The 57671-nt window shown below is 46.4% G+C and carries 58 protein-coding genes, 1 riboswitch and 1 other annotated feature (2 of these 60 only partly in view); of the genes, 24 read left to right on the forward strand and 34 right to left on the reverse strand.

Going from position 1 to position 57671, the window contains the following annotated elements; all coding sequences use genetic code 11:
* On the reverse strand, positions 1-476 hold the start of the coding sequence (locus BSI_RS18150; RefSeq protein ID WP_003236075.1) for a class I SAM-dependent rRNA methyltransferase. 712 nt of this gene lie to the left of the window's left edge; the window shows 476 of its 1188 coding nt (coding positions 1-476); it begins with the start codon at positions 474-476; the stop codon falls past the left edge of the window.
* 120 nt (positions 477-596) lie between these two features.
* Here BSI_RS18150 and glxA point away from each other — a divergent pair, with 120 nt between their 5' ends.
* Complete coding sequence (gene glxA / locus BSI_RS18145) at positions 597-977, forward strand: glyoxalase GlxA (protein WP_003236077.1); 381 nt, start codon at positions 597-599, stop codon at positions 975-977.
* Positions 978-1027: 50 nt separating this feature from the next.
* Here glxA and celB read toward each other — a convergent pair whose 3' ends face one another.
* Positions 1028-2362 carry a PTS cellobiose transporter subunit IIC gene (gene celB, locus BSI_RS18140; protein ID WP_003236080.1) on the reverse strand — a complete coding sequence of 445 codons (1335 nt, stop codon included), beginning with the start codon at positions 2360-2362 and terminating at the stop codon, positions 1028-1030.
* 227 nt (positions 2363-2589) lie between these two features.
* On the opposite strand from celB, the gene epr reads away from it, so the two are divergent.
* The 3 genes from epr (at position 2590) to sacY (ending at position 7254) form a co-directional block, all read left to right on the forward strand.
* Complete coding sequence (gene epr, locus BSI_RS18135; protein WP_032731709.1) at positions 2590-4527, forward strand: minor protease Epr; 1938 nt, start codon at positions 2590-2592, stop codon at positions 4525-4527.
* Between the two features lie 450 nt (positions 4528-4977).
* Complete coding sequence (gene sacX / locus BSI_RS18130) at positions 4978-6357, forward strand: SacY negative regulator SacX (RefSeq protein WP_003236086.1); 1380 nt, start codon at positions 4978-4980, stop codon at positions 6355-6357.
* Between the two features lie 54 nt (positions 6358-6411).
* On the forward strand, positions 6412-7254 hold the full coding sequence (gene sacY, locus BSI_RS18125; RefSeq protein WP_003236088.1) for a transcription antiterminator SacY: 843 nt from the start codon (positions 6412-6414) through the stop codon (positions 7252-7254).
* A 53-nt stretch (positions 7255-7307) separates the two neighbouring features.
* Here sacY and BSI_RS18120 read toward each other — a convergent pair whose 3' ends face one another.
* Positions 7308-8168: a glycosyltransferase family 8 protein gene (locus BSI_RS18120; protein ID WP_003236089.1), complete on the reverse strand. Its 861-nt coding sequence runs from the start codon at positions 8166-8168 to the stop codon at positions 7308-7310.
* A gap of 110 nt (positions 8169-8278) precedes the next feature.
* Entirely contained in the window at positions 8279-8992 is a 714-nt protein-coding gene (locus tag BSI_RS18115) for a YwaF family protein (RefSeq protein ID WP_003236090.1), read from the reverse strand.
* A gap of 150 nt (positions 8993-9142) precedes the next feature.
* Between BSI_RS18115 and ywaE the strand changes: the two genes are divergently transcribed.
* The 3 genes from ywaE (at position 9143) to BSI_RS18100 (ending at position 12670) form a co-directional block, all read left to right on the forward strand.
* Complete coding sequence (gene ywaE, locus BSI_RS18110) at positions 9143-9658, forward strand: tyrZ transcriptional regulator YwaE (RefSeq protein ID WP_003236091.1); 516 nt, start codon at positions 9143-9145, stop codon at positions 9656-9658.
* Positions 9653-9865 (forward strand) — a binding site (T-box leader). It overlaps the preceding gene by 6 nt.
* A 44-nt stretch (positions 9866-9909) precedes the next feature.
* On the forward strand, positions 9910-11148 hold the full coding sequence (gene tyrS, locus BSI_RS18105) for a tyrosine--tRNA ligase (RefSeq protein WP_003236092.1): 1239 nt from the start codon (positions 9910-9912) through the stop codon (positions 11146-11148).
* Between the two features lie 154 nt (positions 11149-11302).
* Entirely contained in the window at positions 11303-12670 is a 1368-nt protein-coding gene (locus BSI_RS18100; RefSeq protein WP_003236093.1) for a M28 family metallopeptidase, read from the forward strand.
* Between the two features lie 43 nt (positions 12671-12713).
* Here BSI_RS18100 and BSI_RS18095 read toward each other — a convergent pair whose 3' ends face one another.
* The 6 genes from BSI_RS18095 to BSI_RS22620 form a co-directional block, all read right to left on the reverse strand.
* Positions 12714-13553: a helix-turn-helix transcriptional regulator gene (locus BSI_RS18095; RefSeq protein WP_080030789.1), complete on the reverse strand. Its 840-nt coding sequence runs from the start codon at positions 13551-13553 to the stop codon at positions 12714-12716.
* A 68-nt stretch (positions 13554-13621) separates the two neighbouring features.
* Entirely contained in the window at positions 13622-14005 is a 384-nt protein-coding gene (locus BSI_RS18090; RefSeq protein WP_003236095.1) for a carboxymuconolactone decarboxylase family protein, read from the reverse strand.
* Complete coding sequence (locus BSI_RS18085; protein ID WP_003236096.1) at positions 13992-15206, reverse strand: MFS transporter; 1215 nt, start codon at positions 15204-15206, stop codon at positions 13992-13994. Before BSI_RS18085 ends, BSI_RS18090 begins: the two co-directional genes overlap by 14 nt.
* 138 nt (positions 15207-15344) lie before the next feature.
* On the reverse strand, positions 15345-15977 hold the full coding sequence (gene ywaC / locus BSI_RS18080) for a GTP pyrophosphokinase YwaC (RefSeq protein ID WP_003222250.1): 633 nt from the start codon (positions 15975-15977) through the stop codon (positions 15345-15347).
* A gap of 142 nt (positions 15978-16119) precedes the next feature.
* Positions 16120-17055, reverse strand: coding sequence for a 1,4-dihydroxy-2-naphthoate polyprenyltransferase (locus BSI_RS18075; protein ID WP_003236099.1), 936 nt, complete (start codon positions 17053-17055; stop codon positions 16120-16122).
* 161 nt (positions 17056-17216) lie between these two features.
* Complete coding sequence (locus tag BSI_RS22620; protein WP_032731716.1) at positions 17217-17351, reverse strand: hypothetical protein; 135 nt, start codon at positions 17349-17351, stop codon at positions 17217-17219.
* A 149-nt stretch (positions 17352-17500) separates the two neighbouring features.
* On the opposite strand from BSI_RS22620, the gene BSI_RS18070 reads away from it, so the two are divergent.
* The 7 genes from BSI_RS18070 (at position 17501) to BSI_RS18040 (ending at position 23872) form a co-directional block, all read left to right on the forward strand.
* The gene (locus BSI_RS18070) at positions 17501-17650 is read left to right on the forward strand and encodes a teichoic acid D-Ala incorporation-associated protein DltX (protein WP_003227330.1); all 150 of its coding nucleotides are present in this window, start codon (positions 17501-17503) and stop codon (positions 17648-17650) included.
* Positions 17651-17667: 17 nt separating this feature from the next.
* Positions 17668-19179 (forward strand): D-alanine--poly(phosphoribitol) ligase subunit DltA, encoded by a 1512-nt coding sequence (dltA, locus tag BSI_RS18065; protein ID WP_003236103.1) that lies wholly within the window; start codon positions 17668-17670, stop codon positions 19177-19179.
* Positions 19176-20363: a D-alanyl-lipoteichoic acid biosynthesis protein DltB gene (gene dltB / locus BSI_RS18060; RefSeq protein WP_003236105.1), complete on the forward strand. Its 1188-nt coding sequence runs from the start codon at positions 19176-19178 to the stop codon at positions 20361-20363. The genes dltA and dltB overlap by 4 nt, the downstream gene beginning before the upstream one ends.
* Positions 20364-20379: 16 nt before the next feature.
* Entirely contained in the window at positions 20380-20616 is a 237-nt protein-coding gene (gene dltC / locus BSI_RS18055) for a D-alanine--poly(phosphoribitol) ligase subunit 2 (RefSeq protein WP_003227325.1), read from the forward strand.
* On the forward strand, positions 20616-21794 hold the full coding sequence (gene dltD, locus BSI_RS18050) for a D-alanyl-lipoteichoic acid biosynthesis protein DltD (RefSeq protein WP_003236108.1): 1179 nt from the start codon (positions 20616-20618) through the stop codon (positions 21792-21794). The genes dltC and dltD overlap by 1 nt, the downstream gene beginning before the upstream one ends.
* 86 nt (positions 21795-21880) lie before the next feature.
* Entirely contained in the window at positions 21881-22639 is a 759-nt protein-coding gene (locus BSI_RS18045) for an SDR family oxidoreductase (RefSeq protein ID WP_003236110.1), read from the forward strand.
* Positions 22640-22780: 141 nt separating this feature from the next.
* On the forward strand, positions 22781-23872 hold the full coding sequence (locus BSI_RS18040) for a branched-chain amino acid aminotransferase (RefSeq protein WP_003236112.1): 1092 nt from the start codon (positions 22781-22783) through the stop codon (positions 23870-23872).
* Positions 23873-23902: 30 nt separating this feature from the next.
* Here the strand turns inward: BSI_RS18040 and licH are convergent, their stop codons facing one another.
* The 7 genes from licH to BSI_RS18010 all read right to left on the reverse strand — a co-directional run bounded on the left by licH (position 23903) and on the right by BSI_RS18010 (position 30254).
* Entirely contained in the window at positions 23903-25231 is a 1329-nt protein-coding gene (licH, locus tag BSI_RS18035) for a 6-phospho-beta-glucosidase LicH (protein WP_003236114.1), read from the reverse strand.
* Entirely contained in the window at positions 25228-25560 is a 333-nt protein-coding gene (gene licA / locus BSI_RS18030; RefSeq protein WP_003236116.1) for a PTS lichenan transporter subunit IIA, read from the reverse strand. Before licA ends, licH begins: the two co-directional genes overlap by 4 nt.
* An 18-nt stretch (positions 25561-25578) precedes the next feature.
* Entirely contained in the window at positions 25579-26937 is a 1359-nt protein-coding gene (gene licC, locus BSI_RS18025) for a PTS lichenan transporter subunit IIC (RefSeq protein WP_003236118.1), read from the reverse strand.
* A 15-nt stretch (positions 26938-26952) separates the two neighbouring features.
* The gene (gene licB / locus BSI_RS18020) at positions 26953-27261 is read right to left on the reverse strand and encodes a PTS lichenan transporter subunit IIB (RefSeq protein WP_003236120.1); all 309 of its coding nucleotides are present in this window, start codon (positions 27259-27261) and stop codon (positions 26953-26955) included.
* A gap of 128 nt (positions 27262-27389) precedes the next feature.
* Positions 27390-29315, reverse strand: a complete 1926-nt coding sequence (gene licR / locus BSI_RS18015; RefSeq protein WP_003236122.1) for a transcriptional regulator LicR — start codon at positions 29313-29315, stop codon at positions 27390-27392.
* Positions 29316-29477: 162 nt separating this feature from the next.
* Positions 29478-29603 (reverse strand): small protein YxzF, encoded by a 126-nt coding sequence (gene yxzF, locus BSI_RS22625; RefSeq protein WP_003218759.1) that lies wholly within the window; start codon positions 29601-29603, stop codon positions 29478-29480.
* A gap of 60 nt (positions 29604-29663) precedes the next feature.
* Complete coding sequence (locus tag BSI_RS18010; RefSeq protein WP_003236124.1) at positions 29664-30254, reverse strand: DNA-3-methyladenine glycosylase; 591 nt, start codon at positions 30252-30254, stop codon at positions 29664-29666.
* 127 nt (positions 30255-30381) lie between these two features.
* On the opposite strand from BSI_RS18010, the gene katX reads away from it, so the two are divergent.
* Complete coding sequence (katX, locus tag BSI_RS18005) at positions 30382-32025, forward strand: catalase KatX (RefSeq protein WP_003236127.1); 1644 nt, start codon at positions 30382-30384, stop codon at positions 32023-32025.
* A 103-nt stretch (positions 32026-32128) separates the two neighbouring features.
* A complete protein-coding gene (locus BSI_RS18000; RefSeq protein WP_003236129.1) occupies positions 32129-33331 on the forward strand; it encodes an MFS transporter in 1203 nt (400 codons plus the stop codon).
* On the opposite strand, the gene BSI_RS17995 is transcribed toward BSI_RS18000, so the two are convergent.
* From BSI_RS17995 to sigY, 6 genes are read right to left on the reverse strand one after another with little or no spacing between them, the layout of a single operon-like run.
* Positions 33328-34104, reverse strand: coding sequence for an ABC transporter permease (locus tag BSI_RS17995; protein WP_003236131.1), 777 nt, complete (start codon positions 34102-34104; stop codon positions 33328-33330). The genes BSI_RS18000 and BSI_RS17995 overlap by 4 nt on opposite strands.
* Positions 34101-34988: an ABC transporter ATP-binding protein gene (locus tag BSI_RS17990; protein WP_003236133.1), complete on the reverse strand. Its 888-nt coding sequence runs from the start codon at positions 34986-34988 to the stop codon at positions 34101-34103. The genes BSI_RS17995 and BSI_RS17990 overlap by 4 nt, the downstream gene beginning before the upstream one ends.
* A 6-nt stretch (positions 34989-34994) precedes the next feature.
* Positions 34995-35183 (reverse strand): sigma Y negative regulator YxlE, encoded by a 189-nt coding sequence (gene yxlE, locus BSI_RS17985; protein ID WP_003218770.1) that lies wholly within the window; start codon positions 35181-35183, stop codon positions 34995-34997.
* On the reverse strand, positions 35180-35386 hold the full coding sequence (gene yxlD, locus BSI_RS17980) for a sigma Y negative regulator YxlD (protein ID WP_003236135.1): 207 nt from the start codon (positions 35384-35386) through the stop codon (positions 35180-35182). The genes yxlE and yxlD overlap by 4 nt, the downstream gene beginning before the upstream one ends.
* Complete coding sequence (locus BSI_RS17975; RefSeq protein ID WP_003236138.1) at positions 35383-35703, reverse strand: YxlC family protein; 321 nt, start codon at positions 35701-35703, stop codon at positions 35383-35385. Before BSI_RS17975 ends, yxlD begins: the two co-directional genes overlap by 4 nt.
* Positions 35696-36232 carry an RNA polymerase sigma factor SigY gene (gene sigY, locus BSI_RS17970; RefSeq protein WP_003236140.1) on the reverse strand — a complete coding sequence of 179 codons (537 nt, stop codon included), beginning with the start codon at positions 36230-36232 and terminating at the stop codon, positions 35696-35698. The genes BSI_RS17975 and sigY overlap by 8 nt, the downstream gene beginning before the upstream one ends.
* Before the next feature lie 212 nt (positions 36233-36444).
* On the opposite strand from sigY, the gene BSI_RS17965 reads away from it, so the two are divergent.
* Positions 36445-37818, forward strand: coding sequence for a cytosine permease (locus tag BSI_RS17965; RefSeq protein ID WP_003236143.1), 1374 nt, complete (start codon positions 36445-36447; stop codon positions 37816-37818).
* Between the two features lie 13 nt (positions 37819-37831).
* On the opposite strand, the gene BSI_RS17960 is transcribed toward BSI_RS17965, so the two are convergent.
* The 5 genes from BSI_RS17960 to cydA form a co-directional block, all read right to left on the reverse strand.
* A complete protein-coding gene (locus tag BSI_RS17960; protein WP_003236148.1) occupies positions 37832-38662 on the reverse strand; it encodes an NAD(P)H-hydrate dehydratase in 831 nt (276 codons plus the stop codon).
* Between the two features lie 287 nt (positions 38663-38949).
* Positions 38950-40677: a thiol reductant ABC exporter subunit CydC gene (cydC, locus tag BSI_RS17955; protein WP_003236149.1), complete on the reverse strand. Its 1728-nt coding sequence runs from the start codon at positions 40675-40677 to the stop codon at positions 38950-38952.
* The gene (gene cydD, locus BSI_RS17950) at positions 40674-42377 is read right to left on the reverse strand and encodes a thiol reductant ABC exporter subunit CydD (protein WP_003236151.1); all 1704 of its coding nucleotides are present in this window, start codon (positions 42375-42377) and stop codon (positions 40674-40676) included. The genes cydC and cydD overlap by 4 nt, the downstream gene beginning before the upstream one ends.
* Entirely contained in the window at positions 42377-43393 is a 1017-nt protein-coding gene (gene cydB / locus BSI_RS17945) for a cytochrome d ubiquinol oxidase subunit II (protein ID WP_003236153.1), read from the reverse strand. Before cydB ends, cydD begins: the two co-directional genes overlap by 1 nt.
* A complete protein-coding gene (gene cydA, locus BSI_RS17940; RefSeq protein WP_003236155.1) occupies positions 43377-44783 on the reverse strand; it encodes a cytochrome ubiquinol oxidase subunit I in 1407 nt (468 codons plus the stop codon). Before cydA ends, cydB begins: the two co-directional genes overlap by 17 nt.
* A 554-nt stretch (positions 44784-45337) precedes the next feature.
* Here cydA and cimH point away from each other — a divergent pair.
* Both cimH and BSI_RS17930 read left to right on the forward strand, forming a co-directional pair.
* Positions 45338-46690 carry a citrate/malate transporter CimH gene (gene cimH / locus BSI_RS17935; RefSeq protein WP_003236157.1) on the forward strand — a complete coding sequence of 451 codons (1353 nt, stop codon included), beginning with the start codon at positions 45338-45340 and terminating at the stop codon, positions 46688-46690.
* Positions 46691-46871: 181 nt separating this feature from the next.
* Entirely contained in the window at positions 46872-47066 is a 195-nt protein-coding gene (locus tag BSI_RS17930) for a YxzE family protein (RefSeq protein WP_003236158.1), read from the forward strand.
* A gap of 12 nt (positions 47067-47078) precedes the next feature.
* On the opposite strand, the gene BSI_RS17925 is transcribed toward BSI_RS17930, so the two are convergent.
* The 4 genes from BSI_RS17925 to BSI_RS17910 form a co-directional block, all read right to left on the reverse strand.
* On the reverse strand, positions 47079-47918 hold the full coding sequence (locus BSI_RS17925; RefSeq protein ID WP_032731724.1) for a polysaccharide deacetylase family protein: 840 nt from the start codon (positions 47916-47918) through the stop codon (positions 47079-47081).
* Between the two features lie 101 nt (positions 47919-48019).
* A complete protein-coding gene (locus BSI_RS17920; protein ID WP_003236165.1) occupies positions 48020-48745 on the reverse strand; it encodes a ZIP family metal transporter in 726 nt (241 codons plus the stop codon).
* A 105-nt stretch (positions 48746-48850) separates the two neighbouring features.
* Positions 48851-49948 carry an oligosaccharide ABC transporter ATP-binding protein MsmX gene (gene msmX, locus BSI_RS17915; protein WP_003236167.1) on the reverse strand — a complete coding sequence of 366 codons (1098 nt, stop codon included), beginning with the start codon at positions 49946-49948 and terminating at the stop codon, positions 48851-48853.
* 120 nt (positions 49949-50068) lie between these two features.
* The gene (locus BSI_RS17910) at positions 50069-50962 is read right to left on the reverse strand and encodes a PucR family transcriptional regulator (protein WP_003236169.1); all 894 of its coding nucleotides are present in this window, start codon (positions 50960-50962) and stop codon (positions 50069-50071) included.
* Positions 50963-51146: 184 nt separating this feature from the next.
* Between BSI_RS17910 and BSI_RS17905 the strand changes: the two genes are divergently transcribed.
* The gene (locus tag BSI_RS17905; RefSeq protein ID WP_003236171.1) at positions 51147-52604 is read left to right on the forward strand and encodes an aldehyde dehydrogenase family protein; all 1458 of its coding nucleotides are present in this window, start codon (positions 51147-51149) and stop codon (positions 52602-52604) included.
* A gap of 40 nt (positions 52605-52644) precedes the next feature.
* On the opposite strand, the gene BSI_RS17900 is transcribed toward BSI_RS17905, so the two are convergent.
* On the reverse strand, positions 52645-53481 hold the full coding sequence (locus tag BSI_RS17900) for a YitT family protein (protein ID WP_003236173.1): 837 nt from the start codon (positions 53479-53481) through the stop codon (positions 52645-52647).
* A gap of 69 nt (positions 53482-53550) precedes the next feature.
* A riboswitch (guanidine-I (ykkC/yxkD leader) is annotated at positions 53551-53653 on the reverse strand.
* 389 nt (positions 53654-54042) lie between these two features.
* Here BSI_RS17900 and BSI_RS17895 point away from each other — a divergent pair.
* Positions 54043-54582 (forward strand): DUF4352 domain-containing protein, encoded by a 540-nt coding sequence (locus BSI_RS17895; protein WP_119914626.1) that lies wholly within the window; start codon positions 54043-54045, stop codon positions 54580-54582.
* A 74-nt stretch (positions 54583-54656) separates the two neighbouring features.
* Here BSI_RS17895 and galE read toward each other — a convergent pair whose 3' ends face one another.
* Positions 54657-55676 (reverse strand): UDP-glucose 4-epimerase GalE, encoded by a 1020-nt coding sequence (gene galE / locus BSI_RS17890; RefSeq protein ID WP_003236178.1) that lies wholly within the window; start codon positions 55674-55676, stop codon positions 54657-54659.
* A gap of 265 nt (positions 55677-55941) precedes the next feature.
* Between galE and BSI_RS17885 the strand changes: the two genes are divergently transcribed.
* The 3 genes in view from BSI_RS17885 to yxjL are tightly spaced (at most 17 nt apart) and all read left to right on the forward strand, a layout consistent with a single transcriptional unit that may run on beyond the window.
* Positions 55942-56415, forward strand: coding sequence for a DUF1453 family protein (locus tag BSI_RS17885; protein WP_003236181.1), 474 nt, complete (start codon positions 55942-55944; stop codon positions 56413-56415).
* Positions 56416-56432: 17 nt separating this feature from the next.
* Complete coding sequence (locus tag BSI_RS17880; RefSeq protein WP_032731727.1) at positions 56433-57653, forward strand: sensor histidine kinase; 1221 nt, start codon at positions 56433-56435, stop codon at positions 57651-57653.
* A protein-coding gene (gene yxjL / locus BSI_RS17875) for a two-component system response regulator YxJL (protein ID WP_003236185.1) crosses the window boundary here: on the forward strand, positions 57640-57671 show its 5' portion. Its footprint extends 625 nt past the window's final position; only the first 32 of its 657 coding nucleotides appear in the window; it begins with the start codon at positions 57640-57642; its stop codon lies off the right edge, out of view. The genes BSI_RS17880 and yxjL overlap by 14 nt, the downstream gene beginning before the upstream one ends.

Here is a 57671-nt window from a genome sequence, read left to right on the forward strand (position 1 = left end):
AAGCGTTTTTTCTCGTAAATGGCTTTATAGTCCAGTTCCAGCTCATCCAAAGCGGAAACCAGCATGTCTTTAAAGGCGTAAATGCCTTTGCTGTACCATTGAACCAGCAGGTAGCCGTCATAATAGTCGATCGTGACGCCGCCAACGCCGTCTCCCTCACCATTGAACATGCGGAAAGCGGTAGTATCTTGGGCCGCGAAAAGTTTGGCACGCGCTTGAACCGCTTTTGTTAATTTGCTGAGAAAAAATGCTTGGTCAATCTGTTCATTCTTATTGCGGGTAAGCGTCCAGCCGACCCCTTTGTTTTGCAGGCCATAATACCCCCGCGCAAGAAACTCGCCGCTCTCAGACACGATATCAACGAGGTCTCCTTCTTTCACGTGCCCCGCACTCCCTGCGAGAGCTTCCTTTTCGATGAGCGGATAGCCTTTTTTGATTTTTGCAGCATGTGCTTTCTTTAGGGTGAGTAGCTTCATATATTTCGTCCTCTTTCTGTTTGCTTTCTCTTATCGTACCACAAAACGCCAAGATGTCTGCATTGACAGAAAGGAAAGGTTTTTCTACGATAGACAAAAAGAGTTACGAGGAGGAGCAGCATGGCAAAACGAATTGACCATACAGGCATTATGGTAAGGGATATCAACGCGTCCATCACATTTTATGAAGAGGTTCTCGGCATGAAATTGAAGGATCGCATCACACATACGAACGGCGTAATCGAGCTTGCTTTTCTTGGCTTTGAAGACGGTCCGGAAACAGAAATCGAACTGATTCAAGGCTACAGCAGTGAGCTTCCCGTCGAAGGAAAAGTACACCACATTGCCCTGCTGACGGATGACATCGCGGCTGAATATACAAAAGCGGAAAGAATGAACGCGAAATTTATCGACGAAGAGATCACAACTCTTCCAAACGGGTACCGTTACTTCTATATTGAAGGTCCTGATGGCGAGTGGATTGAGTTCTTTCAGCGTTAAGAAAAAAGCAGCGTAACGCTGCTTTTTTTATTATTTAAACGCTTACAAAATTACGAAACATTCTCACCCCCGGATTCAACCGCACTCTCTTCCTTCCATTTTTGATGATCCCATATTCTGAAAAACGGATAGTAGATGGCGCAGGTGATCAGCAGATTCACCAGCTGCATAACAGCACCCGATACCTTTCCGCCTGTCGCCAGGTAGCCTGATATGAGCGGCGGCATCGTCCATGGCACGGCGATTCCGGCCGGCCTTGCCACCAGTCCGGTGCTCATGCCGATATAAGTTGCGGTAATCGTGAGGAGTGGTGCGATGATAAAAGGAACAATGAGGAGCGGGTTCATGACAATTGGCATACCGAAAATGATCGGCTCGTTGATATTAAATAGCGCAGGGCCAATCCCTAGTCGGCCAAGCTGCTTCATTTGTTTGCTCCGGGAGCGCACAAGCATCGTCAGGACAAGCGCCAGCGTCGCTCCGCTCCCGCCGACATTGATCCAAATTTGAAAGAACTGAGTCGTAAAAATACTCGGCAGCGCCTCGCCAGCCTGAAACGCGAGACGGTTGGCATCCATCGCGCCGTACCAAATCGGCGCCATGATTCCACCAATGATTGAAGCCCCGTGAATCCCGCACGACCAAAGCAGCATCTGCACAAATTCCGCGATCAGGCTTCCGCCCAGACTGCCGCCAAGAATGGAAAGCGGTGTGCCAAGCAGGTCTCCTACGACATTGTGCAGGCTCTGAAAAGGCGTTATTTCAATCAGAAGACGCGCCAGCCACACTAGAAAAACAATGATAAAGCCGGGAATCAGCGCGACAAATGATTTGCTTACCGCCGGCGGCACGCCGTCTGGCATTTTGAAGACGATATTCTTTTCAATAATGTACCGATAGATTTCAGTCGAAAACAAGGCGATCAGCATGGCGACAAATAAACCCTTGCTGCCAAGCAGTGTGATCGGGATTCCGCCCCCGACCATGATGGATTCCGTTGAGCCATCCGGCGTAAACGGCACTTCAAACGGCGTTGCCAACAGAAATGCGGCAATTGATATCGCACCGGCTGATAGGGCATCGACACCATAGCTTTCTGCCAGCCGATAGGCGATTCCAAACGCGGCAATCATCGCCATAATATCAAACGAAGCATTAACCGGATATCCGAGCTTATCCGCCCACTCTTTCCCAAACACACTCGTCATGAAATCAGCATAACCGGGAATCGGCAGGCTCGTTAAAATCAAAAAGACAGACCCGATAATAATCAGCGGCATGGTCAGGATAATTCCGTCACGCAAAGCGCTGAGATGCCGTTGCCCGGCAATTTTCCCAGCGACAGGCATTATTTTTTCTTCCATCACCCGAGTGAATGCGCTCATCTGAAAAGCCCCCTTTTCTCATTGCTTTGTGAACAACCTTCGCAATGTTTTCTTTATCTTATTTTGAAAACGCTTACAAATTCATTTGGAAAATTTCCTCTTCCTGCGGAAAAAATCTGCATTCTGCTAAATAATCTGTCCATGAAAATATTTTTTCCTCCTTACTATCAAACTCTCTTTTTTCTCCGATATATATATCAAACATCATAGAAAAAAGGAGATGAACCATGAAAAACATGTCTTGCAAACTCATTGTATCAGCCACTCTGTTTTTCAGTTTTCTCGCCATAGGCCCTCTCGCTCATGCGCAAAACATCAGCGAGAAAGAGGTTATTGTGGTTTATAAAAACAAAGCCGGCAAGGAAACCGTTCTGGACAGCAATGCTGAGGTTGAACAGCAATATAAGCATCTGCCGGCGGTAGCGGTCACAGCAGATCAGGAGACAGTGAAAGAATTAAAACAGGATCCTGATATTTTGTATGTCGAAAACAATGTCTCCTTCACCGCAGCAGGCAGCGCGGATTTCAAAGTGCTGTCAGACGGCACTGACACCTCTGACAACTTCGAGCAGTGGAACCTTGAGCCCATTCAGGTGGAACAGGCTTGGAAGGCAGGACTGACAGGCAAAGATGTCAAAATTGCAGTCATTGACAGTGGGATCTCCCCCCACGATGACCTGTCGATTGCCGGCGGGTTTTCAGCTGTCAGTTACACCTCTTCTTACAAAGATGATAACGGCCACGGAACACATGTCGCAGGGATTATCGGAGCCAAGCATAACGGCTATGGAATTGACGGCATCGCACCGGAAGCACAAATATACGCGGTTAAAGCGCTTGATCAGAACGGCTCGGGGGATCTTCAAGGTCTTCTCCAAGGAATTGACTGGTCGATCGCAAACGGGATGGACATCGTCAATATGAGCCTTGGCACGACGTCAGACAGCCAAATCCTTCATGACGCCATGGACAAAGCTTATGAACAAGGCGTTCTGCTTGTTGCCGCCAGCGGGAACGATGGGAACGGCAAGCCAGTGAACTATCCGGCGGCATACAGCAGCGTCGTTGCGGTTTCAGCAACAAACGAAAAGAATCAGCTTGCCTCCTTCTCAACAACTGGAGATGAAGTTGAATTTTCAGCGCCGGGAACAAACATCACGAGCACTTACTTAAACCAATTTTATGCGACAGGAAGCGGAACATCCCAAGCGACACCGCACGCCGCTGCCATGTTTGCTTTGTTAAAACAGCGTGATCCTGCCGAGACAAACGTGCAGCTTCGTGCAGATATGCAGAAAAATATCGTTGATCTTGGAACAACAGGCCGCGATCAGCAATTTGGCTACGGCTTCATCCAGTATAAAGCGAAGGCAACAGATTCAGCGTACGCGGCGGCAGAGCAAGCGGTAAAAAAAGCGGAAAAGACAAAAACACAAACCGATATCAACAAAGCGAGAGAACTCGTCAGCCAGCTGCCGAATTCTGACGCCAAAACAGCCCTGCAAAAAAGACTGGATAAAATACAGTCATACAGAAATGTAAAAGATGCGAAAGACAAAGTCGTAAAGGCAGAAAAGTATAAAACACAGCAAACCGTCGATACAGCCCAAGCTGCCATCAACAAGCTGCCGAACGGAACAGACAAAAAGAACCTGCAAAAACGCTTAGACCAAGTAAAACGCTATATTGCATCAAAGCAAGCGAAAGAGAAAGTGGCGAAAGCGGAAAAAAGCAAAAAGAAAACAGATGTTGACAGCGCCCAATCAGCAGTCAGCAAGCTGCCTGCAGGTTCAGAAAAAACGTCCCTGCAGAAGCGCCTTACCAAAGTGAAAAGCACCAATTTGAAAACGGCGCAGCAATCAGTCGCAGCAGCAGAAAAGAAATCAACTAATGCAAATGCGACAAAAGCACAATCGGCAGTTAATCAGCTTCAATCAGGCAAAGACAAAACGTCCTTGCAAAAACGGTTAGACAAAGTGAAGAAAAAAGCAGCGGCAGCCGAAGCAAAAAAAGTCGAAACTGCCAAAGCCAAAGTGAAGAAAGCGGAAAAAGACAAAACAAAACAAGCAAAGGCATCCGCTCAGTCTGCAGTGAATCAATTACAAGCATCCAATGAAAAAACAAAGCTGCAAAAACGGCTGAATGCCGTCAGACCGAAAAAGTAACCAAAAAGCCTGTAAAACTTGTATTCTAAGTCTTACAGGCTTTTTTACATCCCTAAAAACACCACGCACAACCTTTTTCCCATTCATCGCACAGGCTTTTCATACTATTGCTATCCAGCCATGAACAGCATAAAATGAACGTTATTACAGTTATCACCACATATGGCGGGATTGTGACTGGTCAGGCAGGCAAGACCCAATGATGCAAAGGGAGTATTAGTGTCCAAAAAAATCAGGGCATTTTAACTCTTCTTTTCGTGTTGGGCTTATTACGGCGCCATGGACAACCCCTATTCTCATGCTCCGTCACCGACGCGGGCATTTTTTGTTGTCCCTGCACGTTTTGTCATTATCAGCCGGTATTTCTCACTTTTTTCATTTTGATTGTCAACTTTTCATTTGATACGATGAACAAGCCGACTTTTCTTCAGCAAAGGAGGTTTTGATTGCTTGCAAAAAGAGATTGCAAAAGAATTATTGCTCCTCGCAGGAGGAAAAAGCAATATTATCAGCATCAGCCATTGTACGACCCGTCTTCGTTTTGAGGTAAAAGACGAGACGAAAATCGATATACATGCCATAGAAAATCTGCAAGGTGTACAGGGCACCTTTTTCCGATATGGGCTATTCCAGATTATCTTCGGAGCAGGCATCGTCAACAAAATATATAAAGAAGTCGTTCACGTGTGGGAGGCCGCGCCTTCTGAAGAGCCTGTTCAACAGAAAAAGGCCAGCCGGAAGCTGAACCCTGTCGCAGCATTTGCAAAAACACTGTCCGATATTTTTGTGCCGATTATCCCGGCAATAACAGCAAGCGGCCTGCTCATGGGGCTGATCGGAATGATTAAGGTGTTTCACTGGTTCGCAGCTGACAGCCCGTGGATCAAAGTGCTCGACCTCGTGTCCAGTACAGCCTTTATTTTGCTGCCGATTTTGGTCGGCTTCAGTGCCGCACGGCAATTTGGAAGCAACCCATATTTAGGGGCAGTGATAGCAGGGCTCCTGACGCATCCTGATCTGCTGGACCCGTCTATGCTCGGCAGCAAAACCCCCGCTTCCTTAGACATCTGGGGGCTGCATATACCAATGATGGGCTATCAGGGCTCCATTATCCCGATTCTTCTCTCCGTTTATGTCATGAGCCAAATCGAGAAGCTGTTAAAATCGATTGTGCCGAAGTCGCTCGATGTCGTCATCATTCCTTTTATTACGGTCATGATGACAGGGTGCCTCGCGCTGATTGTGATGAATCCCGCCGCGTCTATCATCGGCCAGATCATGACACAGTCGATTGTCTATATTTATGATCACGCCGGCATTGCCGCCGGAGCCCTGTTCGGCGGCATCTACTCCACCATCGTTCTATCTGGCTTGCATCATAGCTTTTATGCGATAGAGGCAACGCTGCTTGCTGATCCGCATGTCGGAGTGAACTTTTTAGTGCCGATATGGTCGATGGCGAATGTGGCCCAAGGCGGAGCGGGGCTTGCGGTTTTCTTCAAAACGAAACAATCAAGCCTGAAGAAAATTGCGCTCCCTGCTTCCCTGACCGCGTTTTTAGGCATTGTGGAGCCGATTGTATTCGGAGTAAATGTCAAACTGATCCGCCCCTTTATCGGAGCTGCCATCGGCGGCGCTATTGGCGGAGCATACATGGTTGCGGTACATGTCGTGTCGAATTCCTACGGACTGACAGGCATTCCGATGATTTCAATCGTGCTGCCGTTCGGCGCAGCTAATTTTGTTCATTATATGATCGGTTTTTTGATCGCGGCCGTCTCTGCTTTTATAGCTACATTGTTTCTCGGGTTTAAAGAAGAGACAGAATAACTGGATTTATTCGTTTTCATTCATAAAACGGGGGATGAAAGGACAAAAAAAGCTATGAAAATTAAAAGAATCTTAAATCATAATGCTATCGTCGTAAAGGATCAAAATGAAGAGAAGATTCTCTTAGGTGCAGGAATTGCGTTCGATAAAAAGAAGAATGATATTGTCGATCCGTCAAAAATAGAAAAAACCTTTGTCAGAAAAGATACACCTGACTATAAGCAGTTCGAAGAGATTTTAGAAACATTGCCGGAAGACCATATTCAGATTTCCGAGCAAATTATCTCCCATGCCGAAAAAGAGCTGAACATCAAAATCAACGAGCGCATTCACGTCGCTTTTTCAGACCATCTTTCCTTTGCAATCGAACGCCTGAGCAATGGAATGGTCATCAAAAATCCGCTGCTGAATGAGATCAAAGTTCTTTATCCGAAGGAATTCCAGATCGGCTTGTGGGCCAGAACGCTAATTAAAGATAAACTGGGGATTCACATTCCTGATGATGAAATCGGCAATATCGCCATGCATATTCACACAGCAAGAAACAATGCCGGTGATATGACACAGACGCTTGATATTACAACAATGATCCGTGATATTATCGAGATTATTGAAATTCAGCTGTCAATCAATATTGTTGAAGATACCATTTCTTATGAACGGCTTGTGACCCATCTCCGCTTTGCCATTCAGCATATCAAAGCGGGTGAATCCATTTACGAGCTGGATGCAGAAATGATCGACATTATTAAAGAGAAGTTTAAGGATGCCTTCCTGTGTGCCCTAAGCATCGGCACATTTGTGAAGAAGGCATACGGCTTTGAGTTTCCTGAGAAAGAATTGTGCTATATCGCCATGCATATTCAGCGGTTTTACCAACGGTCAGTCGCACGCTGAGGCAAACAAAAAAAACGCTTTTGAGCTGATCAAAAGCGTTTTTTAAATCCGATTTATTGGTTGATCGCCGGATTGCTGATTGTATTCCACTTCGTATACGACATGTAATGGAAATACTGATCGCGATACGGGTGTTTCGTATTGGAATTCCAAGGCTTTTCTCCGCCGCAGAAGTGGACAATGGCCGGGTTTTCTCTCGTTTCTCTATAAAGTTTCTGGCCTAACAGCGTCGCAGGCGTTTTTTGTTTTAATATGATATAGGTTTGAGCATTCCAGCGCGGATGAAGTTCATACCACTGATCATACAAGATCGCATTCAGTGCATCTTGATCGTGCAGCACAAGAAAGTCTTCAGACGGGTTTTCATTGATAAAGTTGATGACTTTTTCTGTGATGTTTTGCTTTCTCCAAGGTTCAAAATCAATAATCATGATACCTGAGTTAAAATACTTCCCTGTATCACTGACATTCATTTCTTTCAGGCGTTCATGCTGCCCCGCATCCTCAACAGCAGCAACCGTATATGGCGCAATATCCAAGTCCCACAGTTTCGAAATATCCTCAAGGATAATCGCATCACAGTCGATATAAATCATTCGTTTGATGCTTTCGTCCTTAATTAAGTCAGGAATCGAAATGCGGTAATACGCCGCTTTTGTAATATGGCTGCTCTCTACCGCATGTTCATACATATTGGTATCCACTTCTAAAAATTCAATCGGGACGCCGAATTTCAATGTGGTTTCTTCCAGTCTTCTTTTGTTATCAGGCTTAATTCCACCATCAATGACGTATAATTTTATCTCTCTCTCCCGATCCATATTTGTCAATAAAGAAACGAACATCCCACCTAAATGACGAGCATAATTATCATCTGCGCATGACACGATATGCATAATTTCATCTTTCTTCAATGGTATTCATCTCCCTTTGTGTTGTACAAGTTACATTCCCGATTTCAGAAAATTAAACACTATTCTTCAATATTTTTTTAGACAGAATGTGCTATACAACAAAAAAGGTGTCACTTTTTGAACATGCGATATAGCCAATAAAGGACAAAAAAGCTTGCGATCGTAATGGCTTCAGCCGAAGCGATATACCACGGCCACGGCCCGAGAACATCCAGGAGAGAAGAACCGCCCGGTTTTTTCGTCAAATACATGTAATTCGCGCCAATCCAGCGGTCAAGCAGATAAATGCAGACTCCGTACACATTGACAATCAGGACGGTCACCCATAAGGAGCGCTGGCCCATTCTGTAAGTGCCGACCACTGCCATCAGCAGGCAGGATAAAAACACAGACCCATGCGAAATAAAAAAGAGGATATATCGCACATGCGGAAATGAAAACATACCGAGGTCAGGTGTCAAAAGAGCCTGAATCGAGCTGCCGATGCCGACAAAATATAAAAATACAAACAGCCTCCTGCTTTTGGTAACCAGCATGATGGCTGACAAATACACCGACAGGTCACTAAGCTGGAGAGGCAATGAAGTGCGCACCGACCACCTGCCCGTGGCAATCATCCATATTTGATAGCCGATTTGCGAACCAAGCAACAGAAATACAAACAAATAGCGCAGAAACCGGCTGACATTAGGCCGCTTGACCGCCTTGCGGAACAGAAACAACAGAATGGCCAAAAGAGCGATAATCGCTAACGTCACCACATGCTCTGCTGAAAAAAGATGAAACGGATCATGTTTATAGACGGATTGAACATATTTTTGCAAGATTGCACCCCCGTTTGTGGTCTTTTCTTTATTTTGGGGTTCTTGCGGCGTTTTTTATTCAACCGATATATTGGCTTGAAGTTCAAATCAAACTCTGTTACAATTCATTTCATAGCTAATGATTCTGATAATTTAAGGCAGGCCTAAAAAATGGAACGTTCCTATCAACATCAGCAGCTTCGGAAAGAGGAACACGACACACTTTCTAAGCTTAAACAAATGCCCGTTGAGTCACTGAACCTGGAAGCCATATCGATTGCGACGAATCTGTATCGGTCTGCGCAAAAGCTCCGTGTCAAAATGGAGACTGAGGTTCTTTCTTCTTATAAACTTTCTTGGACCGCTTTCTCCATTCTTTATGATCTATGGGTATGGGGGAAGCTCGAAACGAGAAAAATTGCTGAACTGTCAGGCATTTCAACAGCTACAGCAAGCAACGTGATCAAAACGCTCGAAAAAAAGAGTTTTTGCCGTAAAAGCATCGACACAAGAGATCGACGACTCGTGTTTGTCTCCATCACCGATTCCGGCAAACAAGCGATCGAAGAACTCTACCCGGAGTTTCACAAAGGGGAAGCAGAGCTCATTGCGGGAATGACGAAGGACGAACAGAAAACACTGACAGAGCTGCTTAGAAAGGTAGCTGACAATCTTCATACAACATAAGCTTTGACGGGAATCCAGTAGCGGTTTGTCTCCCTGTTTCAGAGAGCCGGCGGAAGGTGCGAGCCGGCACACAGGCAAACGTGAATTACCTCCCCGAGCTTTCTTTGTGAACCTTAGTAGCAAAGAACGGAAAACCGTTATTCGAATGAGCGGAAGACGATGTCTTCAACCAGGGTGGTACCGCGTGCATTGAGCCACGTCCCTTATCGGGATGGGCTCTTTTTTGTGTTTCTAAAAAAGGAGGATAAACGATGAAAACATTTGATCAGCTTACAGCTGCACAGCAAAAAGAAGTCGAAAGACAGCTTCAGTTATACATGACAGGCGCCCATGAGGTCATACCACCGGAAGAATTAAAGGCCAAGCTAGTCAAATCCGTTTCCACAGGCATACCGCTTAAAATTAAGCTCGGATTAGATCCGTCTGCACCAGATGTGCATTTGGGCCATACAGTTGTGTTAAACAAGCTTCGCCAATTTCAAGAAAACGGCCACATTGTTCAGCTGTTAATTGGGGATTTCACAGGAAAAATCGGGGATCCGACCGGAAAATCAGCAGCCAGAAAGCAGCTGACTGATGAAGAAGTTCAGCAAAACGCCAAAACATACTTTCAGCAATTTGGAAAAGTGCTTGATCAAGAAAAAGTCGAGCTTCACTACAACTCGAAATGGCTGAAAACATTGCATCTGGAGGATGTCATTGAATTGGCAGGCAAAATAACGGTAGCCCGCCTGATGGAGCGCGACGACTTTGAAGAACGCATCGCCATGCAAAAACCGATCTCACTCCATGAATTCTTTTACCCGCTGATGCAGGGATACGATTCCGTCGTTCTCGAAAGCGATATTGAATTAGGCGGAACAGACCAGCATTTCAATGTGCTGATGGGACGGCATTTCCAAGAACGATACGACAAAGAAAAACAAGTTGTCATCCTTATGCCGCTCTTGGAAGGCTTGGACGGCGTTGAAAAAATGTCGAAGTCAAAACACAACTACATCGGCATTGACGAACATCCAAACGACATGTACGGAAAAACAATGTCACTGCCCGACAGCCTCATGAAAAAATACATTCATTTGGCAACGGACTTAGAGCTTGAAGAGAAAAAACAGCTCGTGAAAGACTTAGAAACCGGCGCCGTTCATCCAAGGGATGCCAAAATGCTTTTAGCCAAAACGATTGTCCGAATGTATCACGGAGCAGAAGCCGCTGAAGCTGCCGAACACTCGTTTAAAACAGTCTTTCAGGAAAACAGCCTGCCTGAGGATATTCCGGCTGTGAAATGGGAAGGCGAGAAAGCGCCAGCGGTTGTCGATCTGCTCGTCACATTGAAGCTTCTCTCTTCGAAGAGCGAAGCGCGCCGCATGATTCAAAACGGCGGTGTCCGAATCAACGGAGAGAAAATAACAGATATCCATGCTGATGCAGAGATAAAGGAAAATATGATCATCCAAGTCGGCAAACGCAAGTTTTTAAAACTTCAATAGTCTGATATTCAGAAACGCTTATGCCCCTTCATTCATAAGCGTTTTTTTGCAGGTATAAAGCACTGTCTTTTCAAAAACGCTCTCCATTTTGCAGGAAATACCTTTAGCATCCCGAAATAATCCTCATCCATACATTAGGGGAGGTTTATTTTCGATGAAAAAGCTTTTGACTGTAATGACGATGGCTGTTTTAACTGCCGGAACGGTTCTCTTGCCGGCACAGAGTGTCACCCCTGCCGCCCGCGCTGTTCAAATATCAGATAGCGAGCGAGAGCTCCCATTCAAAGGAAAGCGTGCTTATTCCACCATTTCTCAGCTCAGTGAAGCAATCGGCCCCAGAATAGCCGGAACTGCCGCTGAAAAAAAGAGTGCCTTATTGATCGCCTCAACCTTGAGAAAATTAAAACTTGATGTGAAGGTTCAACGATTCGGTATCCCTGACCGGCTTGAGGGAACGCTGTCTTCAGAAGGACGCGACATTCTTCTCCGGGCGGCATCCGGCTCAGCCCCGACTGAGGAAAAAGGGCTGACGGCTCCGCTTTACAATGCCGGCTTAGGCTATCCAAAGGACTTCACCGCTGACGCCAAGGGCAAAATCGCCTTGATTGCCAGAGGAGATCTGACATTTTACGAGAAAGCCAAGAACGCCGAAGACGCCGGAGCGAAGGCTGTCATCATTTATAACAACAAAGAAAGCCTCGTGCCTGTGACGCCAAACCTATCGGGAAATAAAGCCGGCATTCCTGTCGTTGGAATTAAGAAAGAAGACGGTGAAGCCCTTACCCAGCAAAAAGAAGCCACCTTAAAACTAAACGCATTCGCAAACCAAACCTCCCAGAACATCATTGGTATCAAAAAACCAAAGAACATCAAACATCCAGACATTGTGTACGTGACAGCCCATTACGACAGTGTTCCTTTTTCGCCCGGAGCAAATGACAACGGCTCAGGAACCTCTGTCATGCTGGAAATGGCGCGCGTTCTAAAAAGCATTCCTTCTGACAAAGAAATCCGCTTTATCGCTTTCGGCGCTGAAGAGCTCGGCCTGCTCGGCTCCTCTCATTATGTAGATCATCTATCAGAAAAAGAGCTGAAACGAAGTGAAGTGAACTTTAACTTAGACATGGTAGGCACAAGCTGGGAGAATGCGTCTGAGCTGTATGTCAACACATTGGACGGCCAATCTAACGCTGTTTGGGAATCCAGCCATACGGCCGCTGATAAAATTGGGTTTGACAGCCTGTCTCTGACACAGGGAGGATCATCTGATCATGTGCCGTTCCACGAAGCCGGCATTGATTCCGCCAACTTTATTTGGGGAGACCCGGAAACCGAAGAAGTTGAACCGTGGTATCATACTCCTGAAGACTCGATCGAACATATCAGCAAAGAACGCCTCCAGCAGGCCGGCGATCTTGTGACAGCCGCTGTCTATCAAGCTGTGAAAAAAGAGAAGAAACCGAAAATCAATAAGACACAAATGAAGGCCAAAGCCTCTGACATTTATGAAGATATTAAATAAGAAAGACGGCACTTGCTGCCGTCTTTTTAAGGTAATGAGCTATTTAGCTGTCTATAAGTAAAGCTTTCAGTTTATCTGCCGTATTTTCTTTCTCTAACGGCCGATAAATGGTCAGTTTCAAATCCGGTGAGTCATAAATTTGCAATGTCATATGCTCCATCACCATTGTGCCCGCTGCCGGGTGATGAAGTACTTTTTCTCCTGCGTGTGTGCCTAACACTTCGTGGTGGTTCCACCATTTTTTAAATTCTGGGCTTACTTCAGTTAACTCATCAATCAGCTCTTTTATCCATGCTTCCCCGAGAAACCGGCTGGCTGTCGATCGAAATTGTGCGATGAGTTTTTTGGCGTGGCTTTCCCAGTCGTCCAGCAGATTCCGGTACTCTTTCGACGTGAAACATCGCCATATGGCGTTCCTTTCCTTTCTGCCCATTTGGCCAAAATCGCCGAACACCGCACAAGCCGCCGTGTTCCAAGCAATAACGTCCCACTTTTCGTCAGTCACATAAACAGGGCAATTGGTTAAATGATCAATAAAGTGCCGCACAGCCAGAGGAAGGCTCTTGTTTTCCTCATCCTGATCATCTAAAAGAACATGATGTCCTGCCAACAGAAAGACATGGCGTTTTTCCTCGTAATTCAATTTGAGCACTCTTGATATGCTTTCCAGTACCTGTGTCGATACCCGAATATCCCTTCCCTGCTCCAGCCATGTGTACCATGTGACACCGATACCGGCCAGCTGGGCCATTTCCTCTCTTCTTAAGCCTGTCGTTTTCCTTCTGGTGCCTAAAGGCAATCCGAATTCTTGCGGAGAAAGCTGCGCCCTTTTTAATTTTAAAAATTCACCAAGTTCTTTCCGTTTTTCTGCCATACCGTCCACATACACACTCTCCTCCTGCATAGAATTTCCTATTTGTATTCTACATAAAAAAGGAGAAGGTTTTTATATTATTTGTTTCGTTCTGCAAATACTTCCGCAGCCACAGGCAAAATGGTATTCAGCGCATTCGGGAATCCTGAGTAAATAATCATCTGCATCATCACTTCTATGAGTTCTTCTTGTGTCCATCCGACATTTAGGGCTCCGTTAATATAGAATTTTAACTGTTGCGTATTGCCCAATGCAGTCAATCCGGCAACTGTTGCTAATAATCTGGATTTCAGATCAAGGCCCGGTCTTGAAAAAATCTGTCCGTAATTAAACTCCAGAGCAAGCACACCAAGGTCCGGAGCGATGGATTGTTTAAAACTGTCTACGATCGCTTCATAGTTCTCCTCATCAATTTGTTTTAGAATATCTAACCCTTTTTTATAATGTTCACTTGTTTGCACCAGCTTCTATCTCCCTTCTGATATCGCTTTGTTTAGCAGCTCGATTTATGGTAATCCTTGAACTGAAGGCAATACCAATCATGATCATCCCCAGAATACAAACGCCGTTCCAATGAAACAGCATCCAGACTGCACCGCCTGCATACGACCCCAAGGCGCCGCCTAAAAACGTGCTGACCATAAAGATGCCATTCAATCTGCTTCTCATATCAGCGGACAACTGGAAAATCTCCGCCTGACATGCCACCTGGTTCGCCTGAATGCCCATAGTGATGAATAAAGCGCCCAGCACAATCACAAGCATTGAGGTCCGGCCCGCCATTAACAATACAAATGACAATAAGGTAAAAGACATACAAAGCTTGTTGGCAAAAGCCGCTCCTTTTTGATCAATAATCCGGCCGATCAGAGGAGTCGCAAAAGCCCCGCCAATCCCCACCAAACCGATTGTTCCGGCAGTCTGGCTGCCAAACGAGAATGGCGGTTCACTCACCATAAACACTAACGTCGTCCAAAATAAACTGAAGGCGCCGAACATGAAGCCTTGGTTTACACATGCTTTTCTTAATGCTTTCTCCTTGATCAAAAGCGGAAATAATGAAGAAATGAGTTTTCCATAACCAACGGCATGTGTCCCTTTGCTTTTCGGAAAGCAGAAGCGAATGATCAGCATAATGATGACGGCTGCTGCACAGGCAATCCAATACATCACACGCCAGCCATATTGGGCATCTATCGCCCCGCTGACCACTCTCGCACCTAATATTCCGCAAACCAAGCCGATAGCTACGTTTCCGAGTACTTTTCCTCTGTTCTTGTCATTTGCTAAACCTGCCGCAAACGGCACAAGGATTTGAGGAATAATCGTGAAGAACCCCAGCAATAAATTTGTGACGGCCAGCCATGAAAAGCTTACAGCTAACGCTGAAGCGGCTGAGCAAACCCCCACTAAGAACAGCAGGCCCACAATGAAGCGGCGGCGTTCAAATAGATCTCCCAATGGAACAAGCAGCAGATTCCCCGCTGCATAGCCGATCTGCGCCAATGTAGCAATCATCCCAGCTTGTGCCGCTGTCACATGAAACGTGCCTGCCATGCTGACAAGCAATGTTTGATTGATATAGACATTAGCGACAGTAAACCCGCTAGTCACCGCCATCAGAAAGATCAAACCTCTCGATAATGAAATGGAATGTTTCATGTTTGCCTCCTTTCTTCATGCATGATAAAGCAGGTGCAATCATAGAAACAGAAGTGAGTTTATACTGGTATAGAAAGTACTAGCAAAGCAAAAAAGCGAAACCTTGTCAGGCTTCGCTTTTGTAAAATATAATGTTCATCAATCCACTTCTTTCTTAATCCCCAGCATTTTCTCATCTAAATAATGGGCGATCTCCGCGGCTTCCTTCAGCTCATCTGTTAATTGCTTAGGAACGTCATTGTTCAATTTATAGTAAATTTTATGTTCAAGGCTCGCCCAGAAATCCATCGCGATCGTCCTGATTTGAATTTCTGCTTTGACGTATTCCACACGGTTCGTTAAATTCACAGGCATCTCAATGATTAAATGCAGGCTTCGGTAGCCGTTCGGTTTTGGCGTCTGGATATAATCCTTCACCTTTACGATTCTCAAATCTTCATGCTGCTTCAACACATTTACGACATTATAAATATCAGAAATAAAGGAACAAATGATGCGCACACCCGCAATGTCATTGATGTGCTCCTTCATTTCCTTTGTCGTAATCTCGCAGCCCTTTCTCATTAATTTATTCACGATGCTTTCAAAGCTTTTGACACGGGATTTCGTATGTTCAATCGGGTTGTGTCCGTGTATGAGGTTATATTCCTGGCTGATAATTGAGAACTTTGTATCCAGCGCATCAAGCGCAAATTTATAAACTAATAATTCATTTTTCCAATCTTCCATTACCGTTTTTAAATCGTCCATATGTGTTACAGATAAATCCATTTTCGTCATCTCCTTTAACGGATCTTTATCCGCTGTCCATGTACTAGACGTGCCTGCCTGCTGCAAGGTTCTATGATTTTTTTTACAAAATACTGTCGAATGTAACAAAAAAAGACCGCACGAAACGGGCGGTCTTTCGGTTTTATCGGAAGTAGCTGATCAATAATCCGATCGATAGCAGGAATCCGAAAAATGTATTCGTTTGGGCTGTTGATTTCATTGCGACAATCATATTCATCGGCAATTCTTTTTGGACGAAGCCCTTCACTGCCTGAACTGGCTTAGGCACGCTCAAAAAGACGACAAACAGCCACGGGCTTGCGGCACCGGTAATGACCAAGCCGACAACCCAAATATAAGCGACAGCAAACGACGCAGCCAAGAGAGTGACAGCTCCCTTATGCCCCATCAAAATCGCCAATGTTTTGCGTCCGCCTTTTTTGTCCTCTTCAATATCGCGGATGTTGTTCGACAGGTTAATCGCGCCGACAAGAATCGCAATCGGGATCGAAATCAAAATGCTTTGTGTGTTGATCATATCTGTCTGAATGAAAAACGAAATCAGCACAAACACTGAACCCATGCAAATGCCTGAGAATAACTCGCCGAACGGCGTGTATGCAATCGGCAGCGGCCCGCCTGTATACAGGTAGCCGATCGCCATGCCGACAAGGCCGATCACAGCGAGCCACCAGCTGCTGCTTGCGCAAATATAGACACCGAGCAGAATGGCAATCCCGTATGATGCGAGGGCTAATTGCAAAATCGTCTTAGGCTTCATTCCGTGGCGTACAATCGCCCCTCCGATTCCGACAGATTCTGCTGTATCTAGCCCGCGTTTAAAATCGTAGTATTCATTAAATAAGTTCGTCGCAATTTGAATCCATAAGCAAGAAAACAGCATAGCCAGAAACAGCAGCAGATCAACCTTCACATAAAACATCGCCAAAACCGTTCCGAGCAGCACAGGCACAAACGATGCGGTTAACGTATGAGGACGGGTTAACTGCCAAAGGATCTGCCCCATGCTTTCTTTTTCCGGCGCTGTCTGACCCTCACCCTTATTTGTTTGGTTCATCTTCCTCTTCCTTTCTATTAAAAGGCTTACTTTTTTTCAGCCGGCAGCTTGATAAAAACTCCTTTTGCTTCCTTATCTATCATAATGACTTCTCCCTCATTTCACAAGATACCGCAAGAAGGCGTTTTCTTTCTTATTATACGCTTTCCGCCCCGATTTCATTAGGTTTCTGCTTTCACCCGAACGAATAGGTACAGAAAAATTTTTTTAAGTACATTACGCTTTTTAAAAGTTAAAAAGATCTTTTGACTCCATGTAGGTTTTCCTTTATTATAAATCAGCTCGAGACTTTCCATTCTTGCCCTTGCAGGTATAAAGTTTCATTTTCAAAAGCAGACGCCGATATATTATTTTGAGGGAGATTAGGGAAAAAATGAAACTTTTTGAGCATCTAATCGTCAAATACTCATGTGATTGTCGAAAAAACGGGAAGGGAATTTTTGATATGCTGCAATTGATGAAACAGCTGTATGAAAAGCCCGCTGTCAAGTGGACATGTCATACAGGATTTTATTTGATGATACTGCTTGTTTTGTTTTTTATGTATGGTTTTCACACCGCGAATACCGGTTCATATATTTATAACGATTTCTAATTGGAGAGAGAATAACTATGAAACTTTTACATGCTATTCAAACACATGCGGAATCTTATCCGCAAACCGATGCCTTCCGCTCTCAAGGCCAGTCGCTCACGTATCAGGAATTATGGGAGCAGTCTGACCGAGCGGCTGCCGCGATTCAAAAACGCATTTCTGGGGAAAAGAAATCTCCTATCCTTGTGTACGGCCATATGGAGCCCTGTATGATCGTTTCCTTCTTAGGAAGCGTCAAAGCGGGACATCCTTATATTCCGGTTGATCTGTCCATTCCGTCCGAGCGGATTGCGAAAATTATCGAAAGCTCTGGAGCAGAATTGCTGATCAATGCAGCCGGACTTCCAATTGATACAGACAGCCAGCAGATTCAGACGGTTTCAGCAGAAGAACTGCTGGAAAACGAAGGCGGCTCTGTCAGCCAAGATCAATGGGTCAAGGAACACGAGACATTTTATATCATTTACACTTCCGGAAGCACGGGAAATCCAAAAGGCGTGCAGATTTCCGCGGCGAATCTTCAAAGCTTCACAGACTGGATTTGTGCAGACTTTCCAGTCAACGGAGGAAAAACATTTTTAAACCAAGCGCCGTTTTCATTTGATTTATCTGTCATGGATCTTTATCCATGCCTTCAATCAGGCGGGACTTTACACTGCGTGACAAAGGATGCTGTGAATAAGCCGAAAATCTTATTCGAAGAGCTGAAGAAGTCCGGGCTGAATGTGTGGACATCAACGCCTTCCTTTGTGCAGATGTGCCTGATGGACCCAGGTTTTTCACAAGACCTGCTGCCTGATGCAGACACATTTATGTTTTGCGGAGAGGTTCTACCGGTTTCTGTGGCAAATGCGCTGCTTGAGCGTTTTCCGAAAGCAAAAATCTTTAATACGTATGGTCCGACTGAAGCGACAGTGGCTGTCACATCCGTTGAAATTACAAGTGACGTCATCAGCCGCAACGAATCGCTTCCAGTCGGCTTCGCCAAGCCAGATATGAACATTTTCATTATGGATGAACAGGGACAGCCGCTTCCTGATGGAGAAAAAGGAGAAATCGTCATTGCAGGGCCGAGCGTAAGCCGAGGCTACCTTGGTGAGCCAGAGCTGACGGAAAAAGCGTTTTTCTCTTATGAAGGACAGTGGGCATACCGGACTGGCGATGCTGGCTATATCCAAGATGGTCAGATTTTCTGCCAAGGACGTTTGGATTTCCAAATTAAACTTCACGGCTACCGAATGGAGCTTGAGGAAATTGAGTTCCATGTCAGACAGTCTCAGTACGTTCGTTCTGCTGTTGTGATTCCGTATCAGCCAAACGGAACAGTCGAGTACCTGATCGCTGCTGTTGTGCCTGAGGAGCATGAGTTCCAGAAGGAGTTCCAGCTGACAAGCGCCATTAAAAAAGAGCTTGCCGCTTCCCTTCCGGCGTATATGATCCCGAGAAAATTCATCTATCAGGATCACATTCAAATGACGGCCAACGGCAAAATTGACCGGAAGCGCATCGGCGAAGAGGTTCTTGTATGACGCCTTACAGCTCGTTTTTATTCTTTATACTGCTTGGCATTCTTCTTCTGCCGACGATCATTCTCGGCCTGAACGGAAAAAGATTTCAAGCATACAACATGTTCATATCTATCATTATATTGGCTTTAATTTTTTCGCACGACTTACATGGGGTCATCGCACTGTGTCTGTTTACGATATGGCAGGTGCTCTTGATCAGCGGCTATCTGGCGTACCGGCAGAAAGCGAACAGCGGCTTTGTCTTTTGCGGAGCTGTTATCGCGGCGATTCTGCCTTTATTCTTGTCAAAAATATGGCCGTTTCTTTCACACCCGCAGCCGCATCACCCGCCACATAACCTGATCAGCTTTTTAGGGATTTCGTATTTAACCTTTAAAGGCGTTCAGCTGATTATGGAAGCAAGGGACGGTCTGCTGAAGGAACAGCTGCCGCTGCACCGCCTACTGTATTTCATCCTGTTTTTCCCGACGATTTCCTCCGGTCCGATCGACAGATACCGCCGGTTCGTCAAGGATGAACAGAAGGCTTGGACGAAAGAAGAATACGCCGACCTATTGTATACAGGGATTCATAAGATCTTTATCGGTTTCCTGTACAAGTTTATTATCGGCTATGCAATCAATACGTACTTCATCATGAATCTTCCCGCGATCACGCACAATAAGATTCTTGGGAACCTGCTGTACATGTACGGCTACAGCATGTATTTATTCTTTGATTTCGCCGGCTACACGATGTTTGCCGTCGGGGTCAGCTATATCATGGGCATTAAATCACCGGAAAACTTTAATAAACCGTTTATCAGTAAAAATATTAAAGATTTCTGGAATCGCTGGCATATGTCTCTGTCATTTTGGTTTAGAGATTATGTGTTTATGAGATTCGTATTTTGGATGACAAAGAAAAAGTGGATCAAAAACCGTATGGCTGTCTCAAACATCGGGTATTTCCTGCTGTTTATGCTGATGGGGGTTTGGCACGGGCTTGCGCCGCAATATATCATCTACGGCCTCTATCACGCCGTGCTGATGACGTGTTACAACTTTTTCGAGAAGTGGAATAAGAAATATAAATGGCTGCCGTCCAACCGCTGGACAACCGTTCTCGCTATTGTGATCACGTTCCACTTCGTTTGCTTCGGGTTTTATATTTTCTCAGGAAAATTATTTCATCACCACCATTAAAGGAGATTAGAAAGCTATGGATTTTAAACAAGAGGTATTAGATGTTTTAGCAGAGGTTTGCCAGGATGACATCGTAAAGGAAAATCCTGATATTGAAATTTTTGAAGAAGGTTTGCTTGATTCTTTTGGAACAGTAGAATTGTTGCTTGCGATTGAAAACCGTTTTGATATTTTAGTGCCGATCACTGAATTTGACCGGGATGTTTGGAATACGCCTAACAACATTGTAAATCAGCTGTCTGAGTTGAAATAATGAAAAAGCGTTTTTTCGGTCCAATTATTTTGGCGTTTATTCTATTCGCAGGCGCCATCGCAATTCCATCTTCATGGCTGACAGGCTTCATCACCGATAAACGGGTGAAAGAGTCAGCAACAGCCTTGAACCCAAGTATGTTTCAAGGGCTTTATTTACAAGATCAAATGCTCAAAGATCCGACATATCTTCCGATTTACGGGTCTTCTGAGCTTTCCCGGCTGGACGAGTTCCACCCATCTAATTATTTTCAAGTAAACAATGAGGGGTTCACGCCATACCTTGTCGGCAAAGGCGGGTCCCAGTCATTGATTCATTCTTTAAACTTCGCTGCCCATATGGATCAGCTGAAAGGCAAAAAAATCGTATTCATCGTGTCTCCGCAATGGTTTATTAAGCGCGGGTCTGATGAACAGCATTTCGCCCCGAACTATTCTGCGCTGCAAGGGCTAGATTTGGCATTTAACGAGCAGATCGACCCTGATGTGAAAAAGAAAATGATGAAACGCATGCTGCGCTTTAAGGCCGTGCAAAACGATGCGATTCTTTCCGAGCTGTACAAAGCAATGATAAACGGCCAGACATGGAAAGCAAACGCGCTGAAGCCGGCGGCAAAAGTCTATTACAGCATGCTGGAAAAGAAAGACATGTATTATTCAGCGACGGAATCATCCGGGCCAAAGCGTTATATCTCGCAGTCAGTAAAGGATAAGTCATGGTCTGAATTAAATAAACTCGCAGATCAATCAGGCAAACGCCATTCCGGATCTAACGATTTTCATATCGACAATCCAGTTTATAAAAAGCTGAAGCCGAAAGTGCCAAAGCTGAAAGGGAAAAACAAAGGAAGATCGTATGCGGTGTCACCGGAATACGGCGACTTTGAAATGATGCTTGATATCCTGAAGGATGCGGGTGCAGAGCCTATGTTTGTCACCATCCCTGTTAACGGAAAATGGTACGACTACACAGGCTTCCCGAAAAAAGGCCGCACTGACTATTACAAAAAAGTGAATATGCAGATTAGAGCGAAGGGTTTCCAGGTTGCTGATTTTTCAGGGCATGAATATGACCCGTATTTCATGAAAGATACCATTCACATCGGCTGGAAAGGCTGGGTGTACGTCGATAAAGCAATTGACGAATTTTATAAAACCGGAAAAGTCACTTCATCCTGAGCATCTCGTAGGACGCTGCTGCATATTTCCTGCTAAGATTTGAAATAGTAAAGGAATCACAGCCAACTAGTAAGAGGTGTACATTAATGAAGATGACAGGCAATACGGTTTTAATTACAGGGGGTTCCGCAGGCATTGGGCTTGAACTGGCCAAGCGGCTGCTGGAGCTCGGTAATGAAGTCGTGATTTGCGGACGCAGCGAAGCGCGTCTTACAGAAGCAAAGCAGCAGCTCCCAAACATCCATACAAAGCAATGTGATGTTGCAGACCGTTCGCAGCGGGAAGCATTGTTTGAATGGGCTCTAAAGAAATTTCCGAACCTGAATGTTCTGGTCAATAACGCCGGCATTCAAAAGGAGATCGACTTCAAAAAAGGGACAGAGGAGCTTTTTGAGGACGGAGATGAAATTGAACTTAATTTCCAAGCGCCTGTCCATTTATCAGCTCTTTTCACACCTCATTTGATGAAGAAGCCCGACGCGGCAATTGTTCAGGTCACGTCGGGGCTTGCGTTTAACCTGTTAGCTGTTTATCCGGTGTACTGTGCAACAAAAGCGGCGCTTCACTCGTTCTCGCTTACACTCAGACACCAGCTTCGCGATACGAGCGTGGAAGTGATTGAAATGGCGCCTCCTATGGTGGACACGGGATTAAACCAAAAATCACGCGATAAACAAGGCCTGACATACCGCGGCATTTCAGCTGAAGAATATGTTCAATATTTCTTGGACGGCTTGAAAGAAGGCAAACAAGAGATTACAAATGAACGTGTTGAAGGTCTTCGGAATGCCACTCGCGCCGATTATGACAGGGTGTTCGAACAAATGAACACGCAGGAGAATTAATTTCTCCTGCTTTTTTCTTATGAATTTCTTACAAATTTGAGCAAACCTATTGCGAATATTTGTTGAAGGTATACAATAGAATATAAATTATTTTCAAATAAGTTTGATAATATAAACAATTTAACAGCAGGGAGATTGACCATGACTAAACAAACGATTCGTGTTGAATTGACATCAACCAAAAAACCGAAACCAGACCCAAATCAGCTTTCGTTCGGAAGAGTGTTTACAGACCACATGTTTGTAATGGACTACGCGGCGGATAAAGGATGGTACGACCCAAGAATCATTCCTTATCAATCTATTTCAATGGACCCAGCGGCAATGGTATATCACTACGGCCAAACCGTGTTTGAAGGGTTAAAGGCTTACGTCTCAGAGGATGACCATGTCCTGCTTTTCAGACCGGAAAAAAATATGGAGCGCCTGAATCAATCAAACGACCGCCTCTGCATCCCGCAAATCGATGAAGAACAGGTTCTCGAAGGCTTAAAACAGCTTGTCGCGATCGATAAAGACTGGATTCCGAATGCGGAGGGCACGTCCCTTTATATCCGTCCGTTCATCATCGCCACCGAGCCTTTCCTCGGTGTTGCGGCATCTCATACGTATAAGCTCTTTATCATTCTTTCTCCGGTCGGCTCATATTACAAAGAAGGCATCAAGCCGGTCAAAATCGCTGTTGAAAGTGAATTTGTCCGTGCGGTAAAAGGCGGAACGGGAAATGCCAAAACCGCAGGGAATTACGCTTCAAGCTTAAAAGCGCAGCAGGTAGCCGAAGAGAAAGGATTTTCTCAAGTACTCTGGCTGGACGGGATTGAAAAGAAATACATCGAAGAAGTCGGAAGCATGAACATCTTCTTCAAAATCAACGGTGAAATTGTAACGCCAATGCTGAACGGAAGCATCCTGGAAGGCATTACGCGCAATTCCGTCATCGCCTTGCTTAAGCATTGGGGCCTTTCCGTTTCAGAACGGAAAATTGCGATCGATGAGGTCATCCAAGCCCATAAAGACGGCATCCTTGAAGAAGCCTTCGGAACCGGTACAGCTGCTGTTATTTCCCCGGTCGGTGAGCTGATCTGGCAGGATGAAACACTGTCGATTAACAACGGTGAAACAGGAGAAATCGCAAAAAAACTATATGACACGATTACAGGCATTCAAAAAGGCACTGTCGCGGATGAATTCGGATGGACGACTGAAGTTGCAGCGCTGACTGAAAGCAAATAAGAAAAAAGCCGGCCACTGGGCCGGCTTTTTTTACGCTTCAATTTTGTTAAAGAACTGCGGCAGGTACGCTTTGTGCGCCTCCATCATTTCGTCTAAAATCTGTTTGGCCACAGTGTCGGATGGAACGAGCGGGTTAATCGTCATGGCGAGGAGTGCTGTTTGATAGTCGCCTGTGACCGCCGCTTCTGCCGCGACACGCTCAAAGGATTTGATTTGCTGAACGAGGCCCCGGACAGACACTGGCAAGTCGCCGACAGCTATTGGCTTAGGGCCGTTTTTCGTCATCACGCAGTTCACTTCAACCGCGGAATCGTCTGGGATGCTGGCGATTGCGCCGTTATTGACCGTGTTCACCGGCTGAATGTCGTGTTTATCATTGTAAATGGAGCTGATCAAGTTACACGCTGCATCGCTGTAGTAAGCACCGCCCCGTTTTTCCAGCTGCGGCGGTTTGATCGCAAGGTTCGGATCTTTGTAAAGTTCGAACAGCTCTTTTTCGACCTTCTGCACAACTTCAGCGCGGGTGCCTTCCGTTTGTGATGCTTCCAGTTCATGCTCCAGCATCTCTTTTGTTTTGAAATAGTAACGGTGGTAGCCGCAAGGGATGATATCGAGCGCTTTTAAAAAGTCCGGCTCCCACTCTGCTCCTGAGATGTTTTTCATCGTCATTGCGTTTTTCGGATCACCCATCGCTTCGATTACTTGATCCTTCACACTTACGCCGTCCAAGAAAACATCCAGCCCGAACACCATGTGATTTAATCCGGCGAATTGGACTTCTACGCGGTTCACATCTACGTCAAGCGCTTTGGCTACACCCATTTTGATGCCGATCGGAACGTTACAGAGACCGACGACTTTCTTCAGGTTAGAGTAACGAAGCAAGGCCTCTGTCACCATGCCGGCAGGGTTTGTGAAATTGACGAGCCATGCATTCGGGCAGAGCTCTTCGATATCCTTTGCGATCTCAAGGATGACCGGAATCGTTCGCAACCCTTTAAACAGGCCTCCCGGGCCGTTCGTTTCCTGGCCGATGACGTCATATTTTAATGGGATGCGTTCATCCTTAGCTCTTGCCTGCAGAAGCCCGACACGGAATTGAGTCGTGACAAAGTCTGCGTCTTTCAGCGCTTTTCTCCGGTCGAGCGTAAGGTGAATGTCGATTGGGACGCCGGCTTTTTCAACCATCCGTTTGGCGAGCGTACCGACAATATTCAGCTTTTCTTCGCCCTCAGGGATATCGACGAGCCATAATTCACGGACAGGCAGCTCATCATACCGTTTAATGAACCCTTCCACGAGCTCTGGCGTGTAGCTTGAACCTCCGCCAATCGTTACAATCTTCAATCCTTTTGTCATATGCTTGCTCCCCTTTGCTCAGTGATTTTTTCATATAACTCAATGAACTCCGCCGCCAGATCCTTCACTGTCATCGCATTCATTAAATGATCCTGTGCATGCACCATCAGAAGCGTCATTTCCGTTTTTTCTCCGCCCGCTTCATTTTGGATCAGCTCTGTCTGATAATGATGGGCTTTTGTTAATTCTTCTGCGGACTCTTGAAGCTTTTTCCGCGCTTCTTCTGCGTCACCGCTTTTCGCAGCGGCAATGGCCTCCATTGCGGAGCTCCTTCCGTTTCCTCCGTGAAGGATAATTTGAAAAATGATTTGCTCCATATTCTCATTCACGCGATTCACTTCCTTTCTCTACAGAGCCGCTTCTTTGTCATCTGATGCTGCAGGCGGTTGGACCAGCTCCAGATCGTTTTCTTCTTTCAGCTTCTGTTTATCCCACATTCTAAAGAACGGGTAGTAGACAACAAAGGATACGGCGATATTAATGGCTTGCATGACCGCACCTGAGACTTTTCCCCCTGTCGCCAGATAGCCTGAAAAGATCGGCGGCATGGTCCATGGAACTGCGATACCCGCCGGTTTAGCAACAAGTCCGGTGCTCATTCCGATGTATGTGAGTGTCACTGTGACAAGCGGCGTGATGATAAACGGAAGTAAGAGCATCGGGTTCATGACGATCGGCATTCCGAAAATAATTGGTTCGTTAATATTGAAGATGGCCGGCCCGATCGCAAGCTTTCCGAGCTGCTTCATTTGTTTGCTTCGGGCGCGCAGGAACATCGTGACAACCAGTGCCAAAGTGGCTCCGCTTCCGCCGATATTGATCCAGATATCAAAAAACTGCTGGGTGAAAATCTTAGGCAGCTCCTCACCCGCTTGGAACGCGATCCTATTGGCATCCATGGCGCCGTACCAAATCGGTGCCATGACGCCGCCGACAATGTTGGCGCCGTGAAGGCCACAGGCCCATAAAAGCATTTTGACGGCTTCTGCGACAAGGCTGCCTCCGAGGCTTCCGCCAAGAATGGAAAGCGGCGTTCCCAGTAAAACGCTTACAATATTATGAAGGCTTTCAAACGGTGTCGCTTCAACAATCAGCCGGGCTGCCCAAATCAGGAAGATGACGGCAAAACCGGGGATTAACGCGACAAATGACTTGCTGACTGCCGGCGGAACGCCATCCGGCATTTTGAAGACCAAATTGCGCTGGATAATGAGGCGGTAAATCTCTGTGGACACCATCGCGATAATCATGGCGACAAACAGGCCTTTGCTTCCCATGAGTGAAAGCGGAATCCCGCCGCCGACCATAATCTCTTTCGTCGAACCATCAGGCGTAAACGGCACTTGATACGGTGTCGCTAACAAAAATGCCGCAAGTGAAATAGCTCCGGCCGACAAGGCATCAACACCGTATTTCTCGGCGAGCCGGTAGGCGATGCCGAACGCGGCGACCAGACCCATAATTTCAAAGGTGGCGTCAACTGGGTAGGCCAGCTTTTCAGACCAGGCGCTGCCAAACGTTTTTGCCATAAACTCAGCGTATCCCGGGATCGGGAGGTTGCCGATGATGAGGAAAAAGGAACCGATGATAATCAGCGGCATCGTAAGGATGATACCGTCACGCAGCGCCTGCAAATGGCGCTGTCCCGCAATTCTTCCCGCTATAGGCATGACCTTTTCTTCTAAGATCTGATTGACTTTATTCACATAGCCCGCCCCTCTCTATGACACATATCCAAGCTGTTCAGCCGATTTCAGCACTTCTGCCCCGTTGCACGTGCCATAATGGACGGTATTAATGACGTCTACCGGAACCCCCTTTGACTCTCCTAGTTTTTTCAGCTGCGGAAGCATATAACGGACTTGCGGGCCGAGAAGCAATACATCCGCTTTATCAATATGATTTTGTACAGAATCACCTGAAACTGCCCAAATGGTATAGTCTTTTCCTTGTTCCTGCGCACTTTTTTCCATCTTGCTCACCAGTAAGCTAGTAGACATGCCTGCTGCACAAACGAGTAATATATTCATGTAAAAGACCCCCTAGAGTTTGATCAATTTTGTCATGTCCTGTTGTTGATATCATCATATTATGAAATCGCTTTCATAAACACTCAAGGTTTTTCCGCAGGAAACGGAAAAAAGGTATATACAGGCTGTCAGTTCAGCATTTTTTGGTCAAACACATCCGAAAGCTCTTGATACGAACGGCATTTGATCAGCTGGTTCACCGCCGCCGGGTCATCCAAAATGCTGCCAAGCAGTTTATACATGCTTTGCAAATCCGCTTTGTTCTCCTTTTCGACACAAAGCAAACAGACAAATTGAACACGCTGCTTCTCCCAATCTATCGGTTTTTTGAGCGTACAAACGGCCCAAAATGTTGTTTTTGTCTGCGGAACGAGCGGGTGCGGTATGGCAACAAGATTGCCAAAGCACGTTGGCGACATGTCTTCTCGTTCAAAAATGGATTCTATGATTTCTTTTTCGGCATAGCCGCAATCAACTGCTTTCTGCCCTAAAAATTGAATCACTTCCTCTTTTGAGCGCAGATCCTTCTGGAAAAACACGAGTTCTTTTTTCAGGTAGCGGGCTGCTTTTTCTTTTTCATCACTCAGAATGGATTCGATTTTTATAAAGTCGGTTCCGCCCAAGAGTGTGTTGACCTTCAGCACTGGTACAGGGAGCTCTTTTTTGATCGGGATGGTGCTGATGACAAAATCAATGGATTCATAGGACATCTGGTCAAGACTGTAATACTCAGCAGTTCCTAGAATATCGAGCCGTTTGCCGAAATGGGAGCGGAGTTTTTCACGCAGTAGCTGAGCGCTCCCGGCACCTGATGCGCACACAATGATACAGCGCTTCGGCGGGCTTTCTGTTTTTTTCCTTTCAATCGCGGCGCCAAAGTGGAGGGCCAAATAACCAATTTCGTTTTCATGAATGTCGATGCCCGTTTGTTCCTTTATCACCATTCCGGCAACGATCCCGGCTTCAAAAGCGAGAGGATAGTGTTCCTTGATCGCTGCCAGCATCGGATTTCTCAGGTTCATGCCGTATCGGTTGCGGCTGATTGCCGGCTTTATATGGAGCGCTAAGCCGATTTTCAGCTCTTTGTCATGCAAGATTCCGAGCTTCAGTTCTCGATCAACGGCCTTTATCATAGCAAATGTCAGCAGATCGGTTTCTTCGTCTATTGAAAATGTGTCCTCCCCGCATTGTGGTTGTGTCATTCGCTTTGTGCCGAGGAGATGCATGGCGATATAGGCCGTCTCGTCTTTCGGAAACGTAACGGCAAGTGCTGATTCCAGCTCTTTTACGATGGCTTCGGCAGCCAGGTATTCTTTTTGATGCAGGATATGATCCATATCTTCCGGGAAAAGAGATACGTAGTTTTCCGTTCTGATCCGTTTACAAGCGATGGCAATATGGATGATGAGGTTATTCAGTCCTAAGTTAGACAGAGGGATGCGGTCGTTTTTGATTTTTTTCAGGATGGCTGAACGGATGATTTCGATTTCTTCATCTGGCAATATATCAGCCTTTTCATTCAGAACATCAATCTCTGTTTCTCTTTCATCGACAATGTACTCTGCCATACAGTACCTCATCTGGACCTCGTCCCCGCGCAGCTTGAAGCCGTAATTCGGGCGTGTTTCCATGACGATGCGATAGGGCAGCAGACGTTTCTTTACTTCTTTTAAATCCGTTTGGAGTGTAGATTTTGAGATAAATAGTTCTTCAGCCAATTCATCGAGCTTGAGGTAATGCTCCGCCAGCAGCAGACGTTTCATGAGATAGGCCATTCTCTCCTCCGGCAACACCGGCAGGCCCTTTTTTTGCTGAAATACATCTTGCAGCAGCATTCTGAATGTCTGCTCATCGTGAATGCGGAGTATGTAACCAGATCCTCTTACCGATTGGACAAAGGCACCATGACCGCTTATCACGCCTTGCAATTCCTTTATATCATTGCGGACCGTCCGCGTCGTCACGTTTAATTGCGCGGCAAAAAACGAGCTTGTCACCGGGGCTTCAGCCGCCATCAGCAAGCGTAAAATATCACGAAGTCGCCCATGAAGCATGAGAAAAACCTCCTATCAAGTAGATGCAGGGATAAAGTGAATAGGCAGAAAGGATGATGAAGGAATGCGAAATGTATATAAATTCTATAATGGGGCGAATGGCAAGTCAATGAACATCGGAGGGACAAGAGGGAAAACTGACCCATAAAAAAACAGCCGGATTCAGCCGGCTGTTCGGGAAGCGGACATGTTCTTTTGTTTAGACGCCTTGCGATCCTTCATGATTTTTCGAACAATCGGGTAAATGACCGGCGCCCATTTGATAACGGTTTTGATCATCTTTTTCAAAGCTCCGATTCTCCCTTCTTTTTCTCAACCATTCCCCTGATTGCCTTTTGCTTAAACATGCTAACGTGACACGTACCTGTTTCCCGTCACCCAGAAACGCCACGGATAATCGCGCGCCTCTCCGCTGTTGTCAATGCCGATGCGCGGGCCGGTAGAAATCTCTTCCGGTGTGTACCCGCTTTCAATGTAAAGCGGCTGTTCCGTGATCCAGCGTCCATAGTCATTCATCGTGACGCCAAGCGCTTTCGTCAGCTTTCCGGGCCCGTTTGTCCATTCCCTCGGACGCCGGCCCGGCCTTCTCTCCTCCATTAACAGCTGGCCTTCATGAGGCTCAATCGCCCTGATTAATACCGCTTGCGGAACATCCACTTCTGCGGCAACGACATTCAGCAACGTATGGGTGTGCATCACGTATGTATACACTCGTCCGGCTTCCGCAAACATAATCTCAGTCCGCTTCGTCCGGCGGTTGTTAAAGCTGTGGGCCGCTCTGTCTCCGGCGCCCATATAGGCCTCTGTTTCCACAATATAGCCTGACGCTGTGCCTTCATCTGTTTCTTTTACCAGAAGGCAGCCAAGAAGCGACGGGGCAAGCTCCAGAGCGGTTTTTTGGTAAAACGTGATGGGCAGCGGATTTTTTTCTCTCGTCACGAATCGAACTCTCCTTTTACCGATTTTTGTACATTGTACCATTCCCGAAGCAGCTGAAAAAAAACGGCTGTTTTAAAATCTTTCCATTCAGGGAATATTGTTACCGTTAATAAAGGAGGGTCAACCAATGAATGATGATCATCAGAATAAACATCACGGAACAAATGCCCAAAGCAGCGAGGATACGCTTTCTCATAAGACGTCCGGGAAAAACGAGTCAGAGGATACCTTAACGAACAGACAGGGGCACCCTGTCACTGACAACCAAAATGTAAGAACTGTCGGGAATAGAGGGCCTACAACACTTGAGAACTATGATTTTCTCGAAAAAATCAGCCACTTTGACCGTGAACGCATTCCTGAGCGGGTTGTTCATGCCAGAGGAGCGGGTGCACACGGGTATTTTGAAGCGTACGGAAGCTTTGGAGACGAACCGATTTCAAAATACACCCGGGCTAAGCTCTTTCAGGAAAAAGGCAAGAAAACACCGGCATTTGTCCGTTTTTCTACGGTGAATCATGGAAAACACTCACCTGAAACATTGAGAGACCCGCGCGGTTTTGCCGTTAAGCTTTATACCGACGACGGAAACTGGGATTTGGTCGGGAACAATCTGAAAATCTTTTTTATTCGCGACCCGCTGAAATTTCCGGATCTGGTGCACGCATTTCAGCCTGATCCAGTAACCAACATCCAAGATGGTGAACGTATTTTCGACTTCATCTCTCAGTCTCCTGAAGCGACACATATGATCACCTTCTTGTTTTCGCCTTGGGGGATTCCGGCCAACTACCGGCAAATGCAGGGTTCAGGCGTACACGCCTATAAGTGGGTGAATGAGGAAGGCAAGGCCGTTCTCGTGAAATACCATTTCGAACCAAAGCAGGGCATCCGCAACCTGACACAGAAGGAAGCGGAAGAGATTCAAGGGAAAAACTTTAACCATGCAACACAGGATTTGTATGAAGCGATTGAAAATGGAGATTATCCGGAGTGGGAAGTGTATGCCCAAATTATGAGCGATGATGAGCATCCCGAACTGGACTTTGACCCGCTCGATCCGACAAAGCTGTGGTATAAAGACGATTTCCCATGGAAGCCGATCGGCAAATTGGTGCTTAATAAAAACCCGGAAAACTACCATGCGGAAGTGGAGCAAGCTTCATTCGGAACGGGAGTGCTTGTTGACGGACTTGATTTTTCAGATGATAAATTGCTCCAGGGGCGGACGTTTGCCTACTCTGATACGCAGCGCTACCGTGTAGGAGCAAATTACCTGCAGCTTCCGATCAATTCGCCGAAAAAGCATGTCGCCACCAACCAGGAAGGCGGGCAAATGCAATATCGGGTGGATAGAGCAGAAGGCCAAAATCCGCACGTCAACTATGAGCCCTCCATTATGGGCGGGCTGAAAGAAGCGAAGCAGGATGGAAAAGATCATACGCCGCATGTCGAGGGCGATGTAAAGCGCGAGGCGATCGACAGAACGAACAACTTCGGACAGGCCGGAGAAACGTACCGGAGATTTACTGAATTTGAACGGAACGAATTGATCACGAACCTGGTTAATACGCTTTCTACATGCCGCAAAGAAATCCAGGATCAGATGATTGAGAATTTCACAAAAGCTGATCCGGACTACGGGAAACGCGTGGCAGAAGGACTGAAAAAGGCCTCCGAGAACAACAGCAACGGACCGATCGGCACAACAGAAACGGAACAGGCTACAAAACAGGCTGAACAGGAAAGCCATCCGTCTGATCCGTATTAAAAACAGCGAACAGGACTTTTTTGAAGTCCTGTTTTTTTATTTTTCTATTGAAACGCTTTCAGCAGTTGTGTTGTACTGGAAGGAAAGGGGGGAGAGAGAAACGATGGAATTACAGCAGGATATGATTCCTCAGAAAAAAACAATCGGCGCTTTAGATCACGCCGTTTTTTTATGCATGGTATTTTGTTTTTGGTTTTCAGGCTATATTTATGTTCCTGTATTCAGCCTGTATTTGGAGGATCTGCACTTTTCATACGGCGCAATCGGCATCATCCTCGGCAGCTACGGGGTCACGCAAATCCTTCTGCGATTCCCGCTCGGCCTTCTGTCAGACATCCTGTTTTCTCTGCGCAAGCAATTGTTAATTGCCGGGTTTGGGTTTTCCGTCCTCAGCAGCCTGCTTTTTCTGATGTTTGACTCTTTCTTCTTCGTGCTGGCCGCGCGGCTGTTTGCGGGGATAACCGCTTCTATGTGGGTAATGGCGACCATTTTATACGCGCACTATTTCAACAATAGCAATGCGTCAAAAGCAATGGGCATCATGCAGTTTTTCACCGTCATGCCTCAGTTTGTCAGCATTGTGTTCTGCGGGCTTGCGGCAGCCCATTTAGGCAGGCAGGTCCCGTTTTGGATGGCGCTGGCAGCCTCGGCCGCCGGTCTGGTGATCTGCTGCTTTATTAAAGACCCGTCGGCTCCTCCAGTGAACCGCGACACAATTCGTGTGCCGCAATACATCAAAGACACATTGCGGCTGCCGAAGCTGAAGCTTTTCACCATCCTCTCTATGACAGCTCATGCGGTGTTATTTATGACAGTGTTTGGATTTACGCCGCTTTTCATTAATCAGCTCGGAATGGGTGACGCGGAGCTGCTTTGGGTGATGAGCGCTTTTTTCCTCCCTCACGCAGCCGCCACACTAAGCTTTGTGTTTCTGCGCTTCACAAGCCGAATTGCTTACTTCGTGATGCTCATCAGTTTTGCTGTCACCGGAGTCTGTTTTCTATTCGTTCCTTTTTCAGCTACATTGTTCACGGTTTGCATCACACACGCCTGCATCGGTCTGGCGCTCGGTTTCGTATTTCCTTTGCTGCTAAGCCGGGTCGTCGATATCAGTTCTGCCCGTTTGAAAATGTCAGTGATGGGGTTTTATCAATCGTTTTATGCGCTGGGCATCTTCCTCGGACCCCTTCTTGCCGGAAAAACCGCACAGCTTTTCGGGCTTGCGGAGGTTTTTTATGGAGCCGGGTTACTGGCATTTGCCGCCTTTCTTGTGATGCTCGCGCAAAAACGCAACATGATCAATTAATAGCTTTCATACCGCCGGAAGCGCCACACAGAAAACATGGCCAGAAGCATGATGCACAAAATGGAGAATGTGAGCGACCATCCGAAGAAATCCGCTCTCTCTCCATGAAGAAGGATATGCTCCGCCTGCTTGCAAAGCGCAGCCGGAAGCCATTTCGCACCATCAGGAAATAGCGATACAGCAAAGGAAACGGCAGCTGTCAGCCCGATCCCGGAAGCCGCGGCTGCTCCGAGAGACCGAAACATCGTACTTCCGGCAAGGCCGGCTGTCACAATAAACATGATCCAAAGAGCGTAGAGGCCAAGGCTTCCGGCAAAACGGCTGAATGATGCATCCTCAAACAGCAGCCGGACGTAATAATAAGCAAGCCCGTATCCAGCTGCAAACGACGCAATGCCGATCATGCTTTGGGTGAGCCATTTGCTCACGATATAATGGGCTGCCGTCACAGGCCGCGACATGATCAGCGACGTTACGCCTTGATTTCTTTCATTCGCTACGCTGCCCATAACGCTGAAAATGATCAGAGCCATGCCAAGCGTGTTAAATTGGGAAAGCGTGCTGACCATCACTTCAGACCCGGAAGGCATCGTAAAACTGATTTTCATGCCGTCAGGAAGGTTTCCTCCGTGTTCAATGATTTCTGGCATATAATAAATGGTCAGCGGCTGTGTGAGCCCTACGATCATCATCGCAATCGGCAGCCAGATCAGCTTGCCGCTTTTCCACCCTTCCAGCCATTCTTTCTGCAATAACGTCATCATCACCTTCATGCGTGCACCACCTTTAGATAGACGTCTTCAAGAGACTCCGTTTTCTGTTCAAAACGGGTGACGGTCAATCCCGTTCGGATACAATCACTCAACAATGTCCGGCCAGCTTGTATATCTGGCAGTTCGAAAACAGCTTGGGACGGATTCATATAGACAATAGCTGATACGTAAGGCTTCTCTTCAAGCCAGCCCTTCAGTTTCTCTTTTACAGTAAGGGTGAAAACGTTTGTTTGATGCTGTTTTTTCAGCTGCTGTAACGCCCCTTTCCATGAAACCTCTCCGTTTTTCATGATCACCACCTGATCACACACCTGCTCCGCATCGTGCAAAACGTGTGTAGAGAACAGAACAGCCATATGCTTCTTCAGCTCCCGCATCACGTCCAGCACCTCGAACCGTCCTGACGGATCAAGTGCAGAAACCGGTTCATCCAATATCAAAAGCTTCGGTTTATGGAGCAGGGCCTGTGCCAGACCAAGTCTTTGCTTCATGCCGCCTGAAAAGCCGCCGATCCTTTTGTGCGCGGATTCCTGCAAGCCGACAAATTCCAGCATCCCGCCGATTTCCTCTTGGCATTTTTTCTTCGAAAGACCGGACAGTCTTCCGGCAAATGTTAAAAATTCGTTTGCGGTCATCCATGAATAAAAAGCAGGATACTGCGGGAGGTACCCAATCAAATGCCGGTCCGGCTTTTTCTCCCCTAACAGCTTGATGGTTCCAGAGGTTGGCGAAAGCAGCCCGGCCAGCATTTGCAGCGTTGTGGTTTTACCGGCTCCATTAGGGCCTAATAGTGCGACACACTCGTTTTCATTCACGTGAAAACTGACATTCTTTACAGCCCGATGATGCCGATACGATTTACATAATGACTCAATAGACAGCATGCCCGCTCACCTTTGCTTTCTGCCGACGGTAAAAAATAAAATCGGCCCGATAATATTGATACATACAATGATTGCAGCCCACATCCACTTTGGCCCGTTTGTCCGCTCTTCCTTTATACAGCTGATGAGAGCGAACACCGCCAGCACAAGCTGCAATACAATCAGCGGCAAAATCATTTCCCAAGAAATATTCATTGCTTGATCCCCCTTTTCTTCCGGTCCGGCCTAATGACAAAAAAGTAATAACAAATCAGAGGCATCGGTGCTTGAATCAATCCGACAATCCCCCATACCCATGCCATGCGATTACGTTTTTTCGCATCAATAAATAAAAAGATCCCCTGTGCCAATACGATGAGATAAGCCGCAACCATGATGACAATTTCTGTTTGTGTCATCGGCGCTCCACCTCGCATTCACCGAGATGTCTTTTTTTCTCAGCCGCAATCAAAATCGGCAAAACAGCAAGCACACAAACCTGAAGCACGATAAACACAGCGGGAGCTTGAGTGAATGCCAGGATTGCCGCACTCACAACCATCAGCGCACAGAATACAAATAAGATGATCTCTTTCATCAGTTTTTTTCTGCGTTCAGCTTTCATTTGTAACAGCTGGTAAAGCAGTTCTTTTTGATCTGGTATAGAGGGATTGGCTGTTTGATCAATTTTCTGCAATTCTGATTTGAAATGAATTGAAAGCTTTTCTTTATTCATCGTTCCACTCCTTTCTGATTTGCTGGAGCCCTTTATGAACTCTGGACTTCACCGTGCCTTCCTTGATCTGCAGCATCAGCCCGATTTCGGCGTAGGTATAGCCGTAGTAATGCCTTAATAAAACTGGCGTGCGCAATTTAGGATCCAGCTTTGAAAACATATCCAGCGTTTCGCTCCATTCTCCCCCTTTCACTGACACGTCCCACTTGATCTTGCGGATTGTTTCCTCCGTAACTGCCTGATTCCGTTTCCATTCTCTCTTTCTCTTTTTCTGGTGATCGAGATAGAGCCTGGATGCTATAGAAATCAGCCACGTGGAGAATTTGGAACGGCCTTGGAAGCTTCTTAAATGAATGTACCCTTTCAGAAAGGTTTCCTGAACAAGCTCCTCGCTGAGGTCAGGATGAAGGGAAAGTTTTAACAAGTATTTATATAAAAAAGAATAATGATAGTGGAAAAGGGCTGTAAACGCCTCGTCGTTTCCCTCTTTCGCCTGCTGAATCAGCTGCTGTTCTTCATGTGTATCCAATGGCCGCGATCCCCCCTTTTTTTGTTTTTCTGCCTTATAAGACGACACCGGATTCAAAAGCGTTCAGCTTTTTTACAATTCTTTTCAGCCATTGACAGATCAGGCTTCCCGACCGTTTGGCTGCACATCCTCATTTGTAAACCCCCTCATAGTCTGTTAAGCTATGACTTTATGTCGATTTTAAAAAAACATCCAATATGGAGGACGATGCATTGAAAGTAGAAAGGCGAACGATTGAATATATTCCGAATGAAGAAAGACATGGTAAAGCGAAAGATTTATTTCCCGTATGGTTCGGGGCTAATATGCATATCACCACGTTAGTGACTGGCACGATTCCCGTTGCAATGGGACTTAATCTGTTTTGGAGTGTTGCCGCTATTATTTGCGGAACCTTAATCGGTGCCATATTTATGGCGTCTCATTCCGCGCAAGGCCCTCAGCTTGGCATCCCGCAAATGATTCAAAGCCGTGCCCAATTCGGCGTAATCGGAGCGATTCTTCCCCTCTTCCTAGTCATGTTTATCTACCTTGGTTTCTTCGCAAGCAGTACGATTCTGGCGGCTGGAACCTTAAGCAGCTTTGTTCCCATCCCGGGATCATGGAGCATTATAGGCTTAAGCGCCGTATGTTTTTTACTCACCATTTTCGGCCATGATTTGATTCACAAAATGCAAAAAATCCTTTCTTGGACCTCTTTTGCTGTATTTTTTGCTGCAACGATACTCATTTTTCAATTGCCGATTCCGGCAGGCAGCTGGATTCCCGGAGCGGTTGATCTGCCAATTTTCTTGGTGGCGGTCAGCGCTGTCGCGACGTGGCAGCTGGCCTATGCGCCGTATGTTGCCGATTATTCAAGATATCTGCCAGTTCAAACACCGGCGTCCAAAACGTTTTGGTACAGCTATGCAGGTACATCTGTCAGCTCCATCTGGATGATGCTGCTCGGCGCTTTGCTGACGACGGCACTTCCTGACTTTACGGCAAACTCAGGCAGCCAGATTGTCCAATTGTTCGGCCCCTTCTCGTTCATTATGCTGATCATTGTGTTATTTGGGCAAATGGCGATCAATGTCTTTAACCTGTATGGGGCTTTCATGTCCACGACAACAACGCTTGAGCCGTTTCTGAAATTAAAGGTCACGCCCAAAGTCAGAATCATCATGATCCTTGGCGTCACGCTCGTCGGCACAGTCTTAAGCCTTCTCGGGCAAAGCAATTTTATGGAGCTGTTTTTGAATTTTATCTTTTTCATCAGTTATTTCTTAATTCCGTGGACGGCAATCAATCTAGTCGATTACTACTTCGTCCGCCACGGAAAGTATCAAGTCAAAGCCATGTTCGATGTGAACGGGCCGTACGGAAAAGTCAATTGGATCACCACGATTGCGTTCGTTCTGTCCATCTTGCTGGAAATCCCGTTTATCAATACATCCTTTTACATCGGACCGCTGGCCAAAATGTTTGGCGGCGGAGACATCGCATGGATTGTCGGCTTGGCCGTTCCTTCTGTTCTTTATTATGTATTGATGAAACCGCGTCTGAAAAAAAGAGCGGGTTATCAAGAAAAGCTGTCTTCTCTATGAAGACAGCTTTTTATCATTCAAATCGCTTCCACACGCGAGGCAGCATGTCAGAAAGCTCGTGAGCAAGCAGCGTATGGGCGGAGTGCTCGTCCGTCCAGAGCTCGGCGCACGCACCGTGCAGATAAACCGCGTTTAATATGGCATGCTTCGGATTTTTATGGCAGCAGAGCATGCCTAATATCATGCCGGTCAGCGTGTCACCGGTGCCGCCCTTGGCGAGTGCCCCGTTTCCGGTTGGGTTGCGCCAGCAATCACCATCGGGAAACGCGATAACGGTTTGATTTCCTTTTAACACAATGACAGCCTGAAGCTGAGCCGCCCATTCCTTTGCGTATTCCGCTCTTTTGTTTTGTAATTCTTTCACCGGCACCCCTGTCATGCGGGAAAACTCGCCCGGGTGCGGAGTGAGGATGACGGGCGCCTCCCGTTTCGGATACGTGCGCTTCGCCAGCGCTCCGGCATCCAAAATAACGGGGCAATCCGCCGCAAGCACATGATCAACTGCCTGCTGTACGCTTTCAGTTTGCGGAAGCCCTGATCCGATGGCGATGGCCCGGTACGTCTCTTCAAGCTGAGAGGCCGCTGCTTTTATCCAGCCGTCACGCCAATAGGTCGCCTCGGGCAAAACAGGAACAATCAGCGGGATCACGCTTTCAGACGTGCCGATGACAAGCTTTCCGAGACCGCTCCGCATCGCCCCCAGCCCCGCAAGAAGCGCTGCGCCCGGCATGTCGTCGCTTCCCGCCAGCAGCAAAGCCGTACCATACGTTCCTTTATGGCTCTCCGCATCTCTTTCAGGGAGCGAGGCCCTCACATGCTCTTCCGTCCAAATTGGCACATTCATCTCTATCCCTCCTCTGTTTTCTCTTCCTATTTTTCCTGTATCTTCTTTATTTCAAACAAAAAAATGACAGCCTCAGGGGCTGTCTTCCAGATTGTTGACAAAATCCTAAAACGGTTTTTGTTTTAGGATTTTGTCATCTTTTCAGCGTGATTGAAAACCCTTGAAGTCTAGGAAGGTCGAGCATTGGAGCGGAGCGAATGTTATAATTCGTGAGCACCAACGCGCAGGACTGACAACGAATGCGAGGGTTTGTCGACACGCTGAAAGACAGCCTCATGGGCTGTCTTCTATTTTACAGGAACGTCAAGATGATACAGGCGGCGATACCGTTCATTTGCCGCCAGCAGTTCCTTATGCGTTCCTTCCATTTCCGTTTTTCCGTTTTCGAGAAACACGATTTTATCGGCCGCTTCCACTCCAGCGAGGTGGTGCGTAATCCATAGAATCGTTTTTCCTTTCAGCACTTCAAACACCGTTTCCATCAGCTCGCGTTCGGTGATGGGGTCGAGACCGACTGTCGGCTCATCGAGAATGATGATCGGCGTATCCTGCAGCAAAATCCGGGCGAGTGCGATCCGCTGCCGCTCTCCACCGGAGAACCGAATGCCGGTTTCCTGAACAGAAGTATGATATCCGTCAGGCAGTGACTCGATGTAGTCATGCAGCTTCACCTGTTTTGCGGCACGGCGCACATCCTCGTCGCTTGCTTCTCCGTTTCCAAGCCTGATGTTGTTTAGAATGCTTGTATCAAAGAGGTGCGGTTTTTGATTTAACACGGCCACCGCATCAGCAATCTGATCCTTTAACAGCGCTGTCTCCACTCCGTTTAACGTCACTGTTCCTGAGTCCGGTTTTAAGGCGCCCTCGATTAATGCAAGCGACGTTGATTTCCCAGACCCGCTCCGGCCGAGCAGCGCCATTTTTTCTCCTTGGCGCAGCGTAAAGGAGAAGTTGTGCAGCACTTGGCTGCTGTCATCATAAGAAAACGTCACATCACGAAAGGACAGTGTGACATCTTGGAGATCGAGCGTTTCAGCCGCTGATTCTGTTTGTGACGCCTCCGGCTGAGGAGCCACTTTGTTCATGCGTCTGATGGAATCCTGATAGCCGGGCACTTCACCCAAGGCATCAGAAAGCGGCAGAAAGGCTTCCGTCAGCGGGAACACCACAAGCACAAAAGCCGCAATCATCGTTTTGGACAGTTCACCGTCTGTATGCTGACCTGCCGTCCAAAATAGCATCAGCAAAATAAGACCGGCGACAAGGCATTGCGCGGCAAAGTCCCGCCATCTTGTAAAGCGTTGTTTTTTCCGCTCAAGCTCAAACCAATCATGTTCCTCTTTTTCATAGGAATCAATAAACGCATGCCGGCGTCTGCTGAACATCCAGTCGCTGACACCCATCACAGCATCTGTCAAGCGGCTGTACAGCACATTCCGCCCGCTTTTCAGCTTCGCATTCTTCGCTCTTGTCACGAGCAAAGACACTACCGGAAACAGCACAACAAGAACAAACAAATAAAGCACAAGCAATATGGCAAACGGCCAAGAGAAGAACCCAAGCGCAATCACTGAAACAGCATACAGGAGCAAGGCTGAGATCGCAGGAAAAATCGTTTTTAAGAAGGCATCCTGCAAATGCTCAATATCCTCAGACAAAATGCCGAGCATATCCCCCGTGCGAAAACGGGAACGCAGCATCAAGGCACCCGGCTCAAGCATGTTGTAAAGGCGGACGCGCATGTCGGACACGATTTTCAAAATGATGTGATGGCCGACGAGGCGTTCCACATATCGTGACACAGACCGCGCGATCCCAAAGGTGCGCACAGCGACAATCGGCACATAAATAAGCAGGATGTTTTCCGGCCTTGTCGCCGCCTTGGAGATCAAAAACCCTGAGGTGAACATGAGAAAAGCAGCAGAAAAAATTGTCACCGCGCCCAAAAAGATAACCAGAACGAACAGGCGGGCATTTTGCTTGATATACGGCAGAATCCATTCTTCTTTCTTCATGCTCTTTCCCCCAGTTGTGCCTTCACGAGTTTGGTGTACACACCGTTTGTCGCCAGCAATTCATCGTGAGTCCCGACTTCCGCAACCCTGCCTCCGTCCAGCACGATAATTTCGTCCATATCGAGCATCCAGTGAAGGCGGTGAGTCGCGAGAAAGACGAGCTTATCCTCAAATAAATCCAGCATCGTTTCTTTTATTTCATATTCTGTTTCGATATCAAGATGGGCAGTCGGCTCATCCAGCAGCAGAATCGGACGGTTACCCAAAAAGGCGCGAGCCAGCGCGACACGCTGAGCCTGGCCGCCGCTGAGCGCCCGGCCGCCTTCCCCGATCCGGCCCTCTAATCCGTCCGGAAGTTTGTCCACCAGCTCCGTCAGTCCCGCCGCTGCAGCTGCGAGGGCTGTATCCTCGGCCGAAGCGCTTGGGTGGTAGAAGCGAATGTTATTCGCCAGCGTATCATCAAAAATGTACGGATGCTGCGGGATGTAGAGGAGGTTTTTCTGCCAGCTGCCGTCCTGCAAATGGGACCGGCGTGACCCATTGACCTCGATCATACCGCCATCCGTCTCCAAAAAACCGCCGAGGATATCAATTAATGTTGATTTTCCGGCACCGCTTGCACCGATGATGCCGATTTTTTTCTTGCCTTTGAATGACAGGTCAATATCGGACACCGACCGGCCGACTGACACACCTGACAGCTTCAGCTCATCCTGTTCGGACCACGTCCCAAGCTGAAGCGGCGCCTCTTCTTTAAAACCAGGCTGCGACAAAATCTGTTGAATGGTTTTGCCTGCTTCCTGCCCGTTTAGCGTTGCATGATAATCATTTCCCACCTCCCGCACCGGCAGAAAATACTCAGGTGCGAGAATAAGTGCCGTTAAAGCGGGCCCAAGCAAAATATCGCCGTCAATGAGGCGCAGGCCAAGAAACACTGCAACTGTCGCCACCGACAGCATCGTGAAAAAATCGAGGGCAAATGAAGATAAAAATGCCACCCGAAGCGTACTCATCGTTGCTTTGCGATACCGTTCACTAACGTAGAAAATATTTTTGCTGTGTGACTTGCTCAAACCTAAGAAACGCAATGTCTCCAGCCCTCGAAGAGAATCAACAAAATGATTGGAAAGTCTCTGATAGGATTTCCACTGACGATCCGCTTTTCTCTGCGCGACAAGGCCGAGGAGAATCATAAAAATAATCAGAATCGGCATAGCAGCGACTAAAATGATGGCTGATGTGCGATCCTGAAAAAATACATAAATGACAACCGCCGCAGGCACAATCGCCATGCTGACCATTTTCGGCAGAAACAGCTCCAGGTAGCGGCGGAACTGACTGATGCCTTCCATTGCCAGCGTCACCATTTGCCCTGTCCCCTCTTTCTTTGCAAAGCGGGGGCCTAACCGGAACAGCTGATCAAGAAAACTCTTTCTCAAATCTGCTCCTGTCCGTGCAGCATATTGATAGACGATTTTCTGGCGCGCCACCGTCACCCCGTGCCGGGCGACAAAAGCGATGAGGAAAAAGCCGATCACCGGAAACAGGGAGGCAATGCTCTTCCCGTTGAACAGCCCGGTTACGGCTTCACTCAGCCACTCTGCCTGCATAATAATGGCGGCTGTCTGAATCAGCGTTAAACAAGTAATCACGGTGAGAATCCGCTTCATTCCTTTATATCGAAACAGGTCTTTTCCCATTAATAAGTCATAGGCTCCTTATGGCTGACGCGCTTCCGGAAGACATAATAGCTCCAGATCTGGCTGCCGATTACAAACGGCAATAGGGTTAATGCTGCAATTGACATGACTTTAAGCGAATAATCACCGGAAGAAGCGTTAGCTACTGTTAAATCGTACGCGCTTTGAATCGAGCTGACCATCACCCGAGGGAATAATGAAATAAAGATCATCCCTACAGTCAGCGCCAGCCCCGTGCCTGTCATTCCGAATGTCCAGCCGTCTTTTTTCTTACGGATAAATACAGCAGCAAGCATAAAGCAGATGACAATCAAAACAACAAGCGGAATGGTAATCTCGCCGCGGCGTGTAAACATGTCTGTCTGATAGGCAGAAAGGGCCGCGAAGGCAAGAACCGCTACAAAAACAACACCCATTATCTTTTGTGCCATTTTCCGGGCGCGGTTTTGCAAATCACCAATCGTACGCAGCGTGATAAACATTAATCCATGCTGGAAGCAAAGAAGTGTTACAGTCACACCGCCAAGTACAGAGTATACATTGATATAATCGGATACATGTGCGTGAATGTTCATATCGGCATCAATCGGCATCCCGCGGAATAATGTCGTGAACAGCACGCCAAGTACAAACGGAGGAATCAGACTGCCGAAGAAAACGACCCAGTCCCAAACCTTTACCCATTTCAAATGATCGACCTTGCCACGGAACTCAAACGCGACCCCGCGGCCCATTAACGCAAGCAGCACAATGACAAACGGAATGTAATAACCGCTCAGCATCGTTGCATACCAGTTCGGAAATGCAGCGAAAATGGCGCCTGCACCAGTCAAAAGCCATACTTCATTCGCGTCCCAAAACGGTCCGATCGTGTTGATCAGCACTCTGCGTTCTAATTCATTATGGCCAAGAAAACGGGTCGCCATGCCGACCCCGAAATCAAAACCTTCCAAAAAGAAGAATCCTACAAACAATACAGCAACGAGTATAAACCAAAGATCATGAAGAGATGCCATGGTATACCTCCTGACTAAATGGATCTGTTGATACAGGCACATCATGATGCTCATCATGCTCTGCACCTTTTTTAATCTCACGGATGAACAAGAAGACAAGCAGCACACCCAGAATCAAGTACATCACTCCGAAGGCGATGATTGAAAATAGCAGGGAGCCCGCCGTTACGTTAGGCGACACGGATTGAGCCGTAGTCATCAAGCCCATAACCGTCCAAGGCTGACGCCCGATTTCTGTCATAATCCAGCCCGCAGAGTTCGCGATAAACGGGAAGGAAATCAAAGCGATCATGATGCGCAAATACCATTTGCTGTTTTCAAGCTTATTGCGGCGGTTTAGCCAAAGGCCGCCTAGCGCAGCAAGAATCATGACAACACCTGCTCCTACCATGATGCGGAAGCTCCAGAACGTCGTTTTGACAGGCGGAATGTAGTCGCCTTTTCCGTATATTTTTTCGTACTCAGCCTGAAGTGTTTTCATCCCTTTGACACTTCCGCTGAATTTTTGATATGCCAGGTAGCTCAAGGCATAAGGAACTTTGATTTCATTTGAGCTTTTTTCATTTTTTGTATCGATTGTGGCAAAAGCCGTCCAAGCAGCAGGGTCGCCGCTGTCTTCCCAAAGGCCTTCACTGGCAGCCATTTTCATCGGCTGTGATTCCATCAAATGCTCAGCCTGCATGTGTCCGCTAAGGCCGACGCCAAGACCGGCACAAAGGCCGACGATCATTGCGAGTTTAAAAGATTGTTTAAAGAACGGCACTTCTTTTTTCTTCAATAGTTTAAAAGCACTCACTCCGGCGATAAAGAAAGCCCCAGTGGCGAGCGCACCGAAAATGACGTGCGGGAATTCAACCCAAAGCTGAGGGTTTGTAATCAGCGCGCCAAAGTCATTCATCTCTGCGCGGCCGTTTTTGATCGTAAAGCCGACCGGCTCCTGCATAAAGGAGTTCGCTGTTAAAATCCAGAAAGACGACATAATCGTTCCGAATGACACGAGCCAAATGCAGAGAGCGTGAATTTTTTTCGGCAGGCGGTCCCAGCCGAAAATCCATAATCCGATAAAAATAGATTCCATGAAAAACGCCAATAATGCTTCAATCGCAAGCGGAGCGCCAAATACATCTCCGACAAATCTGGAGTAATCAGACCAGTTTAATCCAAACTGGAATTCTTGCAAAATCCCCGTTACGACACCGACTGCGAAATTTATTAAGAATAAGTGCCCCCAAAACTTTGCCATTTTGAGGTACAGCTCATTTTTCTTCACAAGATAAAGAGTCTCCATCAACGCAACCATAAACACAAGCCCGATAGACATCGGCACAAACAAGAAGTGAAACAACGTTGTTGATGCAAATTGAATACGGGCTAATACCAATTCACTCATGCTTTATCCTCCATTTTCGGTTGAAACTGTTAATTTGCTCACTACTTCACAAGTAGAACCGAAACTTTGATCAGTAATTCACAAAATAGACGAAAAAAATATTGTTCAACATTTCACAAATGTGTCAAAAAGTCGTTCAATATGATGCAAGATTGCCAGACTGACCAAATGACACAATCTCTGACTGGTTCATATTAAGTACTTTACAACGATTCATTTCAAAAATAAAGCCCAAAATACCTAAAAAGTCCTGAATGATGTGACGGATTATTGTCTATTTCGTTGCTGATTTATGACGGCTGCTAGGATAAATGACCCTTTATTATCGTACATCAACACATCGTTCCTTGCGAATAAAATGCTTGTCCGGCACCAGCACTCGTTTCTCAGCATTCTGTCACAGATCGATTTTAGTCAGAATGCCTCTTTTCATCAGTAACGTGATGAAGTGAAAAGTTGAATAGTAAATTTTTAATATATTAATAATTTCAATTTTTTAGTATACTTAACGTAGTGAACAATTTCACTGCATCAAGAATAGGGGAGGTTTTTCAATGGGAGAGCTTCAAACACAAATGCAATTGCAAACGGATACAATTCACGAAGGGGTTCGAAAAGAGAATTGGTTTGCAAGAGCCATGAATATAAAAGTAGGCATCATACCGCTTCCTGTGTATGCCTTGCTGTTTATATTAATCACTGTTTTTGTTATGCATCACGATGTAAAAAGTGACATCTTGACATCCATTGCCGTCATGGCATTTTTCGGGTTCACCTTTGCCCAAATCGGCAAATCGATACCGATTGTTCGTTCTATCGGCGGCCCGGCCATCCTAGCTACTTTTATTCCGTCCGCTGTCGTCTACTATCACCTGCTGCCTCATGATATCGTCAAATCCACCACAGAATTTACAGAAAACTCAAACTTTCTATACTTGTTTATCGCAGGAATTGTCGTGGGAAGCATCCTCGGCATGAAAAGAGAAACACTCGTAAAAGCTTTCATGAAAATCTTTATTCCGCTTATTGCCGGTTCTGTCGCGGCCGCTATTGTCGGACTGGCTGTCGGCACATTGCTCGGCCTCGGATTTCAGCATACACTGCTGTACATTGTCATTCCGATCATGGCAGGAGGAGTCGGAGAAGGCGCTATTCCGCTATCCATCGGTTATTCTGACATCATGCCCATGTCTCAAGGGGAAGCGTTTGCACTTGTTCTGCCGTCGATCATGCTGGGTAGCCTGTGCGCGATCATTCTAGCGGGATTGCTGAACAGAATCGGAAAGAAAAAACCGGAATGGACAGGCAACGGCAAAGTGGACCGAGCTGAAGAAGTGTCCCCTGCGCTGGAAGAATCACAAAGCGGCCAGCAAATGTTCAACCTTTCCTTATTTGCGTCAGGCGGTATCCTTGCCGTTTCTTTATATTTAGTCGGCATGCTCGCTCACGACTTTTTTGGATTTCCGGCACCCGTTGCCATGCTGTTGCTGGCTGTCCTGATTAAGCTGTTCAGATTGGTGCCTGCCTCAATTGAAAATGGCGCGTTTGGTGTGTCCCGCTTCTTTTCAACCGCTGTAACCTACCCGCTGCTTTTTGCGATCGGCGTGTCTATGACGCCGTGGGACAAGCTTGTCGCTGCCTTCAACCTCAGCAATATCATTACGATTCTGTCTGTCGTTGTGACCATGATGGCCGTCGGCTTTTTCACCGGAAAATGGCTGAACATGTATCCAATTGAGACAGCTATTATCAATGCGTGCCATTCAGGGCAAGGCGGCACCGGGGACGTCGCCATTTTAAGCGCCGCAGAAAGACTTGAACTGATGCCATTCGCCCAGGTGTCTACCCGAATCGGGGGAGCGATTACAGTGTCCTTAACCTTATTGCTGCTTCACCAGTTTTATTGATACACCGCAAGCAAGTTCTTTGTAAAACGAAAGAGCTTGCTTTTTTGCTGTCCGTGTTTTTGCAAGTTCCTGCCTCATGCGCTGGCTCAGAGACCGGCTGAAAGAATCGATCTCTTTGAAGTGAAACCGATCAGCGTTTCATCCGTATAACAGATATGGTGAAAAAAGGGAGTGACCAGAAATGATTGTGATCATCTTATTGATTGTAGCTATTATCGTTTTTCTTTCAGTCATTCAGCCGCAGCCCTTGGAAAACAAAAGGCGGCAGCAGGCGGACAGCGGGTTTTTCGGTTATTCAGATCATGGCTCGCATCATGATGGATGCGGCAGTGACGGAGGTTTCAGCGATTCCGGCTGTGGCGGCGGAGGCGATTGAGCACCTCCTTTTTTATTTCATCGACTCGATGTACACACCAAAAGATGCGCCTGACATGCCCGGGGACACGCGCACGCGATGGAGGGCGTACATTCCCTGGTCTCTCGATGCCGCGCCCGGTTCTGTCGTCACGCCCATTTGATAGCCCGTTTCTTTGGCGGCCTTTAGCGTATCCTCATTGTAGCGCCCCACCGGATAGCTGATGATAGAGGTTTGCTGATGAAACATGCCGTCAAACAGTTTTTTCGAATCAGCCATCTCACTGTGCTGCTGTTCAGGCGTTAACCCGTTCAGCTCAAGGTGGTCAATCGTATGGCTTTCAATCGATATGCCATGCTTCGCCATTTCTTTCATTTGGTCCTCTGTCAGATGATGTTTATGTCCGATCGATTTTCCGATCATAAAAATCGTCGCCCTCATTCCGTACTTCTTCAGCACCGGATACGCGTCTTGATAATTGTCTGTGTATCCGTCATCAAACGTGATCAGCACGCATTTCTCACTCGGCTTTTTATCCTGCGTCAGCATGAGATACGCCTCTTTCGGCGTTAATGTCTGATAGCCGTTATCGTGCAGCCACTTCATATGTGCTTCGAATTCTTTCTTCGGGACACGGAGGCTGTTTCCTGAGGAAATGCTGTGATACATCAAAATCGGCAGCTTTGCCGGTTTCTCTGTTTTAATCCATGCAGATGTATCGTCTTCTTTTTTCTGAATATGTACTGTCTTTTCTTCCGGTTTCTTTTGTTCTGCTTTCGGCATCTGCTGCTCCGCGTTTGCCTCTTGATCAGCGCAAGCCGCGAGAGCAAAGCAGCTGCCCAAAAGAAAGGCGCTTAAAATCAATCGTTTCATCGTTCTCCTGCTTTCTGTCTATTTCTTCCTCCTTTTTCATCGGTTTGTTTCTGAGATTTTCAAGCAAAAAAACCGGACATGGAAGCATGACCGGCTCACATTTAAGAGAACTGATTCAAAACCAGCGAGGTTAACAGGCCAAGTGCAGCGATCAAACCTGTCATCGGACCGCTGTCTTCGTACGCCTCGGGCATCATCGTCGAAGCAATCATTGCAATGATGCCCCCGCCCGCAAACGCTGCGATTGCTGACATCACTTCTTCAGAAGCACCGTCGAGAAAGAAATATCCTGACCATGATGCGAGAATCGAAATCACGAACACCGCAGCCCAAAGCAGCATAATTTTTGTTCTGGAATACCCGCTGTTTTTCATTCCTGCTGTACTGGACAGCCCTTCAGGTATGTTGCTGATAAAAATGGCAATCACCAAAAGGAAGCTGACCGATTGTTCTTCGAGAAGGCTGGCGCCAATCATAATCGATTCCGGAACAGCATCCATGATGGTGCCGATAAAAATGGCGATTCCGCCGCCGGCAGCTGCTTGTCCCGATCTTTTTCTTTGTGACGCGCCTCTTTTGGAAACCGCGTAATCAAAAATCGTAAAAACGACTGCCCCCGCAATAAATCCGGCGCCTGTCGACACAATTCCGCCTTCTGCCACTGCATCTCCAAGAAGCTCGTAAGCGGCAGCGCCAATTAAGACGCCTGTGCCAAAAGCCATAATATAGCCGATGATCTGTTTGCGAATCGAAAAAAACATGGACGCCAGCGCGCCCAGCAATACAGCAGAGCCGGAGATCCCGCCCCACATTGCCGCATGCCACATCACGATCTCCCCTTTCTTACCAACCACTACCCCCTGCGGTCTTTTCTGTAAACCTTTAAGAGAACACAAAAAAACCGGACATGTCTCCATGTCCGGTTTTTGAACTTAACGAATTCTCACTTCTGTCTCACTGTCAAAGAAATGGCCTTTATTCATATCAAACGCAACCGTCAGCTCATCACCTGATTGAATATCGAGACGAGCGTCGATCCGCGCAATAAAGTCTTGATTATCAATCTGCGAATAAATCATGATTTCAGAACCGAGCAGCTCTGCGACATTGATTTTCGCTTTAATCGAAGAGTTCTTATACGATTCTACGACAATTAATTCATCATGAATATCCTCAGGACGGATCCCGAAGATGACTTCTTTGCCAATGTAGCCCTTTTCACGCAGCACCTTCATTTTTCCTTCCGGCACGGTTAATGCTGCAGAACCGATTTTGATTACGCCGTCCGTCAGCTTTCCTTTGAAAAAGTTCATCGCTGGTGATCCGATAAATCCGCCGACAAATACGTTTTCAGGGAATTCGTATACATCCTTCGGCGTCCCGATCTGCTGGATTTTTCCGTCTTTCATGACCACGATCCGTGTCGCCATCGTCAGCGCTTCTGTCTGGTCATGTGTCACGTAAATCGTTGTGGTTTGCAGCCTCTGATGGAGCTTAATGATTTCCGCCCGCATTTGCACCCTCAGCTTCGCATCCAGATTCGACAAAGGCTCATCCATCAGGAACACCTTTGCATCCCGCACGATTGCCCGTCCAAGTGCGACCCGCTGTCTCTGCCCGCCTGACAGCGCTTTCGGTTTGCGGTGCAAATATTCCTCCAGCCCGAGAATTTTAGCGGCTTCTTCTACCCTTTTTTTGATTTCTGGCTTCGGCATTTTTCGAAGCTTCAGCCCGAATGCGATATTATCGTAGACTGTCATATGCGGATAGAGCGCGTAGTTTTGAAATACCATCGCGATATCCCTGTCCTTTGGCGCTACATCATTTACCCGTTTTCCTTCAATATAAAAATCGCCTTTCGAAATTTCCTCAAGCCCTGCAACCATCCGCAGCGTTGTTGATTTCCCGCAGCCTGACGGGCCGACGAATACGATAAATTCCTTATCGGCAATGTGAAGGTTAAAGTCATCAACAGCCGCTTCCTTCTGATCATAATATTTATAAATGTGCTCCATCCGCAATTCAGCCATCTAACATCCCCCTTTGTTATTGTAAACGCTTTCTTAATTTGAGTGTAACAGCTTTTTCATATCGCTGGAATGGGCAGCGTTCATAAAATCAGCCAGCCATTTTTCGTGCATATTTCCAATTTATTCTGAAACTTCGCTTTGCAGGCAGATAAAATAGGCGAGCAGCGCGCCTTTATACGTTTTAATGTCTATCCCTGACCGCTCAATAAATTTATCAATTCGATATTGCAGGCTGTTGCGGTGCAGATGCAGCTTTTTCGCCGTTAACGTTACGTTTGAGTTGTTTTCAATAAAGAGCTTGATTGTCTTCCTCAGCTCAGATTCATTTCCAAATAAAAGCTGAGCTTCTTCAGAGAGCAGCGTTTCCAGCTTTTCTTTTTCTGCTTCTAATAATAAAAAAGGAAAAATCATCTCAAAGGTCACACTCTGCACCTGAGGCAGCCGTTTTTCAGCAAACAGGAAATACGTCTGTTCACGGGCGTAATGTGTTCGCAGATTCTCATCCGGCTCATAAAATCTCCCGGCATAAAAACGGACACTGAAGTAGAAATCACTCTCAAGAACTTTAGCGAGTGATTCCAGTTCGTCTTTCCCCGCCGCCGCTTCACTTTCCTGCTCGACAATCACGCCTCTGTCCTCATGCATCCACACAATCACAAAAGGAACCGGCCAAAAATGGCGGACGGCTTCCGCAAAGGACGCCCGCTCCATTTTGCCAATTAAATGAAAATGAACAAATCTCGTCCGCTTTTTTATGTTCGCCGGCACTTCCCCTTTAGAAAAAAGAAACGCAAACCACTTGTTTTCCTCCGGCGACTTCAAAGACATTTGATTGACCTCATCCGCAGGCGTCAAAAATGACTGCAGCAGCAATGTCTCTTTTTCGCTAATTTCCGTTTTCGGAATGGAGATATATCTCTGACTGTTCTCATCAAAAAAGCATAGACAATCTTCCTTTACGCAAAGCTCATCAGACACAATCGAACCGGGATAAATATCCAGCAGAGATTTCATATGGTCTCCTCTCTCATGTAAGGATCTGTATATTTAGTATAAGGCGAAATGCAAGGTTCTCCAATAAAAAAGAGTATATCCGGCATAGACAGACGAGAAACTGAAAGGGAAACCTCGTTCGTTTACATATTGGCTTCAGCGGAAATAGAAGAGGATATGCAGGACCAAAGGAGGATGATTATGAATGGGTTTAGAAACGTTAAACAAAAGTTTTATCAACGGAAAATGGACAGAAGGAGAAAGCGGGCGTACGGAGAACATTTTGAATCCGTATGACCAGTCTGTGATTACAACAGCATCGTTGGCAACAAGCAAACAGCTGGAGGATGCTTTTGACATTGCACAGCAGGCGCAAAAAGAGTGGGCCAAGAGCACAACAGAAGACCGAAAAGCAGTCCTGCAAAAAGCGCGCGGCTATTTACAGGAAAACCGTGATGACATCATCATGATGATCTCCCGCGAAACCGGCGGAACGATCATTAAAGCAACGATCGAGCTTGAGCAAACCATTGCAATTTTAGATGAAGCCATGACGTATACCGGCGAGTTGGGCGGCGTCAAAGAGGTTCCATCAAACATTGAAGGAAAAATCAATAAGATTTACCGCCTTCCGCTCGGCGTGATTTCATCGATTTCTCCATTTAATTTTCCAATGAATTTATCAATGAGAACGATTGCACCTGCGATTGCGCTGGGAAACAGTGTTGTTCACAAGCCAGATATTCAAACCGCTCTTTCCGGCGGAACCATCATTGCAAAAGCATTTGAACACGCCGGCCTTCCTGCGGGTGTCCTCAACGTCATGTTGACGGACTTAAAGGAAATCGGGGACGGCATGCTGACCAATCCAATCCCGAAATTAATCAGCTTTACGGGATCAACCGCAGTCGGGCGTCACATCGGTGAAATCGCTGGGCGTAACTTCAAGCGAATGGCCCTTGAGCTCGGCGGCAACAACCCATTTGCCGTCCTATCAGACGCAGATGTCGATCGTGCTGTAGACGCCGCGATTTTCGGGAAATTTATTCACCAAGGACAAATCTGCATGATTATCAACAGGATCATCGTTCATCAAGATGTGTACGATGAGTTTGTTGAAAAATTCACCGCCCGTGTCAAACAGCTTCCGTACGGCGATCAAACCGATCCGAAAACCGTTGTCGGTCCGCTGATCAACGAACGCCAAATCGAAAAAGCACTGGAGATCATTGAGCAGGCAAAGGCAGACGGAATTGAGCTTGCGGTTGAAGGAAAACGCGTCGGAAACGTGCTCACACCGTATGTCTTTGTCGGTGCAGACAACAACAGCAAAATTGCCCAAACGGAGCTGTTTGCCCCGATTGCCACCATTATCAAAGCCTCCAGCGATCAGGAAGCGATTGATATGGCAAATGATACAGAATACGGCCTCAGCTCGGCTGTTTTCACTTCTGATTTAGAAAAAGGCGAAAAGTTTGCCCTGCAAATTGACAGCGGCATGACCCATGTCAACGACCAGTCCGTTAATGACTCGCCGAATATAGCCTTTGGCGGAAACAAAGCAAGCGGTGTCGGCCGCTTCGGAAATCCTTGGGTGGTCGAGGAATTTACCGTGACGAAATGGATTTCGATACAGAAGCAATACCGCAAATATCCGTTCTAAACGAACAAATCCCTCTGCTTCAAGTGCAGAGGGATTCTCATTATTTAGATATATCAACAAACCCTTCACCAAACACATCGCGTACGTCATGGACGATCACAAACGCTTTTTTGTCGCAGCTTCTGATGATTTTCTTCAGCATGGACAGCTCCTGTTTGTTAATGACGATATACAAAATCTCTTTCGACTGGCCCGTATAGTTTCCCTTCCCTGATAAAATCGTGACACCCCGATCCATCAAGGTATTCACCTGCTCTGCAATCTCACTCTTATTTTCCGAAATGACCGTAATGGCTTTTTTCGTATTCAATCCTTCAATAATGAAGTCCATCACTTTCGTTCCGATATACAGCATCACGATCGTAAACATCATTTTTTCCGCACCAATAATAAAATAAGAGCTAAATACCACGATTAAATCAAAAAACAATAACGCGTAGCTGATATTCCAGTCTAAATATTTATTAGCGATTCTGGCCAGAATCGCAGAACCGGCGGTCGTGCCGCCGACACGAATAATCATGCCAATACCGACTCCCGCAAATACACCCGCGAAAATCGTATTAATGATCAATTCATTAGACGGAATGCTCCACCCGTGTGTCAGATGGAGGAAAAGCGAATTCGCCGCTACGGCAATGATGGTATAGACAGTGGTTTTACCGTCTAGAAACTTGTAGCCGATTAAAAGCAGAAATGCATTTAAGATAAAGTTCGTTACTCCGGGAGACCATTGAAATACATAATACAAAATCAGCGTAATCCCAGTGACCCCGCCTTCCCCAAGGTCATTGGGAATCGCAAACAAATTCACTGCAAGCGCGAAGAAAAAAGCACCAATCACAAGCATCAGCACATCAAGCATTTTCTTTTTCATCACAAAACACTCCTTCTCCAGATAGTATCAACAAAAAAACCCAGGAGTACGCTCTCGCAAAAGAGCAGAAACTCCTGGGCTTTTATCCCACCGTGTCATAACAGCCGGGCTGTTATGTGTTTTCTCTCGGTCACAGTCCAATTTGCATTGCGGAACCCTAGAAAACCACTGTTTTTTATCATATCTTGTTTACTTTCCAATATTAGCATTATAAGGGACGGTTCGAATTGGTTCAAGGGGTATTCGCGGAGATTTATTCAGATGGGCTACAAGAAAAAGCGATTTATTTATTAACAAATAATAGATATGACCGATAAGAAAAATAGCATATATTTTACAAGTAAAATTAACTATAAATGATAATAATTATAAGAAATTCATAATTTTATATTGACTAAGCGAAATAATATAGGCATTATAGTACATATGTTTTGTGCATTTAATTACATAGGAGGAAATATAATGGCAGGAAAACTAGTACCCTGTAAAGCTTGCGGTCAAGAAATTGCAAAGGGTGTAAAAAAATGTCCTAACTGTGGTAAGGATCAACGTAACTTTTTTATGCGACATAAGATCATTACGTTTATTCTCGCAGTTGTTGTTATCATTATTATTGCTAACATTGGCGGCGGAGGCGGTTCAGAAGCCACTTCCAAAACATCAAGCAGCAGCAAAGCAGAAACTGAAAAAACATACAATATCGGTGATACTGTAAAAACTGAAAAAACTGAAGTAACGGTTACGAAAGTAGAGGACAGAGATTCTGTCGGCACTCAATACATTGAAAAGAAAGCGTCTGATGGAGGCACTATCGTAGCTGTTCAATATACAATTAAAAACGTATCTAAAAAGCCGATAAGTTCTTTTTCAATTCCAACTGTTAAATTAGTTGATGGCGATGGCACTTCTTATGATTCCGATATCGATGCTTCTTCGACCTATGCAACTGAGACAAAAGTTGACAACTCTAAAATATTAAGTGATCTAAATCCTAATATTAAAGTAACAGATGTGAAAGCATTCGAAGTGGACAAGGATGCTTACGCTAAAGGAACTTGGAAGCTCAAATTCAGTAATGATGTTATTGTGAAAATCAAATAATAGCTGAAAAGGGTGCCTTAGCAGGCGCCCTTTTTCTCTAAAAAAGGCCTTCTCTGTTGAGAAGGCCTCTATTCTTATTCCGCACTCTTATACCCATTCACATTAGAAGACTGCCATCTCCAGGAATCAGCACACATTTCCTCAAGGCCTCGTTTCGCTTCCCAGCCCAGTTCCCGCTTGGCTTTTGCAGGGTCTGCGAAGCAGGTCGCAATGTCTCCAGGACGGCGGTCCGCAAAACGGTACGGAACCTCTTTCCCTGACACTTTTTCAAAGGCTTTGACCATTTCAAGCACGCTGTAGCCTGTGCCTGTTCCGAGGTTGTATGCATCGGCTCCTGTGGCGTTCAATACTTTTTCCAGCGCTTTGACGTGGCCTTCTGCAAGATCAACGACGTGAATATAATCACGTACGCCTGTCCCGTCTTTTGTCGGATAGTCATTTCCGAATACGCTTAGTTGCTCAAGCTTGCCGACAGCCACCTGCGCCACATACGGCATGAGGTTATTCGGAATGCCGTTCGGGTCTTCACCGATCCGTCCGCTTGGATGCGCGCCGAACGGATTAAAGTAACGAAGCAGCGCAACGCTCCATTCATTGTCGGCTGTATGCAAATCACGCAAAATTTGTTCAAGCATGAGCTTCGTCTGCCCATAAGGATTTGTCGCACCTAATGGAAAATCCTCCGTAATCGGTGATGTTTCCGGAACGCCGTACACCGTCGCAGACGAACTGAATACGATTTTTTTGACGCCGTATTTCTCCATGACCTCACATAAAATAAACGTTCCTGTCAGATTGTTATGATAATATTTGAGCGGAATCGCCACAGATTCACCGACTGCTTTTAACCCCGCAAAATGAATCACAGCTTCAATTTCATTTTCCGCAAAAACGGAATCTACCGCTTCCCGATCCAATAGATCCGCTTCATAGAACGTTAAATCTTTTCCCGTAATCTCCTTGACGCGGTTCAGCGCCTCAGCCGAGCTGTTGGACAGATTATCAAGAACGACAATCTCATAGCCACTGTTCAATAACTCCACACATGTGTGGCTTCCGATGTACCCGGCACCGCCTGTAACAAGTATTGCCATGATGTAAACCCTCCTAAAAAATGACCTGATATTATTATATAGTGTTTAGAACTGGCCTACATCCATTTTTAAGAAGTTTAATTGTTTATTAATAGTTTCTTCATATTTTTTGTAGGCAATCATATAAAGGACATTCAGCATTTTCACGCCATGTTACATGACTTTATGCAGCGCGAACAAAAGTATAGCAGCTGAAAATCAATCTGCCGGTTGACGTTTTCTTTTGCAATTTTCGCTATGCTTCATACAGAAAGGATTTGATGACATGGCGATGAGCCCTTATATTTTTATTGTCTTTATTCTTATTATTTTATCGATGTATCGAGAAAGAACGGTAAAACCCGTGAAATTGCTGATCATTCCGCTGCTGCTGTTATGGGGCGTATCAGCATCTTTTCAGCCTTCATATTTTCATTCTGTTTTACACGTGGCGATCAGCGGCATTTTATTACTGATCGGGCTGGCCTGCGGGTTTGGCATCGGGAAGATGGTAAACGTGCGGATTCATCCAGAAACCGGAAAGGTTACTTCACGCGGCTCACTTGGAAGTGTTATCCTCATTCTAGTGATACTTTCTTTGCGTATGGCTGCGAGAATATGGCTGCCAGAGAGCAACGAGATTTTTATTGCCATTATTCATTCTATGTTCTTCATTCCCCTCGGCACCATCACAGCCCGCAATATCATGCTTTACAAAGCATACAGACGGCTGACCGCAGGCAAAGTATCGATTCAATAACTGAAAGAAGGACCAGCATGAACCGACAATCTTCGGCTCGGCACTACAAGAAATTTGTGCCGAGCCTTATTCTCATATTGAATTGCATACAATGTTTATCTCATCCATCCGAAGCTGATCCCATTTTGTTAGCGTTTGTGTTTGCGGTGTACTTAGCATTCATTTGGATCATTCCCTATGTAACATCCGCTGCTGTTAATTTCAGCATATTCGTCGGTCTTTGGCTCCTGACCGTTTTTCTTTGGGCTGTTTCCGGCCAAGAGCAGGGAGCCGCCTTTTTCTTAATCGTATTTTTATTGGTTTATACGGCTATAAAGCTTCCTGCACGCCTGTCCTTGATCTTTACAATATGCCTAATTGGAGGCAACGTTTTCTTTCTGTACACTGTTTTTGACAGCAGCTGGGACGATATCATCAGTAACATCTCGATCATGATCGGACTGTACGTATTCTTCTCCTCCATGCGTTTCAGACGGGAAGCCAGAAAAGAGGCTGAACGGAATCATGCTGAATTAGCGAAAATGCACTTGCAGCTGGAGCAGGCGCATGAAGAACTCCAGAAAGCGCACGCAGAGCTGCAGGAGGCTTCTGTTCTTTCTTTAAGGTACGCGGTCCTTGAGGAGCGCACAAGAATCGCCCGCGACATTCATGACAGCATCGGCCATGAGCTGACTTCTGTGATTGTTCAGCTTCAATCTCTTCCCTATATCCTGAAAAGCAGCAAGGAGGATTCAGAAAAAGTCATTCAAAATGTACTGAGTGTCGCCAGAGAATGCCTTCAAGAAGTACGTTCTGTCGTTCACCAAATGGGACGAAGTGAATCCATGGTTGGCCTTACCGCTTTGCGGGGGCTTATCCATCAAGTGGAGGAACGGAGCGGCTTGCACGTTTCTTTAGACACTGCCGGCCTGTCAGAAGAGTCTTGGCCTCAAAACGTAAGCGAAACGATCTACCGCATCTTGCAGGAAGCGCTGACCAATATCATTCGCCATGCTCACGCTTCCCATGCGGCTGCCATCATCTCAAATGACGAGACACATCTTTATCTCACAATCACCGACGACGGACAATTCACCGGCAATCTTACTTATGGATTTGGCCTGACAGGAATGAAAGAGCGCGCTGAAAAAGCAGGCGGTTCCCTGTCCCTCAGCACTGTGCAGCCGAGCGGCCTGCAAATTGAGCTGGCATTGCCGCTCATGACAACGAATAAGGAGCAAAAAGATGAACAAAGATAAAATACGCGTCGCACTTGC

Origin of the sequence: Bacillus inaquosorum KCTC 13429 (genome assembly GCF_000332645.1) — a bacterium.
Taxonomy (GTDB): domain Bacteria; phylum Bacillota; class Bacilli; order Bacillales; family Bacillaceae; genus Bacillus; species Bacillus inaquosorum.

What these genes read in the sequence shown, in the direction of transcription:
- glxA (WP_003236077.1), top strand. Translation starts at nt 597, where the DNA reads ATGGCAAAACGAATTGACCATACAGGCATTATGGTAAGGGATATCAAC.
- celB (WP_003236080.1), bottom strand. Translation starts at nt 2,362, where the DNA reads ATGAGCGCATTCACTCGGGTGATGGAAGAAAAAATAATGCCTGTCGCT.
- epr (WP_032731709.1), top strand. Translation starts at nt 2,590, where the DNA reads ATGAAAAACATGTCTTGCAAACTCATTGTATCAGCCACTCTGTTTTTC.
- sacY (WP_003236088.1), top strand. Translation starts at nt 6,412, where the DNA reads ATGAAAATTAAAAGAATCTTAAATCATAATGCTATCGTCGTAAAGGAT.
- ywaE (WP_003236091.1), top strand. Translation starts at nt 9,143, where the DNA reads ATGGAACGTTCCTATCAACATCAGCAGCTTCGGAAAGAGGAACACGAC.
- tyrS (WP_003236092.1), top strand. Translation starts at nt 9,910, where the DNA reads ATGAAAACATTTGATCAGCTTACAGCTGCACAGCAAAAAGAAGTCGAA.
- BSI_RS18100 (WP_003236093.1), top strand. Translation starts at nt 11,303, where the DNA reads ATGAAAAAGCTTTTGACTGTAATGACGATGGCTGTTTTAACTGCCGGA.
- BSI_RS18085 (WP_003236096.1), bottom strand. Translation starts at nt 15,206, where the DNA reads ATGAAACATTCCATTTCATTATCGAGAGGTTTGATCTTTCTGATGGCG.
- ywaC (WP_003222250.1), bottom strand. Translation starts at nt 15,977, where the DNA reads ATGGATTTATCTGTAACACATATGGACGATTTAAAAACGGTAATGGAA.
- BSI_RS18075 (WP_003236099.1), bottom strand. Translation starts at nt 17,055, where the DNA reads ATGAACCAAACAAATAAGGGTGAGGGTCAGACAGCGCCGGAAAAAGAA.
- BSI_RS22620 (WP_032731716.1), bottom strand. Translation starts at nt 17,351, where the DNA reads ATGGAAAGTCTCGAGCTGATTTATAATAAAGGAAAACCTACATGGAGT.
- BSI_RS18070 (WP_003227330.1), top strand. Translation starts at nt 17,501, where the DNA reads ATGCTGCAATTGATGAAACAGCTGTATGAAAAGCCCGCTGTCAAGTGG.
- dltA (WP_003236103.1), top strand. Translation starts at nt 17,668, where the DNA reads ATGAAACTTTTACATGCTATTCAAACACATGCGGAATCTTATCCGCAA.
- dltB (WP_003236105.1), top strand. Translation starts at nt 19,176, where the DNA reads ATGACGCCTTACAGCTCGTTTTTATTCTTTATACTGCTTGGCATTCTT.
- dltC (WP_003227325.1), top strand. Translation starts at nt 20,380, where the DNA reads ATGGATTTTAAACAAGAGGTATTAGATGTTTTAGCAGAGGTTTGCCAG.
- dltD (WP_003236108.1), top strand. Translation starts at nt 20,616, where the DNA reads ATGAAAAAGCGTTTTTTCGGTCCAATTATTTTGGCGTTTATTCTATTC.
- BSI_RS18045 (WP_003236110.1), top strand. Translation starts at nt 21,881, where the DNA reads ATGAAGATGACAGGCAATACGGTTTTAATTACAGGGGGTTCCGCAGGC.
- BSI_RS18040 (WP_003236112.1), top strand. Translation starts at nt 22,781, where the DNA reads ATGACTAAACAAACGATTCGTGTTGAATTGACATCAACCAAAAAACCG.
- licH (WP_003236114.1), bottom strand. Translation starts at nt 25,231, where the DNA reads ATGACAAAAGGATTGAAGATTGTAACGATTGGCGGAGGTTCAAGCTAC.
- licB (WP_003236120.1), bottom strand. Translation starts at nt 27,261, where the DNA reads ATGAATATATTACTCGTTTGTGCAGCAGGCATGTCTACTAGCTTACTG.
- licR (WP_003236122.1), bottom strand. Translation starts at nt 29,315, where the DNA reads ATGCTTCATGGGCGACTTCGTGATATTTTACGCTTGCTGATGGCGGCT.
- katX (WP_003236127.1), top strand. Translation starts at nt 30,382, where the DNA reads ATGAATGATGATCATCAGAATAAACATCACGGAACAAATGCCCAAAGC.
- BSI_RS18000 (WP_003236129.1), top strand. Translation starts at nt 32,129, where the DNA reads ATGGAATTACAGCAGGATATGATTCCTCAGAAAAAAACAATCGGCGCT.
- BSI_RS17995 (WP_003236131.1), bottom strand. Translation starts at nt 34,104, where the DNA reads ATGAAGGTGATGATGACGTTATTGCAGAAAGAATGGCTGGAAGGGTGG.
- BSI_RS17990 (WP_003236133.1), bottom strand. Translation starts at nt 34,988, where the DNA reads ATGCTGTCTATTGAGTCATTATGTAAATCGTATCGGCATCATCGGGCT.
- yxlE (WP_003218770.1), bottom strand. Translation starts at nt 35,183, where the DNA reads ATGAATATTTCTTGGGAAATGATTTTGCCGCTGATTGTATTGCAGCTT.
- yxlD (WP_003236135.1), bottom strand. Translation starts at nt 35,386, where the DNA reads ATGACACAAACAGAAATTGTCATCATGGTTGCGGCTTATCTCATCGTA.
- BSI_RS17975 (WP_003236138.1), bottom strand. Translation starts at nt 35,703, where the DNA reads ATGAATAAAGAAAAGCTTTCAATTCATTTCAAATCAGAATTGCAGAAA.
- BSI_RS17960 (WP_003236148.1), bottom strand. Translation starts at nt 38,662, where the DNA reads ATGAATGTGCCAATTTGGACGGAAGAGCATGTGAGGGCCTCGCTCCCT.
- cydC (WP_003236149.1), bottom strand. Translation starts at nt 40,677, where the DNA reads ATGAAGAAAGAAGAATGGATTCTGCCGTATATCAAGCAAAATGCCCGC.
- cydD (WP_003236151.1), bottom strand. Translation starts at nt 42,377, where the DNA reads ATGGGAAAAGACCTGTTTCGATATAAAGGAATGAAGCGGATTCTCACC.
- cydB (WP_003236153.1), bottom strand. Translation starts at nt 43,393, where the DNA reads ATGGCATCTCTTCATGATCTTTGGTTTATACTCGTTGCTGTATTGTTT.
- cydA (WP_003236155.1), bottom strand. Translation starts at nt 44,783, where the DNA reads ATGAGTGAATTGGTATTAGCCCGTATTCAATTTGCATCAACAACGTTG.
- cimH (WP_003236157.1), top strand. Translation starts at nt 45,338, where the DNA reads ATGGGAGAGCTTCAAACACAAATGCAATTGCAAACGGATACAATTCAC.
- BSI_RS17930 (WP_003236158.1), top strand. Translation starts at nt 46,872, where the DNA reads ATGATTGTGATCATCTTATTGATTGTAGCTATTATCGTTTTTCTTTCA.
- BSI_RS17925 (WP_032731724.1), bottom strand. Translation starts at nt 47,918, where the DNA reads ATGAAACGATTGATTTTAAGCGCCTTTCTTTTGGGCAGCTGCTTTGCT.
- BSI_RS17920 (WP_003236165.1), bottom strand. Translation starts at nt 48,745, where the DNA reads ATGTGGCATGCGGCAATGTGGGGCGGGATCTCCGGCTCTGCTGTATTG.
- msmX (WP_003236167.1), bottom strand. Translation starts at nt 49,948, where the DNA reads ATGGCTGAATTGCGGATGGAGCACATTTATAAATATTATGATCAGAAG.
- BSI_RS17910 (WP_003236169.1), bottom strand. Translation starts at nt 50,962, where the DNA reads ATGAAATCTCTGCTGGATATTTATCCCGGTTCGATTGTGTCTGATGAG.
- BSI_RS17905 (WP_003236171.1), top strand. Translation starts at nt 51,147, where the DNA reads ATGGGTTTAGAAACGTTAAACAAAAGTTTTATCAACGGAAAATGGACA.
- BSI_RS17900 (WP_003236173.1), bottom strand. Translation starts at nt 53,481, where the DNA reads ATGAAAAAGAAAATGCTTGATGTGCTGATGCTTGTGATTGGTGCTTTT.
- BSI_RS17895 (WP_119914626.1), top strand. Translation starts at nt 54,043, where the DNA reads ATGCGACATAAGATCATTACGTTTATTCTCGCAGTTGTTGTTATCATT.
- galE (WP_003236178.1), bottom strand. Translation starts at nt 55,676, where the DNA reads ATGGCAATACTTGTTACAGGCGGTGCCGGGTACATCGGAAGCCACACA.
- BSI_RS17885 (WP_003236181.1), top strand. Translation starts at nt 55,942, where the DNA reads ATGGCGATGAGCCCTTATATTTTTATTGTCTTTATTCTTATTATTTTA.
- BSI_RS17880 (WP_032731727.1), top strand. Translation starts at nt 56,433, where the DNA reads ATGAACCGACAATCTTCGGCTCGGCACTACAAGAAATTTGTGCCGAGC.